This window comes from Roseburia sp. AF25-13LB, assembly GCF_003478915.1.
GTDB lineage: Bacteria > Bacillota > Clostridia > Lachnospirales > Lachnospiraceae > Roseburia_C > Roseburia_C amylophila.
The window spans coordinates 1-57,671 of the sequence record NZ_QUFO01000012.1; the positions used below are offsets into that span (position 1 = coordinate 1).

Genomic DNA, 57,671 nt, shown 5'->3' on the forward strand with positions numbered 1-57,671 from the left:
GCACGGTAACGTGTGGAGCTGACTGTTACTAATCGGTCGAGGGCTTGACCAAAAAGCAGTAAGATGGTAGGACGGATGAAGAGATGTGGAGCAGATTTATCTGCGGAAACAGCTCTTAAGTCGGACGAACATTTGCCTGCAAATGACATCGAAAATGCGAAGCATTTGAGATGACCATCTTAGAAATAAAGTTTTCGGATTCCTGTATGAAGTTTTGAAGGTATGTTACAAAACAAACCTATTGTGACGTACTTGTACGTCATTTTAGCATATAGGGGTGTAGTTCATCGGTAGAATAAGAGTCTCCAAAACTCCAGAGGAGGGTTCGATTCCTTCCACCCCTGTTCTTTAAAAGAAAGTATATTCTATACTTTCTTTTTTTACTTTACAGGAAATTGCTTTCCTGTAAAATAAAAAACGTTCTGCGAGGATGCACACTGCGGCGTATAAGGTAGATGTCGCAAGCGACCGCCGCAGGCGCAAGAATGCGCCAAGGCACATTCTTTGTTATACGAGTAGCGAGAACCTTGCAAAGCGTGTTTCTCGTAGTTGTGCCAGGTATTCGTAAGAAGCTACTGACAGACTTAGCATGAATTCACAAACAGCTATTAGCAGTAAATTTTGTATAAAAAAGAAAAGTGGTATAAAAGAGACAAAGAGTGTTAAAATCTAAGAGAAAGTAATGAAAGAAAATTTTTATAAAGGGCAGTCTGCTGACATAGAAGAAAATATGTGATGAATGAAAACAGGATTGTGAGGAAGGGAGCTGTAAGAGAAATGAACAGGTATTGGTTGCATGCGGCATCAGGAGAACTTTCTTTAGCAAGGGATAATGGGAAAAATATAGAAAAGGAATCTGAACCGCAGATAATACTATTAAATATGGAAGAATTTCAGCAATTAGAAGGAAATTATCCGCATCGAAAGAATCTGATTAGCAGCATGCGTTTTATCCGCTATAGCAAAGTAGAGGCATTTCATGAATGTGTACAGGGGATTATACATGTACCAAAACAGGGAAGTAAAAAGGAAAAAGAGTTTTCCTTTGGCTTTTATCTCTTTGAAAATAAACTATTTTTAATAGAAGAAGATGAGGAATTACAGGAAATATTGGCAAAGGTCAAAAATGATATGTTTGATGGCTGCACACTTCATATGGTGTTGCTCTTTATTTGTAATGCATTAATTGACAATGATATTCTTTATCTGCAAAAGATAGAGGAAAATTTGGAGAAGGTAGAGGATGTTGTAATTAAGAGGATACCGGAGCATTTTAATGAAGTAATTATGCGTTATCGGAAGCAGCTTTCAGAGAGCCGGGCATACTATGAACAGTTGATGAATATGGGAGATTTCATGCAGATGTATATGAACCGGGAGTCCTTAGTGGAAGAGGAACAGGGCTGGGAACGCTATATGAATCGTGTGGAGCGGCTGCATAATTACGTAGAGACAATCCGCGAATATTTACAGCAAATCCGTGAAATGTATCAGACGCAGATTGATATTCACCAGAACCGGATTATGAGTATTCTGACCATTGTAACAACGCTCTTTTTGCCATTGACACTAATTACAGGCTGGTATGGAATGAATTTTCCGGGAATGCCGGAATTTCAATGGAAATATGGTTATCTGGCAGTAATCGGAGTGTCCGTTCTTCTTATTATTATAGAGATAGTATATTTCAAGAAAAAGCAGATCTGGATATCTTCGAAAGACGTAATATAATGAGTGATACAATCACGTTATAATACACAAAATGTCCACTTATATGGAAAACAGCTGAATGTACGGAAAAAAGTGCAATAGTAAGTATTATGTAAATGTTATGTGTAGAAAGAAGTTTAGGAATAATGATGGAATTTGGAGCTTTTTTGAAGACTTTTGAAGGAATGCGAGGCTTATTCCCTTATTTTTTGACACAAAAATTTGTGAAAAACGATAAAAAATATTGACTGAGTAAAAAAAAAACTTGTAAATGTGACTAAAGTACCATAAAAAACGACAAAATGTGACAGGCAAACTAATTTTGGTAAGACCAAAATGGAGAAAAACAGAAAAATTTATTGTGTAAAATGCTCATAAAATTCATATACTAAGATGGTAAGCGAAAATTGACAAAAAAAAGAAATGGTGTCATAATGCTCAAGAATCAAAAGTAAATCAGTTATTTTTTTGAGGATGGTGAAAAAAATGAATGAAAAGAAAATCAAATTAGCTGGCACAGAAGAGGTTAGAGACTTTGTACGTGAGGCAGGAAAATGTGATTTTGACATTGATATTTCATACAATAGAGTAATAATTGACGCAAAGTCTTTTCTTGGAGTATTAAGTCTTGATCTGAATCGAGAGCTTACTGTTAAGTATGGCGGACATGATATGAACTTTGAGAATGTATTAAGCAAGTATGCAACTGCTTAAATGATGGCACAGGTTTTCTGGCAGCCAGAAAATACAGGTTCATAAGGTAAGAAGAAATACCGGGTAGCGGACAATTTGGATATTGTCTTTTCTATCTGGTATTTTTTTGTTATTATGAAATGAGAGTACGTTTCAATTCCTTTAAAGTCTGCTAGAAAAATGAGATTTTTCAAAAATTGATAAATAGAAAAAATAGTAAATAGCATAAATAGAAATAAGTATAAGATGGGATGAAAAGGGGTGACAGCGGAATGGAACGTGAGCAGATAAGAATATCGGTACGAAATCTGGTGGAGTTTATCTTGCGTTCCGGAGACATTGATAACCGCAGAGCCAGTCTTGATACGATGGAAGCCATGCAGGCGGGCAGCAGACTCCATCGGAAGATTCAAAAGAAGATGGGAAGCACTTACCATGCCGAGGTTCCTTTAAATATTATCATTGAGGAAGAAAATTATGAGCTTGGAATCTGGGGACGGGCAGATGGCATTATAATAGAAGAAACAGTTACCATTGATGAGATAAAAGGCGTATATTTAAGCCTTGACTTATTGGAAGAACCCATAAAGGTACATCTGGCACAGGCAAAGTGCTATGCGTACATATATGGAATCCAGAATGATTTACAGAAAATCAATGTTCAGATGACATATGGAAATCTCGATACCGGAGATTTAAAATATTTTTCTTATGAATATAGCATGCAGCAGCTGCAGGAATGGTTTTCAGATTTGATTTTAAAATATAAGAAATGGGCGGATTTTCAGTATGAGTGGCGGAAGAAACGGCAGGCATCCATTAAAGAACTGGCATTTCCGTTTCCGTACCGGGAGGGACAGAAAGAGTTGGCTGCCGGGGTTTACCGTACGATAGCCAGAAAAAAGAATCTGTTTATTCAGGCACCTACCGGAGTAGGCAAGACCATTTCTACATTATATCCGGCAATCAAAGCGGTGGGAGAAGGATTAGGTGATAAGATTTTTTACTTAACTGCTAAGACTGTTACCGCAAATGTGGCAAAAGAGACCCTTGGCATTTTATGTGAAAAGGGTTATCGGGCAAAGAGTGTGCAGATTACAGCGAAAGAAAAATTATGCCCTTGTGAGGAAGTGGACTGTAATCCCGTAAGCTGCCCTTATGCAAAGGGGCATTTTGACCGGGTAAATGATGCGGTTTATGATTTATTACAGAAAGAAAATAATATGACAAGAGAAGTTTTGCTGGCACATGCAAAAGAATATCAGGTCTGCCCGTTTGAAATGTGTCTGGACACGGCAACCTGGGCGGATAATATTATCTGCGATTATAATTATGTCTTTGACCCGAATGTGTATCTAAAGCGTTTTTTCGCAGATGGCATCAAGGGTGATTACATCTTTCTGGTGGATGAGGCACACAATCTTGTGGAACGTGGACGGGAGATGTATAGTGCCGCCCTTGTCAAAGAGGATATTCTTGCGGTGCGGAAAATTATGAAGCCAAGAAGCTCTGCCATTGAGAAAGAACTGGGTAAATGCAATAAGCTGATGTTGGAATATAAGAGAGAATGCGAAACTTATCAGATTTACGAAAGCATTCCGAATCTCATTTTCTCCTGTATGCGTCTTGCAGCAAAAATCGAAGAATATATGCAGAAGAATCCGGAGTTTCCGGGGCGGGATGTGGTTCTTGATTTTTATTTTGAATTGCGCAATTTCTTGAATATCTATGAGCGTGTGGACGAGCATTATGTAATTTACGGGCAGCATGATGAAGAGGGCAGATTTGTCATAAAGCTTTTTTGCGTGGATCCGTCCTTTAATCTGCAGGAGTGTCTGGATAAGGGAAATGCTACGATTTTCTTCTCGGCAACGCTGCTGCCGGTTCAGTATTATAAGGAGCTTTTGACGAATAAAACGGGTAATTATGCGGTTTATGCAAAGACAACATTTTCTCAGGATAAGAGACTTTTGTTAATCGGAAATGATGTCAGCAGTAAATATACCAGAAGAACACCGGAAGAATACGGAAGGATTGCAGATTATATTTATCGTACAATAAAGAAGAAAAAGGGCAATTATATGGTGTTTTTCCCATCCTATCTTTTCCTGAAAAAAGTGCATGAGGCATTTGAGCTGCGGACGGATGAAACAATTACCTGCATCTGTCAGGAATCCGGCATGCGGGAAGAAGAAAGAGAAGCTTTTTTAGAAGCATTTCAGGAGGAAAAAGAAGAGTCCCTGGTGGCATTTTGTGTTATGGGCGGCATCTTTGGAGAAGGAATTGACTTAAAGAGGGAGCAGTTGATTGGCGCAATCATCGTAGGAACCGGTCTGCCGCAGATTAGCAATGAGCGGGAAATTTTAAAAGAATATTATGATAAGAAAGAGGGCATGGGATTCGACTATGCCTATCGGTATCCGGGAATGAATAAGGTACTTCAGGCAGCGGGACGTGTTATCCGGACTGCAGAAGATGTGGGAATTATCGAGCTTTTGGATGAACGCTTTCTGCAGAATGATTATCAGCGGCTGTTCCCAAGAGAGTGGGAACAGCGGAGCGTGTGCCAGCTTTCCAATCTGGAAGAGAAACTGACAACCTTCTGGGAGGAAATGCATTTATAATGTCGGCAGCAGGTTTAAGAATTCTTCCGTAGAAGTAAGAAGCGGAAGATTCGGATTTACGGAGACAGCAAGCTGTCTTCGGGGAAGAGGTTCTAAAGTTTTTAAGATAAACAAATCCTTAGATTCATGTTTCAAGCAATAGTCCGGAATGCAGGCGATACCAAGACCGATACGGGCAAGGTCAATCAGAAGGTCATTACTGCTCAGTTCAATTTCCGGAATCAGCTCCAACTGATGGGAAAGGAAGAGATTGTGCATGAATTCGCTGGTGGTACTCTTGTTATCGAGCATCAGCAGAGGATATTTTGTTAAATCCCGGAAACTTAATTCCTGTTGTTTTAAATTAAAGTAGGATGGATTCGCAATAAATACATCTGTAAAGTCCAGTACCATCTTGCGGATATAGGATTGATTCAATCGCACATTCGGGCAGTTGGTAACGGCAATATCGACTTTTCCCTGCTCTAAGAGGTCAACGCAGCCAAGAGAGGTTGCATTGGTAACCTTGATGGGAACGCTGGGAAATTTTTTATGAAATTCTTTTAAATAAGGTACTAAAAAATAGCGGCAGATAGTATCGCTGGCAGCAATATGAAGCTGCCCCAACCCAAGAGTATTGGATTCTAAGAGCTGGTTTTCCCCGCGGGCGATGAGATTCATGGCAGGCTCAATGTGTTTTAACAGAACCTGTCCTGCCGGAGTAAGCTGGACTTTCTTGGTGCTACGGATAAAAAGCGGCTGCTCTAATTTCTTTTCTAAGGTCTTGATGGACTGGCTTACTGCAGACTGGGAAATGTAAAGCTGCTTGCTGGCTTCCGAGAAGCTTAAGGAAGTAGCAACGTGGTAGAATACTTTATATAATTCGTAATTAATATCCATAATGGCTCCTTTGTCATATCAGAATGCATATCTTACATATTTTCCTTTATTATAAGTGACGCTTATAACTGTGTCAACATTAGTAACTCTTATAAATAAAATTAAATATATTAATTGTTCTTATTCATAATGCCGTGCTATAATGAGCATAAGAAAGTAAACATTCAGGAGGTAGAAGATGAGTAAGGTAAGAAGAGTGTATGTAGAGAAAAAAGACGCTTACGCAGTACGCGCCAAAGAGTTACATGCAGAGATTAAGAGTTATCTTGGAATCAGCGCAGTAGATAAGGTACGTGTCCTGATTCGTTATGATATTGAAAGCATTTCCGATGATGTATATAAAAGAGCAGTTCAGACTGTATTTTCAGAGCCGCCGGTAGATGATGTCTATGAGGAGAATTTTGAAATGGGGGATGGAAAAGTATTTTCCGTTGAATTCCTTCCGGGACAGTTCGACCAGAGAGCAGATTCTGCAGAGCAGTGTGTGAAGCTTTTAAAAGAGGATGAAGAGCCGGTTATCCGTACCGCAACAACGTATGTTATTTACGGAGATATCAACGCTGAGCAGTTAGAGGCAATCAAGCATCACTGCATCAACCCGGTAGATTCCAGAGAGACCGGCATGGAGAAGCCTGAGACTTTGGTAACAGAGTTCCCGGAGCCTGCAGATGTTAAGATTATGACCGGATTTAAGGATATGCCGGAGCAGGAATTAAAAGCACTCTATGATTCCCTTGGACTGGCTATGACATTCAAGGATTTCTTACATATTCAGAACTATTTCCATGGAGAAGAAGATAGAGACCCATCCATGACCGAGATTCGTGTGCTGGATACCTACTGGTCAGACCATTGCCGTCATACCACATTTTCTACCGAACTGAAAAATGTTGCATTTGAAGATGGTTTCTACAAAGAGCCAATGGAAAAGACATATGAGGATTATCTTGATACACATAAGAAAATGTATGAGGGTAGAGATGACAAATTTGTCTGCTTAATGGACATTGCATTAATGGCAATGAAGCGTCTGAAAAAAGAAGGAAAATTACAGGATCAGGAAGAGTCCGATGAGATTAATGCCTGCTCTATCGTAGTGCCTGTTGAAGTAGATGGCAAGACAGAAGAATGGCTTGTAAACTTTAAAAATGAGACCCACAACCACCCAACCGAAATCGAGCCGTTTGGTGGAGCTGCAACCTGTCTTGGTGGAGCAATCCGTGACCCGTTGTCAGGACGTACCTATGTATATCAGGCAATGCGTGTAACCGGAGCTGCTGACCCTACCGTATCTGTAAAAGATACCATGGAAGGAAAGCTTCCTCAGAAGAAACTGGTTCGCGGCGCAGCACAGGGATACAGTTCCTATGGTAACCAGATTGGACTTGCTACCGGATATGTCAAAGAAGTATATCATCCGGATTATGTTGCTAAGAGAATGGAAATCGGAGCCGTTATGGGAGCAGCACCTCGTCGTGCCGTTCAGAGACTGACTTCTGATCCGGGAGATATTATTATCCTCTTAGGCGGACGTACCGGACGTGATGGCTGCGGTGGAGCAACCGGTTCCTCTAAAGCACACAATACAGAATCCATTGATACCTGTGGAGCAGAGGTCCAGAAAGGTAACCCACCTACCGAGCGTAAGATTCAGAGACTTTTCCGCAGAGAAGAAGTTGCCCACATTATTAAGAAATGTAATGACTTTGGTGCCGGTGGAGTGTCAGTAGCAATCGGAGAGCTTGCAGACGGATTACAGGTTGATTTGGATAAAGTACCTAAGAAATATGCCGGACTGGACGGAACAGAACTTGCTATTTCCGAGTCTCAGGAGCGTATGGCAGTTGTTGTTGCACCGGAAGATGCACAGCAGTTCTTAGATTATGCAAAAGAAGAAAACTTAGAGGCTGTGAAAGTTGCCGTTGTAACCGAAGAGCCAAGATTAGTATTATCCTGGAGAGGAAAAGAAATTGTAAATCTTTCCAGAGCATTCTTAGATACCAACGGAGCACATCAGGAGACTGATGTAAAGGTAGAGCTTCCGGTACAAGAAGAGAATTATTTAAATAAAATCAGCACAAAGGCTGTAGAAGAAGCAGTTGCAGCAGGCGATATGAAAGCAGCATGGTTAAATGAATTAAAAGACCTTAACGTATGTTCCCAGAAGGGTCTCGTAGAAATGTTTGACGGTTCCATCGGAGCAGGCAGTGTATACATGCCATATGGTGGAAAATATCAGTTGACCGAGACACAGAGTATGGTTGCAAAACTTCCAGTTATGAATGGAAAGTGCGATACAGTAACCATGATGAGTTACGGATTTGATCCATATTTATCTTCATGGAGCCCATACCATGGAGCAGCTTATGCAGTATTAGAGTCTGTTTCCCGTATCGTAACAGCCGGTGGTGATTTCCACAAGATTCGTTTCACATTCCAGGAATACTTCCGCAGAATGTCGGAGGAGCCAAGTCGTTGGAGCCAGCCATTTGCAGCACTGCTTGGTGCTTATAATGCGCAGATTGGTTTCGGACTTCCATCCATCGGTGGAAAGGACTCCATGTCCGGTTCCTTCAATGAAATTGATGTACCGCCAACACTGGTATCCTTTGCAGTTGATGTAGCAAAAGAAAAAGATGTTATCACACCGGAGCTTAAGAAAGAAAATGATAAGCTGATGTTATTTACCATCGAAAAAGATGCTTATGATATGCCGGATTACGCACAGGTTATGAAGCTTTATGATGCAATTCATGAGATGACTGAGACAGGCGTTATCGTAGCAGCTTATGCATTAGACGGAAAAGGTCTTGCAGCAGCAGTCAGCAAGATGGCATTTGGTAATAAACTTGGCGTTACTGTAAATGCAGATGTAACAAAAGAAACATTATTTGCACCGGGCTTTGGAAATATCGTAGCAGAAGTTCCGGAAAATAAAGTTGTAAAAGCACAGGAAATCCTTGCAGCAGCAGGCCTTGCAGCAAACGGAGCTGTTGTGGGTGCAGTAAATGACAGCAAGAACTTTATCTATGGTGATATGAGCATTTCCATGGATGAAGCAATCGAAGCATGGGGACAGACTTTAGAGAAAGTATTCCCAACCAGAGCAACCACCGGAACAGAAGAAGTGAAGAGCGGACTTTACGATACAAAAGACATTTACGTCTGCAAGCACAAAGTTGCCCGCCCACATGTATTTATTCCGGTATTCCCGGGAACCAACTGCGAGTACGACAGTGCGAAAGCATTTGAAAATGCAGGTGCAGATGTAACCGTAAAGGTATTTAAGAACTTAAATGCAGAAGACATCCGTGATTCTGTTGATGTATTTGTAAAAGCAATTGATGAAGCACAGATTATCATGTTCCCTGGTGGATTCTCTGCAGGAGATGAACCGGAAGGCTCAGCAAAATTCTTTGCAACAGCATTCCGTAATGAGAAGATGAAAGAAGCTGTAAACAAGCTTTTAAATGAGCGTGACGGTCTTGCACTTGGTATCTGTAACGGATTCCAGGCACTGATTAAATTAGGTCTGGTTCCTTACGGCAAGATTACACACCAGAGACCGGATTCACCGACTCTGACCTACAATACCATCGGACGTCATATTTCCAAGATGGTATATACCAAGGTAGTGACCAACAAGTCCCCATGGTTAGCACAGGCTGAGCTTGGCGGCGTATACTGTAACCCGGCATCCCATGGAGAAGGTCGTTTCGTTGCTCCGAAGGAGTGGTTAGACAAGCTTTTCGAGAATGGTCAGGTGGCAACCCAGTATGTAAACGAAGCCGGTGTTCCAACCATGGATGAAGAGTGGAACGTAAACGGTTCTTACATGGCAATCGAAGGTATCACCAGTCCGGACGGACGTGTCCTTGGTAAGATGGCACATGCAGAGCGTCGTGGAGAGTCTGTTGCAGTCAACATTTATGGCGAGCAGGATATGAAGTTATTTGAAAGTGGAGTAGCTTACTTCAAATAAAAATAGGGATAAAGAAGAGCAAGACCTTGTAGAGAGGAGAAATCCTTTCTGCAAGGTTTTTTTTTAGTAGAAGATGGTAAGTACATGAAACATTAAAAATTGTGGTGAGCAGGAGGAAGCGGCGAATCGTTTCGCAGAAGATAGTCTGATTCCGAAAGGGTATTATCAGGAATTTATAAGACAGGGTGAATTTGATTTACAGGCTATTAAGAAATTTGCAAATAAAATAAATCGTGATCCAGGTATTGTATTAGGAAGACTTCAGAAGGATAAGAAAATAGATTATAACGACTATACGATGAATACTTTACGACGTAAATATAAAGTATGTACAAAGTTCTAGCGTATACAACGAGCGGTTCTGTTAAAAGCAGAACCGCTCGATTGCGTATGCAACACCATCTTCTTCATTAGAAAGGGAAATGAAATCAGCCGAATCTTTTAAGAGCTGTTGCGCATTTCCCATGGCAACGCCAATGCCGGCAGCTTTGACGATATCGAGATCATTTTCGCTGTCACCTACCGCCATGGTATCTTCCATGGAAATGTGGAGGTAATCACAGAGGAATTTAAGTCCTTTGGATTTGGCAATGCCGCATCTGGTAACTTCTAAGTTATGAAAACCGCCGGACACATAAGTGACTTCCGGGAAGGTGTCTAAGATTTCTTTTGTTTTTTCTCTTGTGGTATAGCTTCCATCTGCATCCGGTGCAAAGTTTAAAGTCAGTTTTGAAACACAAAGTTTATGTTCTTCGATATAAGCAGCTAAGTCAGTAATCGTTTTCCGGGTGGTCTGGATATATTTTTTTAAGGAATCCGGAATATCTAATAGGTTGGTAAGCTCGCTAGTGGAAAACTGGGTATAGCCGTCACCATTGATAAAGGCATCGATATGAAGAGACTGCGTATAGAGCTTGCGTAACAGCCGGACACTTAAATCGGTATCCATGCTTTCATCTAAGAGCAGTTCCTTTTCCGGGACGCGGTATACCGCAGAACCGTTGGCAGTAATGGCATATTGGATGCCAAGCTCCTTCATTTCATCCACAGGAAGACCGATATAAGGCCGGCCGGTGGAGATAATAACGGTAATCCCGTTTTCTACGGCTTTTCGAATCATTTCTTTATTATAAGAGGTAATGACACCGTCTTTATTATAGAGGGTGCCATCGATGTCTAAGGCAATTAGCTTTACTGAATTCATCAAGTGTACTCCTTTGTATTTGAAAATATCATTGTCAATGAATAACAGTGTAGCACAGAAAATGAAAAAAGCAAATCACCGGATTAAATTTATATTTTTAAGTTGCAGGAAAAGGAGCTTACATATATAATTAGTAGGAATTCAAATGTAAGATAAACTGGAGCATACTATGAATATAAAAGAATATATCAAAGAACAAAGACTGATAACCGATGGTGCCATGGGCACTTATTATGAGGAAAAATACAGCGAAGATACCGTGATTGCAGAAAAGGAGAATCTTAAGAATCCGGAGCAGATTAAGGAGATTCATTTAGAATATCTGCGTGCGGGAGCAAGGCTGATCCGCACCAATACATTTGCAGCAAATACCATGTTTCTTGCAGATATGCAGGAAGTAAAAGAGACAGTCCGGGCGGGCTATGAGATTGCAAAGGAAGCAGTAGCCTCATTTCAGGCAGAAAATGGAAAAGAGATTCCGGTATTTATCGGAGCAGATTTAGGACCGATTTATGATCTTGACCATCAGGACTATGACAATGTGTTACAGGAGTACAAAGAAATTTGTGACACCTTCCTTTCCTGTGGCGCAGACTGTTTTGTATTTGAGACACAGAGTGACTTTACCTATATTGAGCCGGTGACGGCATATATCAAAGAAAAATCAGACGCATTTATTCTGGTGCAGTTTGCGTTTGACAAGAGTGGATACACCCGCTCAGGTCTCTCCATGCAACGTGTGGCAGTAGAAGCTTCCGAGATGGAAAATGTGGATGCCTATGGATTTAACTGTGAACTGGACAGTACCCACATGTATCAGTTTATGAAGAACCTGAAGTTCTCCAGTGACAAATTCGTATCAGCACTTCCAAATGCAGGGTACCCATATACTTTGCGGGGAAAGACAATTTATTCCAATAATGCATCTTATTATGCAGAAAAAATGAAGGATATTGCAGCCCTTGGCACCGATATTTTAGGTGGCTGCTGTGGAACCACACCGGAATATATTGCTTTGCTTTCTGGCGAGTTACAGGATGTGCCGAAGGCAGCAAAGAAAATTGAAAATGTAGTAACGCAGGAGGTTACAAGAACTCCATCTATTTTTGAAGAGAAGCTTTCCCGTGGGGAGAAGGCTTATATTGTAGAATTGGACCCGCCATTTTCCGAGGATGCATCCAAGGTTATGAAAGGAGCAGAAGATTTAAGAAAATGTAATGTGGATCTGATTACCCTTTCCGATTCCCCGATGGCGCGGGCGAGAATGGATGCCGGACAGCTGGCAGTGAAAATCCAGCAGAAGACCGGTGTGGCAGTAATGCCACATATCAGCTGCCGTGACCGCAATGTGATTGCGTTGCGTGCAGGTCTTTTAGGCATGCATATGAATGATGTCCGCCATTTCCTGATTGTGACCGGAGACCCGGTTTCAAGGGCAGACCGCGAAAGAGTGACTTCTGTTTTTGATTTCAATTCCATCAAACTGATGCAGTATGTTAAGGAAATGAATTTAGAAGTTTTTGCACAGGAGCCGGTTTATTATGGTGGTGCACTGAATTATCATGGCGCCAATCCGGATGCGATTATTGAACGGATGAAGCGTAAAGCGGAAGCAGGATGCGGTTATTTCCTGACACAGCCGGTATATACCGAGGAAGATGTGGAAAGACTGACTTATATCAAAGAACACATTGACACCAAAATCATGTGCGGTATTATGCCGCTGGTAAGCTATAAGAATGCAATGTTTGTGAAAAATGAGATGCCGGGCATCCATGTTTCCGATGAAATTGTAAACCGGTATCGGGAAGATATGACAAGAGAAGAGGCAGAAGAAGTGGCAATTGAATTATCTGTTGAAATCGCGGCAAAATTATATGATATTGCAGACGGATTTTATTTTATGACACCATTTAACCGGACGGGCTTAATTGCGAGAATTATTGAGGCAATCCGACAGGAGGAAGAACGCAGATGACAAGAGAGGAATTTAAAGAATTAGTAAAAAATGGACCGGTTATCTTAGATGGTGCAACCGGAAGCAATCTTCAGAATGCAGGAATGCCGGTAGGAGTCTGCCCGGAGCAGTGGATTTTAGAGCATCCACAGACCATGATAGATTTGCAGCGGGCTTATGTGGAGGCTGGAACACAGATTCTTTTGGCACCGACCTTTACTGCAAACCGCATTAAATTAGAAGAATATGGACTGGCAGATAAGCTGGTAGAGATGAACCAGCAATTAGTTGCCATTTCCAAAAAGGCAGCAGGCGGAAAAGCGCTGGTAGCCGGTGATATTACCATGACCGGTCAGCAGCTTTATCCGATGGGTGAATTGCAGTTTGAAGAACTGGTAGATATTTATAAAGAACAGGTCAAAGTTGTGGCAGATGCGGGAGTAGACTTATTTATCATTGAGACCATGATGAGTCTGCAGGAAACAAGAGCCGCTGTGCTGGCAATCCGTGAAACCTGTGATTTGCCGATTATGGCAAGTATGACTTATAACGAGGATGGCAGAAGCTTGTATGGAACAGATCCGGTAACTGCGGTAGTTACGTTGCAGAGCCTGGGTGCAGATGCAGTGGGAATGAACTGCTCCACAGGACCAGAGGAAATGTTAGAGCCGATTCGCCAGACTGTAGAATATGCCTATGTTCCTGTTTTGGCAAAGCCAAATGCCGGACTGCCGGAATTAGAGGATGGCGTAACGGTATACAAGACCACACCGGAAGAATTTGCAGAAGTTGGTGCAAAATTAATCGAAGAAGGCGTTTCGATTATTGGTGGATGCTGTGGAACGACCCCGGCACATATCAAAGCATTGGCAGATAAAGTAAGACCAATGGGAATCCATCATGTGGAAGCACCAAGACGAAGAGTGCTTACTTCCGAGCGTAAGACAGTAGAAATTGATTTGGACGGACCATTTATGGTAATTGGTGAGCGGATTAATCCGACCGGAAAGAAGAAATTGCAGGCAGAGCTTCGGGAAGGCAGCCTTAATATGGTTCGTGATATGGCACGGGCACAGGAAGAAAATGGTGCAGCCATTCTGGATGTCAATATGGGTATGAATGGAATCGATGAGAAACAGATGATGTTAAATACCATTCATGAGGTTACTTATACAGTGGATTGTCCGCTTTGTATCGATTCATCCCATGTGGATATTATTGAAGCAGCACTTCGTATTTATCCGGGACGAGCTTTGATTAACTCTATTTCCTTAGAAAAAGAGAAATTCGAAAAATTGCTTCCGATTGCAAAGAAATATGGAGCAATGTTTATTTTGCTTCCGCTTTCTGACGAGGGACTTCCAAAAGACGCAGAAGAGAAGCGGCAGATTGTCCGTACCATTTTAGATGCCGCCTTAAAAATCGGTCTTCATAAAGAAGATATTATCGTGGACGGACTGGTAGCAACGGTAGGTGCCAATCCGCTGGCAGCATTGGAATGTTTCGATACCATCCAGTATTGTAAGGATGAATTGGGCCTTGCCACAGCCTGTGGACTTTCCAATATTTCTTTCGGTCTGCCGGAACGTATTTATGTAAACAGTGCATTTCTTACCATGGCAATTGCAAAAGGACTTACGATGGCAATTGCAAATCCATCCCAGGATTTATTAATGAATGCGGCAGTGGCTTCGGATATGCTTTTACATAAAGAAGGTTCCGATATCCGCTATATCAATCGGATGAACCAGCGGGCACAGAAGGAAGCTCCGGCAACCGATAACGCAGCTTCGGCAGGCACTTTAGAGCCGGCAAATCCGGTATTTGACTGTGTATTAAAGGGAAATAAGGGCAATATTTTAAAAGAAGTAGATAAAGCTTTGGCAGCAGGAGAAGAACCGGGAGCGATTATTAATGGACAGTTGATTCCTGCCATTAATGAAGTAGGTGTCCTTTTTGACAAGCAGATTTATTTCCTGCCGCAGCTGATTTCCAGTGCGCAGACCATGCAGCATGCCATTGAATACTTGGAGCCAATGCTTTCCAAAGATAAGGACGCAGAGCCAAAGGCAACCATTATTATTGCAACCGTAGAAGGTGACATACACGATATCGGTAAGAATCTGGTAGCACTGATGCTCCGTAACTATGGTTATCGTGTTTTAGATTTGGGCAAAGATGTAGCGGCAGATATTATTGTTGATACTGCATTGAAAGAGCATGCGCAGATTATCGGACTTTCCGCCCTGATGACCACTACCATGATGCGTATGAAGGATGTGGTAGAACTGGCAAAAGAGCGCGGCTGCAACAGCAAGATTATCGTAGGCGGCGCAGCAATTACACAGAGCTTTGCAGATGAAATCGGTGCAGATGGCTATTCCCCGGATGCAGCTGATTGTGTAAAACTGGTAGAGCGTCTACTGGAAGAAATGTAAATTTTTATTTTGGGAGGTTTTTGATATGGTAAAGATAATTTCAGATAGTACCTGTGATTTATCTGAAGAACTGGTAAAACGTTATGATATTACCATTCTTCCGCTTCACATTTTATTAGGTGACGAAGAATATCTGGATGGAGTAAATATTACTCCGCAGGAGATTTTTGACTGGTCGGATGAACACAAGACCACTCCAAAGACTTCAGCACCATCCGCAGAGCAGGCAGTAGAATTGTTAAAGCCTTATGTAGAAAAAGGTCAGGAGGTTATCTGTTTTGCCATTGCATCCGGGATGTCTTCTTCCATGAATGTGATGCGTCTTGCAGCAGAAGAATTGAATGCGGAAAATCTGGTGACTGTAATCGATTCAGCAAACCTGTCTACCGGTATCGGACTTCTTGTTATAGAGGCAGCTGAAATGGCACAGCAGGGAAAGGGTGTAGCAGAGATTACAGCCCGTATCGAAGAATTAAAGCCTCTGGTCAGGGCAAGTTTTGTGGTAGACACCTTAACCTATCTTTATCGTGGTGGCAGGTGCAGTGGACTGGCTGCCTTAGCCGGTGGTGCATTAAAGCTTCATCCGCGGATTGGCGTTGAGGATGGCAAGATGGGACCTGGCAAGAAATACCGTGGCAATATGGAAAAGGTTGTTCTCTCTTATGTGAAAGACATGGAAGAAGCAATGAAGAATGCCCGGCCGGAACGTGTATTTATCACTCATTCCGGCAGTGCTCCGGAAATCGTAGATAAGGTACGGGCTTATCTCAATGACCTGCATGTCTTTCATGAAATTTTAGAGACCAGAGCGGGTGGTGTAGTATCCAGCCACTGTGGACCGGGAACACTGGGCGTCTTGTTTATTGCGAAGGAATAGGGAGAAGGAGAGATGTATGATTTGCAAAGGTATCTCATAAGGCAGGTATCCGGCAGCTTGACAGAATTATTGGAGTAATTTTGAATCTTGAAATATTTTCAAAAATTTTAAATATTTCAAAAATATTTTTGAAAAAGTGCTTGACTTCACTATTCCTATATAGTATACTAGCAAAGCGGGTTGCAGATGAGTAACCCGCAGGAATATGGGATCTTAGCTCAGCTGGGAGAGCATCTGCCTTACAAGCAGAGGGTCACAGGTTCGAGCCCTGTAGGTCCCATTCCAAAACAAATAATTGAATATGGCGGAATAGCTCAGTTGGCTAGAGCACACGGTTCATACCCGTGGTGTCGAGAGTTCAAATCTCCCTTCCGCTACTGAAAAAGAATCTTGCAGATGCAGGATTCTTTTTTTGCGAGTAGCAAGAAAAAATCTGGCATCAGGAAAGAACTGCAGGTGAGAATTTCTTGTAAATCCCTTACCGACCTGTTTTCCTATTTAAAAATAGCTTATGGCTCCTGAAAAAGTCCAATTTCAGGCGGATAGTAACTAAAGATAAAAAACAGAATTGCAAGAATTACAAGGCAGGTAAGTAGCAGTCCACTGCGGTTGGCAAGTTTGCGGTTATCTTTCAGAAACCATCCGGTAAGAAAGACACCCAGAACACTGATGTAGAAAATTGCAATATCAATCGCCATGACAGAGAAGCCCAGCACACCGGTGTATGTGTAGAAGAGAATTGGAATCAATGCCAACCCAACCAGCGTCCCAATGGAGAGTGCTACTGGAATCGGACTTTGTTCCGGCAGTTTGAAAAAGAGAAAAAGCACAAGAAGCAGCATTGGAAAGAAAAGAAGCTTCATGTGCTCCCAGGTGGATTCATTCCATGGTGCAAAAAGCCGTACGATGGAATTGTTACCGGACCATTCATAGACGAAATGTAATAGGGATCCAATCACAGACACAAAGAGAAAACCCCAGATAAAAAGTTTTTTAGAATTCATAAAAATACCTCCTGAAACTATAGTATGATGCAAAACAGGAAATAATATGAAAAAAGAAATCTATAAACAGCTATCAGAAAATACCTCCAGTGTGGTATAATGTCCGTAAGCATTGAGCAGTGCCAAAAAACAAGAAAAATCCAGATTGGCTGCTTGCAGACAAAACTGGATTTTCCTTGTTTTTGATAGGGCGAAAGCCCGAGAGCGGGAAGGTGCGAAGTAGCTTCCCGCGTGCACTGCGGAGCTGGACCGAGATAGGGCGAAAGCCTGAGAGCGGGAAGGTGCATGGCAGCTTCCCGCGTGCACTGCGGAGCTGGACTGAGATAGGGCGAAAGCCCGTGAGCGGGAAGATGCGAAGCAACTTCCTGCGTGCACTGCGGAGCTGGATCGAGATAGGGCGAAAGCAGAGAGCCGGAAAGTTGAAAAGAAAAAAAGAAAGCAGGTAATCACATGCGAGTAGGAATGGGATATGATGTTCATAAATTAGTAGAAGGAAGAAAATTAATCATAGGCGGAGTGGAGATACCGCACAGTCTTGGCTTGCTGGGACATTCGGATGCAGATGTATTGTTACATGCCATCATGGATGCGTTGCTGGGGGCAGCGGCTTTAGGAGATATCGGAAAGCATTTTCCGGATACAGACCCGGCATATGAGGGGATTTCCAGTATAAAATTATTGGAAGAAGTGGGACAGCTTTTAGAGAAAGAGAATTATGTCATTGATAATATCGATGCTACGATTATTGCCCAGAAGCCCAAAATGCGTCCACACATTGAGAAGATGGAAGAAAATATTGCACAGGCATTGAAGATAGACGTCAGTCAGGTAAATGTAAAGGCAACCACAGAGGAAGGGCTTGGCTTTACCGGAAGCGAAGATGGAATCAGCTCCCAGGCAATCTGTGCTATCTCAAGTATCTATGAAAACAGCATAGCAGTGGGAGGCAGTGAACGAAATTGTGCAGGCTGCCCGGGATGCGGAAAATAACTTTTCTATTGACAAAATGGCAATTCGTGCATAAACTAGTAGCGTAAAAAGAATTTAAAAATGATTCAGAAATGAATTGATAAATGCAGTGAACGGAAAGAGTAGTATACATGCGTGAATAAAAGAGAGAGACTGTCATCGGCTGAAAGCAGTCTTGATTCCAAAGTATATGAAGTGCATCCGGAAGCAGTCCCGGTGAAAGCAAGTAGCCAGGAACGAATAGCACATGTTACGTGTATTGAGGGAAAGCAGCAATGCTTTACTTAGAGTGGAACCGCGGAATAACTTCGTCTCTATATTTATATAGAGACGATTTTTTACTTTATAGGAAATTGCTTTCCTGTAAAGTAAAAATCGCATGCTTGCATGCATAAAGGAAAGAATCTATACAGTGAACAGGAGGCTGTAATCATGGGTTTTATAAAAGAATTAAAAGAGGAATTTGAGATTATCAAGGAGCGTGATCCGGCATTAAAATCTCCAATGGAGGTTTTGCTTTATCCGTCATTTCGTGTTATGCTTAGTTATAGGCGTGCACATAAGCATTACCTGAAGGGACATTTCTTCCGGGCAAGATATATTTCACAGAAAGCAGCAAGAAAAACCGGAATTGAGATACATCCGGGCGCAGTAATTGGAAAAGGATTCTTTATCGACCATGGTACCGGCGTTATCATCGGAGAGACATCAATTATCGGAGATAATGTAACCTTATATCAGGGTGTAACTTTGGGCGGAACCGGTAAGGAAACCGGAAAACGTCATCCGACCTTAGAGGATAATGTAATGGTAAGTGCAGGAGCAAAAATCATCGGTTCCTTTACGGTAGGCGAGAATTCGAAAATCGGTGCCGGAAGTGTGGTAATTGAAGAGGTGCCGCCAAATTGTACCGTAGTAGGTGTTCCGGGACGAATCGTAAAACGTAATAATGTAAAAATTCCACGCAGCGATATGGATCAGTGCAATCTGCCGGACCCGGTACAGGAAGACATCAATGTATTGCAGCGGGAAAATTCAGAATTATGCAACCGTATCATTGATATGGAAAAAGAGATAAAAGCATTAAAGCAGGAAGTAGAAAAGAATTAAATAAGTAATTCCAGGAACGATGGAGGATAACATGGAGAACAACGTAAAGATTTTTAATACCCTTACAAGAAAAGTAGAGACCTTTGTGCCAAACGAAGATGGCAAAGTGAAAATGTATACCTGCGGACCAACCGTATATCATTTTGCACATATCGGAAATCTGCGCAGCTATATTATGGAAGATGTATTAGAGAAAACACTTCGCTATGCAGGTTATGATGTAAAGCGTGTCATGAACATAACAGACGTAGGACATCTTTCCAGTGATGCAGATACCGGTGAGGATAAAATGTTAAAGGGCGCAAAGCGTGAGCACAAGACCGTTATGGAGATTGCAAAGTATTATACCGATGCATTCTTTTCCGATTGCTCCAAATTAAATATCAAACGTCCGGATGTGGTAGAGCCGGCAACCAATTGTATCCCGGAATTTATTCATATGATAGAGGTACTTTTAGAGAAAGGCTATGCATATATTGCCGGAGAAAATGTATATTTTGATACATCAAAATTAGATGATTATTATGTATTCTCCAGCCAGAGCGAAAAAGAGCTGATGGTAGGTGTCCGTGATGACGTATCTGAGGATGAAAATAAGCGCAACAAGAGTGATTTTGTATTGTGGTTTACCAAGTCCAAATTCGATAACCAGGAACTGAAATGGGATAGTCCATGGGGCGTTGGTTATCCGGGCTGGCATATCGAGTGCTCCTGCATCAGCATGAAGCATTTAGGTGAATATATGGATATTCACTGCGGCGGTGTGGATAATATTTTCCCACATCATACCAATGAGATTGCACAGAGTGAAGCATATCTGGGACATAAATGGTGTAATTACTGGTTCCATGTGCATCATCTGAATGATAAATCAGGAAAAATGAGTAAATCCAAGGGAGATTTCCTGACCGTTTCCTTATTGGAAGAAAAAGGTTATCTGCCGCTGGTATATCGTATGTTCTGTCTGCAGTCCCATTACAGAAAGCCATTGGAATTCTCTTATGAAGTAATGGATAATATGGAAAATTCCTATGTAAAGCTTCGTAAGACCATTGCAAAACTGGATGCGTCTACAGAAGTAGAGCAGGATAAATTTGATGCATACAAAGAGAAATTCCTGCAGGCATTAGAGGATGATTTAAATACTTCCATGGCACTGACTGTAGTATATGAAGTATTGAAAGCCGATATGACCGATGCAACCAAGCTTGCACTGGTAAAAGATTTTGATTATGTATTATCTCTTGATTTAGCAGCGGGAGAAGCAGCAAATCCTGCCGATGAAATCGATGCAGATTTAGAAGCATATGTATTAGAAAAAATCGAAGAGCGTAAGGCTGCAAAGAAAGAAAAAGATTTTGCCAAAGCAGACGCAATTCGTAATGAACTTTTGGAAAAAGGAATTGTCTTAGAGGATACCAGAGAGGGTGTAAAATGGAAAAAGGCATAGATTCCCATATCAAAGAATATTTTGACCTGCCAAAGGTGGATGTAGCAACCTACTCCCCTTTGGCACTTGCCTACATAGGAGATGGCATTTATGACCTTGTCATAAGAAGCATTGTAGTTGGAAAAGGCAATACCAAGGCATTCCGTCTGCATCAGACCACCAGCCATCTGGTGAAAGCGCATGCGCAGGCAACGATGATGGAGACACTGACTCCGATGCTTACGGAAGACGAAACGGAAATTTACCGCAGAGGCAGAAATGCCAAGTCTCCGACCATGGCAAAAAACGCAACTATGTCAGATTATCGCCGTGCCACCGGCTTTGAAGCATTGATGGGCTATTTATATCTGACGGATCAGTTTGAGCGGATTTTGGAACTGGCGAAAGAAGCAATCAGACACTATAATGTGAAGACCGGAAAGAATGATCTGGCAGGAGGAAAGTAGAATGGAAGAAATGCAGATGGAAAACACACAGGCGGAAAGCACGAAGATAGAAGGAAGAAATGCAGTTTTAGAAGCATTTCGTTCCGGAAAAACCATAGACAAGCTGTTTGTATTAGATGGCTGTAAAGACGGTCCCATTCAGACCATTTTAAGAGAAGCGAAAAAGCATGATACGCTGGTACAGTTTGTGGCAAAAGAGCGTTTAGAGCAGTTGTCAGAGACGAAGAAGCATCAGGGTGTCATTGCCATGGCAGCAGCATTTTCCTATGCAACGGTAGAAGATATTTTAGAAAATGCCAGAAAGAAAAATGAGGCACCATTTGTCATTTTGCTGGATAATATTGAAGACCCGCACAATTTGGGTGCAATTATCCGTACTGCCAATCTGGCAGGTGCCCATGGCGTCATTATTCCAAAGCGCCGTGCAGTGGGACTGACCGCCACCGTAGCAAAGGCTTCTGCAGGAGCCATTTATTATACACCGGTAGCAAAGGTAACCAATCTTACCAATACCATCCGGGAATTAAAGGAGCAGGGCATGTGGTTTGTCTGTGCAGATATGGGTGGCACAACCATGTATGATCTGGATTTAAAAGGTTCTATCGGACTGGTTATTGGAAATGAAGGAGAAGGTGTCAGCAAATTAGTAAAAGAAAACTGTGACTTTGTGGCATCGATTCCAATGAAGGGAGATATTGACTCCTTAAATGCATCGGTAGCAACAGGTGTTTTAGCTTATGAAATTGTAAGACAGAGATTAAGTTAACAGGAGAGAGAGATGCAATCTTATCAGAACATGAGTGATGAGGAATTAATTGCAGCACTTCGTAGTGGTGAAAAAGAAATTACAGATTATCTGATGGACAAATACAAAAGTCTGGTTAAGAAAAAAGCAAAAGCACTTTATCTCATTGGTGGTGAGACGGACGATTTGATTCAGGAGGGAATGATTGGTCTGTTTAAAGCTGTCCGGGATTATCAGCCGGATAAAGACAGCAGTTTTTTTCATTTCGCAGACCTTTGTATTGCAAGACAGATGTATACAGCGGTGGAGGCTTCCAATCGGAAAAAGCATGCACCGCTCAATTCGTATGTACCACTTTATGCAGATAGTGAGGATTCGGAAGGCAGGAATCTGGCGGATGTGTTAGAGACTATAGATGAGGCGAATCCGGAGAATTTATTTATCAGTCAGGAAGACCGGGAAGATTTCAAGCGGAAAGTAAATGAAACTTTAAGCAAAATGGAACAGGAAGTGTTGTCGTATTATCTGCAGGGCTTTCGCTATGAGCAGATTGCAGAAGCTATGGGAAAAGAGCCGAAGGCTGTGGATAATGCGTTGCAGCGTTTAAAGAAGAAGTTGAAAGGGAAGTAACAGCATGAAAAATATCATTCACATTTTTCGTAAGGACGTAAGAGGACTTTGCAGGAATTTTTTCGCACTGGTCATTGCAATCGGATTGTGTTTTATTCCATCTTTGTATGCATGGTTTAATATTTATTCCAATGAGGATCCTTATGCCAACACCGGAAATATCTATATTGCAGTGGCATCTGAAGATGAAGGAATGAAATTAGAGGATGGCACAACCGTCAACATGGGTGTTCAGGTGATTGAGCAGTTGAAGGAGAATAAGTCCATAGGCTGGCAGTTTGTAGACAGCTCTGATGAAGCAATCAGCGGAGTAGAAAGTGGAAAATATTATGCGGCAGTAGTTATTGGTGACCGCTTTTCCGAGAGCATGTTCAGCATCTTTTCTAAAGGACTGGAGAATCCGACCATTACATATTATGAGAATGAGAAGAAAAATGCCATTGCAACGAAAATTACCGATACTGCAGTGAGCACATTAAAGTCCAGTATCAATGAGACATTTCTTGAGACAGCGGCAAGTGCCATGTTTGCCCAGATGGATAATCTTTCTGAGAAAATAAGTGAAGATGGCGGTGTGGATGGATTCCGCCAGAAATTAGAGCAGCTCAGCCAGAATTTAAAGGACTATGATGCCATGATAGACAGCTTCCTGTCCGGAAATGAAGAACTGAGCGCAGGGATTGATGAAGCCAATTCCAGTGTGTCAAAGGTGGAAGATAAAATTGATTCAGCTGTAAATTCCCTGAATGGAACAAAGACACAATTAGACAGTACGGATACTACACTTTCAGATTTTTCCAAGAATGTGGAGACAACCTTAACGGATATTGAGAATTCTTTGAATAAGATTTCAACGGATATTACCAATGCCGGACTGGGAGATTCTGCCAAGAAGACAACTGAAAGTATTGAGACAACAACGAATGATATCAAGACTTTAAATGACCAGTTGCAGTCGCTTTATGGAGCAATCAGTGGACTCAAGACAGATGAGAGCTTTACGGACGAGCAGAAAACGGATATGGATGATGTGATGTCACAGATTGATGCGTTGAAGCAGGATGCAGAAGAAATGCAGAAGCTTTTAGAGACACTGATGCCGGACAATGCATCAGATGCAGTAAAAGATGCGGTAGATACTGTGACAGGCGGAATGAATACAGCATTGTCTACCTGCAGCAAGACCATTGAAAATATGAAGAATGTATACACCAATAATCTGGTGCCTGGAGTATCCGGAATATTGGATACGGCATCCCAGATACTGGTCAATGTAACCAATCTTTTGAATAATCTGAATAATACATTAGGTGACATGGAAACCATTTTCGATGGAACCTTAGATATGGTAGATGCTACAGATGAAAGCTTTACACAGATTCAGACATTGCTGAAGACCTGTGATACAAAGATAGAAGAGGCAATCAGCAAGCTGAATGAAGCATCGGAAGATGAACAGATGCAGATTATCATGGAACTTTTGGGCGGCGATCCGGAATCCTATGGTAAATTCTTTGCACAGCCGGTAAAAGTGGAGACAAAGCAGGTTTATGAGATTAAAAATTATGGTTCTGCGGTTGCACCATTTTATACAACACTGGCACTCTGGGTAGGCGGTATTGTACTGGTGGCACTGATTAAGGTAAAGGCATCCGAAAAGGATTTGACGAATCCGAAGCGTTATCAGCTTTTCCTTGGAAGATATCTCATTTTCTTTGTGATGGGACAGATACAGGCATTGATTATTGTGCTGGGTAATATTTATCTGCTGCATTGTCAGGTGAAGAATCCGGTATTGTTCTGGTTTGCGGCGTCGCTGACGAGCTTTACCTTTACCTTATTAATCTATGCGCTGACACTTTCCTTTGGCGATATCGGAAAAGCACTGGTGGTTGTAATGGTCGTTATTCAGATTGCAGGTTCCGGTGGAACATATCCGATTGAGATATTGCCGGAATTTTACCGGCGGGTATATATTTTCTTCCCATTCCCATATGCCATTAATGCCATGCGTGAAACCATTGGCGGCATGTATGGCGGAACCTATGAGAAGAATCTGGCAGAGCTTCTGATTTTCGCAGCAGCGGCATTGTTAATCGGACTGATGATTCGCATACCATTTATGGGTATCAATCATTTCGTAGAAAAGCGAATGAAAGATACGAAGATGATGTAAGAGAGCAGGTGAAGAGCAGATGGAAAAGAAAGAAGATTATGAAAAGCTTTATGACATGCTTTTAGGCTATGAGCAGGAGATTCATAAGAAGAACCAGAAACGTATCCGCATCGGATTGCGGTGCCTTATCATTATTCCACTGATTTTCCTGGCATTGTTATTCTGGACAGAAAGCTCAAAAATTGTATTTTTGATTCTGTGGATTGTATCGCTGTTTATTCTGGCAGGATATTTAATTTTCGTAGAATATTCGGACTATAAATTACAGGAAAAATTAAATGAGATTTCTAACCGGGAGCAACAGGAGAGAGATGCACTGATTGGCGATGGAATTGCCCAGGTAGAAGAACGGATTCGTACCGTACTTCAGACGGCAGAGCAGGAACTTTTAACGGATAGCACAAAGGAGTAGCAGAGGGATAACACATGAAAAATATTTTTAGAATCTTTTACCTGGATTTTAAGAGAGTCAGCACAAATGTGGTAGCAGTGGTTATTGTAATAGGTCTTTCTATTATTCCGTCACTGTACGCATGGTTTAATATATTGTCCAACTGGGACCCGTATGGACCGGAATCTACATCAAATCTTAAGATAGCAGTATATTCCGCAGATGAGGGAATTGATATGGGAGGTCTGTCTTTAAATATCGGAGACAGCGTCATTGATGCCCTGAAAGCCAATCAGACTATGGGCTGGCAGTTTACTGATACCATGGATGAAGCAACCGACGGTGTATACAGCAGTGAATATTATGCGGCACTGATTATTCCGGAGGATTTCTCCGAGAAAATGATAAGCTTCCTTAACGGAGAAGTACAGAATCCGCAGATTATTTATTATGAAAATGAGAAGAAAAATGCCATTGCACCAAAGATTACATCCAAGGCAAAAACGGCAGTGCAGGAACAGGTTAATGCAACCTTTGTCAGCACTCTGGCAGAAGTCATGTTAAAGGTAAATGATGTCATGGTAGAAAATGGAATGGATTCCGGCTCTATGATGAATCTTTTCCTGACACAGCTTAATGATTTAAGCGGAGATTTGGACAGCTATATTGCATTGCTGAATTCTTTTGTCAGCATTACCAATTCGGCATCCAGCCTGATTGATACGACACAGGTTATGCTGCCGAATCTGAATACGATGGTAGATGATGGTTCGAATACGGTAAATACCATGCAGGGAGCATTGAATTCCGGCAGCCTTAATGCCAGTGCTTTGGCTGAGGTTATTTCAGCAAATCTTAATACAGCAGCCGACAGCCTTGACAACATCAATACGCTGATACAGAATGCCTTAGATCAGTTGGATAACTATGGTGATTTATCTTCCGGCGGACTGCAGAGCGCAATTAATATGATGCCGCTGATCCGTCAGTTATTTGAAAACAGTGTGGCAGACTGGAAGGATGATGAAAGTGTTTCCGGTCAGATTGCAGAAATCGAAGCACAGTTAGATAAAATTGAAACAGATTTAAACAGTGTCCAGAATAATGTCACAGATTTAAATACTGCAAAGGATACTTTAAACACTGAAATATCTACCGAAATAACTTCCTGTAAGACCGAAATAAAAGCTTTAAAAGATACGTTTGACTATTCGGTAAAAGGTCAGCTGGAGACAACCATTCAGTCCATGCAGGGGTCGCTGAATCAGACACAGGCAATTTTAAATGGTGTCGATGGAGATTTTGATGAAGTATCGGAAGTGTTGGATGCTTATAGTGAAACCCTCGATAAGGGAAATGAAAGCTTAAGTGATTCATTGGCAGCAGCACAGGAAATGAAGACCGGACTTGACAGTGTGATTACAAGTCTCAGTGCTCTGGAAATCAGTGACCAGTATCAGGCTTTGATGAAAATCTTAGAGACCGACCCGACTTTGTTAGGAGATTTCTTATCTTCTCCGGTCAATATGGAGACGAAAGAGATTTATCCGATTTCCAATTATGGTTCGGCAATGTCACCGTTCTATACGGTACTGGCATTGTGGGTAGGTGCGTTGATTCTGGTGGCAATCATTCATGTAAAGGTACTTCCGGATGAGAAAATACCGGATGCAAAACCTTACCAGAAATTCTTTGGAAGATATATTACATTCTTCCTGATTGGACAGGTGCAGGCATTGATTACTGCACTGGGAGATTTGTTTTATATTAAGATACAATGCCATAACCCATTCTTATTCTGGCTTGCCTGCGCATGCTGCAGCTTTGTATTTACCCTATTTATGTATGCATTAACGGTAGCCTTTGAAAATGTCGGAGAGGCTTTGGCGGTAGTCATTATGGTTATCCAGGTAGCAGGAGCAGGCGGTTCCTTCCCAATCGAAGTACTGCCGGCAATCTATCAGCGGATTTACCGTTTCTTCCCATTCCCTTATGGAATGGATGCACTCCGGGAGACTATCGGTGGTATGTATGGAATGACTTATTGGAAATGCATTGGCATCTTAGGCATCTATATTATAATCTCACTTCTGATTGGACTTGTAATTGCAATTCCGTTCCGGAAGTTAAATATGAAGATTGAGCATAGCAAAGAAAAATCTGACATTATGCTGTAGAAAAGTATTGACAATCATAGCTCTCTATAGTATAGTATTAAAAGTCGGGATTAGTTCCGACAGAATTGCTGGCATGGCTCAGTCGGTAGAGCGTCGCATTGGTAGTGCGGAGGTCACGGGTCCGATTCCCGTTGCCAGCTTAACTGGAAAAAAGGCTGTAATCCTTGATAAATCAAGGGTTACAGCCTTTTTGGTGATTATGCAAATCGCATAAAACATATTAACATCCGAGTCTGAATAATTTGCAGATTGTGTTAAATAACTCGGAACAGCTATTGAAATTAAAACACATAGTTTCGTCCTCCTTATTTTCTTTGAAATCATGTCTTAGCTAAGTACAAATGAATTGTAACAAGTCTGTAACATTTTCACAATAGGAGTACATTGGAAACAGGGGAAATATCTGGCCTTAGGATAAGCCGGGAGGAGTTGGCTCTTTCTCAAGCTTTGCAAACCAGCTATTAACGGCCTTGCTTACCTCGTCACGTTTACGAAAAGGAATCTGCACAATGGAGTGGTCTTCCATAATAAGGTCGTGCTGCAGAATTCCAGTGACATGGTTTAGGTTTACCAGATAGCTGCGGCCAACCGGAAGAAAACAGGCAACAGAGGCAAAGTCCTCGGTAAGCTGTGTTAGGTTTCCGGGAATCGTAAAAGTCTCTGATATAGCGTGCAGCAGGACATTGTGCTGCCCGGTTTCAAAAAAGAGAATATCTGAGTAAGGAAGAGAATATTCCTTCCTACGGACAGAAAAGGTAAATACTTCATTGGATTCCTCTAAAAGAGTATCGCAGCGGCTCATGGCATTGAGAAAATCTGTGTGTGAGTAAGGCTTTTGCAGATAGTAAAGAGCATTTACCTCATAGCTTGCCATGGCATGTTCCGTAGAAGAAGTGGTGAAAATAATGCCACCCGCATAGCCCAGTGAGCGAAGAATACGTGCTGTTTCCACACCGTCCTGGTTATTCATATAGATATCTAAAAACAGCAGAGCCGGATAACGCTTTTCTTCTTTATAATATTGAATCATCTCTTCGCCCGAAGAAAAAAGTAGAATCTCCATATTACAATGATGTTTCGTGGCATATGTATTCAGATGATGTTTCAGCCGTAAGGCATCGCTTTCAGAATCTTCGCATAAGTAAATCAGCATAATTATTCTCCTGTATATAAAAAGTAAAAAACACCGGATACGAGACAAGTATAACATATTGAAAGAAAATAAGAATCATTTTTTATCGACAATCAGGAAGATAAAATCACAATTTGGAAGAATTGGTTGCAAAATTCCCGGCGTTTTCTTAAGATAGAAACTGTGTGAACAAAAGAAATAGAAATAAAAAAAGGAGAGGAAATATGGGAAGAAACCGAAAAAAACGATGTCTGGCATTTTTGATGGCATTGACTATGATGACAGGCTTATTTATGGGAGATGCTGCCGGACTACTGGTAAAGGCAGAGGATACGCCGGCATCCGTTCAAATAGGAAGTACAACATTAGAGACGGGCTGGTATGTGAAGGCGGTGGATTCTCCTTCTATACCGGGACCAGCTGCAAGGTATCGTGGTGTCGATAAAGTAGGGGAAGAACCGGAAAGTGGTGGCTATATTTACTTTGATAAGGATACGGCAACCATGACTGTATACAATGATATGGAGATTGCTACTTCCGGACCGAATCCGGTGACAGTAACGGATGGAAATCTAACAATTTCCGGGGCGGGAAATCTTACTGTTACAGGAACCTATAGTCCGGCATTTAACTTATCTGGAACCGGTGCTGCCGTTGTCACAAAGGATTTTACCGGAAATTTCAAGGTAACAAGTAATAGTAATGTAATAAACGGTGGCAGCAGATTTCAGATAGATACAACCGGTGATATTACACTGGAAACTGCATCAACGTCTTCAGAGCCAATTGTTTTGAGCAGTGGAGTGGTTGATTTAAGTGGAAAGAAAGTTACGATAACCGCACCATGTGGTATGATTGACAGTGGAGTATCCACACTGAACCTGACACAGACAGAAGGAGACCTTGCATTAAGTTCTGCATCTGATTATTATCCAATTTTCCATGCAGAAAATGTTACCCTGAAAAATACCGGTGGAAAGGTGGAACTGGAAAATACCAGCACAGGGGTGTTGACTGACAGTAATCTTACGATTGAAGCTGCAGGAGATATTTCTTTAAAATCAGCGAAGGGAATAACAAGCAAGAGTAATCCACAGGTGAGCTTAACTTCAACCAATGGGGATGTTACAATTGAACAGACCGCAAACCCTGTCATGCAAGATGGTAAGCTGACGATTCAGGCATTGGCAGGAGCAGTAAGCATTTCAACTAATGCACCGGTACCGATGTTTATGGCAGAACTTGATATAAAGGCAAAGAATGATGTAACACTGAAACAGAATGGAACAACAGATTCATCACTTACCTGGGGCGGAGCCGGTGGAAGTATTGAGAGTACCGATGGGAATATTACAATAGAACAGGAAAGCAGCACATATGTGATTTCAACTTTGAATGCAGTCGACCTGAATGCAGGTGGAACGGTTACGTTAAAGAGAAATACGGAAGGAACAGCATTAACTTCCATGGTGAACGGGATTCCTGCAACAGGTGTAATCCAGCTTGTAGACGGCACAAAGAAAGGAGCCATCGTAGATGGAACCGTATATACTGCCAGCGGATGTACGCATCCAAAGCGTATCAATGGAAAATGTGTTGTTTGTGATGACCAGGAGCCGGTGGCTGCTATTGTAGATGCCAGCGGAAATGTAACAAATTATAACAGCCTGTCCGATGCATTCCATAATGCCAATGCAGACAATACTGTAAAATTATTCGTTGATTATAAGAACAGCAGTGAATCAATTGATTTATCCTCTGTATATAAGGCTGTAAATCTTGATTTAAATGGGAAGAGTTTAACATTAGATGCATTTAATATCATGAATCACTTAAGCGTTTCCAATGGAAAGCTTAACCTGAGAATGCTCAATGATGCAAATACTAGTCTTTCTGATAAATGTACATTAGAAAATGTGGAAGCGGATATCCATGAGATAAGTTGGACTGCAAATGGTGGTCTGGAATTAAAGAGCAGTAGACTTCATGTAGGTTCACAGGCATCCCCTTGCTCATTCTTTGTAGAAATGATTACAATAGCACCGGATGACGATTCTGTAATTACAGTAGAAAACATGATAAGTGGTCTGGCAAACTATAAAAATGTACCAGCAATGGAACAGGCATTGGACAAATTAATTCCTTTCGGATATTCAGTTTTTGTTGATACTGATATTACAGTACTGGATGAATCCGGAAATCGTGCCAAAAATCTGGTACTTCGTAATAAGAAGCTGGCAGAAGCGGACATTACTTTAAGCCCGGCTGCCTTTGTCTATGATGGCACAGGAAAAGAGCCGGCTGTAACCGTAACGTATGATGGAATGACATTAACGGAAGGAAGGGATTTTACGGTTACTTATGTTGACAATATTGAAGTGGGTGATACAGCTGCAGCAATTATCAGTGGTTCCCGCTTTTTAGACAGTGTAACAAAATACTTCAGCATTACCAAAGCACATCGTGGAGCACCAACAGGACTTACCGCAGTAGCAGAAACCATTGATGGCAAAAATGATGGAAAGATTCGTGGTGTGAATGCGGAAATGGAATACAGTATTGATGGAACTACCTATACCGCAATTACAGAAAATGAATTGACCGGACTTGCCGACGGAACTTATCTGGTACGTTATCAGGAAACACGCAATTATTATGCGTCTTCTGCAACACAGATTGTAGTAGAAAAAGGACTTCCTTCTTCCGACAGCTTAAACCCGTCAAACCCGGGCGGCGGAAATAATCTGGAAAATACACCAGGTGGAAGCACGCCAAATGAAAATAATAATGGAACGACATTAACCGCCGGAAGTAATGTTGTTACAACATTGCCAGGCGCATCTTCGGTACAGACACCGGCAGCAACAACGTCTGATAGCAGCACACAGGTTAAAACCGGAGACGACAATCAGATATTCCTATATCTTCTTGTACTGATTGCTGCGGCAGGAGTGGCTGCGGGAGCATATGGCAGATTAAATGCAGGACGCCGTATGAAATAAGTGAAAAGGGATATATCGGAAATAGAAAAGTCATGAAATGAAAAATAAAAATGCTGTACTTTCAGAAATGGGAGTGCAGCATTTTTCTGTTGCAAAGAACATAAGGACGCGGTAAAATGTAGCGTAGTCAAAGAAGAGGAGATAGAAGATGCTGACACAGTTTTCAAGAACCGAACTATTGCTTGGAAAAGAAGCAATGGAAAAATTAAAGAATGCAAAGGTTGCAGTATTTGGAATTGGCGGAGTAGGTGGATATGTCTGCGAAGCACTGGTAAGAAGCGGAGTTGGAGCTTTTGATCTGATTGATGATGACAAGGTATGCCTGACGAATCTCAACCGTCAGATTATTGCAACCAGAAAGACCGTTGGAAAATATAAAACAGACGTCATGAAAGACCGTATTTTAGAGATTAATCCGGATGCCAGGGTAGAAGTGCATAAATGCTTTTTCCTGCCGGAAAATGCGGATGAATTTCCTTTTGAAGAGTATGATTATATCGTAGATGCAGTAGATACGGTAACAGCGAAGATTTCACTGGTTATGAAGGCACAGGAGATGAATGTGCCGATTATCAGCAGTATGGGAGCCGGAAATAAGTTAGATGCCAGTCAGTTCCGTGTGGCAGACATTTATAAGACAAAGGTATGCCCGCTGGCAAAAGTAATGCGTCGTGAGTTAAAGAAACGTGGCGTAAAGAAACTTAAGGTGGTTTATTCTGAGGAGCAGCCAACCAGACCAGTTGAAGATATGGCAATCAGCTGTAGAACCAACTGTATCTGTCCGCCGGGAGCAGCCCATAAATGTACGGAGCGGCGTGATATTCCGGGCAGTGTGGCATTTGTGCCATCTGTCGCTGGACTGATTATCGCAGGTGAAGTAGTAAAGGATCTTGCAACAAAATAAGAAACAGATAAAGAAAACCGGATGTGGAATCACATCCGGTTTTCCATTTCTATTGATTTCCTTATCAGGAAAATTATTTCTGAGGACCTGCAGAAACAAGAGCTTTACCAGCTTCGTTTCCTTCGTATTTAGCAAAGTTCTTGATGAATCTGTCAGCAAGATCTAATGCTTTTGTCTCCCATTCAGAAGCATCTGCGTAAGTATCACGAGGATCTAAGATGCCTGAATCAACGCCTGGAAGCTCTGTAGGAACTTCAAAGTTGAAGAATGGAATCTGTTTTGTAGGAGCGGTTAAGATAGCTCCGCTTAAGATAGCATCGATGATACCACGGGTATCTTTGATGGAGATACGTTTTCCGGTTCCGTTCCATCCTGTATTTACGAGGTAAGCCTTAGCTCCGCTCTTTTCCATTTTCTTAACAAGCTCTGCAGCGTATTTTGTAGGATGCAGCTCTAAGAAAGCCTGTCCGAAACATGCTGAGAAAGTAGGTGTAGGCTCTGTGATTCCACGCTCTGTACCAGCAAGTTTTGCTGTAAATCCAGACAGGAAGTAGTACTGAGTCTGCTCTGGAGTTAAGATAGATACTGGAGGCAGTACTCCGAATGCATCTGCGGAAAGGAAGATGACATTCTTAGCTGCTGGAGCAGAAGAGATCGGGCGGACAATGTTCTTAATGTGGTTGATTGGGTAAGATACACGGGTGTTTTCTGTTACGCTCCTATCAGAAAAATCGATTTTTCCGTCAGCATCTAATGTTACGTTCTCAAGAAGAGCGTCACGTCTGATCGCATTGTAGATATCCGGCTCGGAATCTTTGTCAAGGTCGATAACCTTAGCGTAGCATCCACCCTCGAAGTTGAATACGCCGTTGTCATCCCAACCATGCTCGTCATCACCGATTAAGAGACGCTTAGGATCGGTTGAAAGGGTTGTCTTACCTGTTCCGGAAAGTCCGAAGAAGATAGCGGTGTTTTCACCGTTCATATCTGTGTTAGCAGAGCAGTGCATGGAAGCGATGCCCTTTAATGGCAGATAGTAGTTCATCATAGAGAACATACCTTTTTTCATTTCTCCGCCGTACCATGTATTAACGATAACCTGCTCACGGCTTGTAATGTTGAACATTACTGCTGTCTCAGAGTTTAATCCTAATTCTTTGTAGTTTTCAACTTTTGCTTTAGAAGCATTGTAAACGATGAAGTCCGGCTCAAAGTTCTTTAATTCTTCTTCAGTAGGCTGGATGAACATATTTGTTACGAAATGTGCCTGCCAAGCTACTTCTACGATGAAACGGATAGCCATACGGGTATCTTTGTTAGCACCACAGAAAGCATCTACTACATAAAGTTTTTTGTTAGAAAGTTCTTTGATAGCGATGTCTTTTACAGCACTCCATGCTTCCTCAGATGCTGGATGGTTGTCGTTCTTGTATTCATCAGATGTCCACCATACAGTGTCTTTGGAGTTCTCGTCCATAACGATGAATTTGTCTTTAGGGGAACGACCTGTATAGATACCAGTCATAACATTGACTGCGCCAAGTTCACTTTCCTGACCTTTTTCATAGCCTTCCAGTTCTGGCTTGGTCTCTTCTGCGAATAATGTTTCGTAGGATGGGTTGTAGACAATTTCTGTTGTTCCAGTAATGCCATACTTGCTTAAATTGATTTCTGCCATTTTGTTTTTACCTCTTTCCTTTAAATATAGTAATATGATAATCGCCCGCAAAAAGCAGGTTTTTATGATATCTTGACTGAGAAACTATAAATCCTAGTTACGTCATCATAATTATTATACATAAATAAGTCATAAAATCAATAAAAAAACTGCGAAATTTTTATAAAGTGAAGAAAGTTGAAAGATTTTCCCCCTAAAGAATTAGCCTCCTGCTTAAAAATGCTGCCATATAATTCTACAGAAGTCCGTTGCGGCAGCACCACAGACAAGCTATAATACAAAGTAAGAGAAAAATATAATCTTACTTTGTAGGATAATCTTGTATAGAAAAGGAGCACATGGGCTATGAAGATATTTCACTTATCCGACCTTCACATCGGATTGAAATTAATGAATCATGATTTAAGGGAAGACCAGGAATATATCCTGCATCAGATTGTAGAGCGGGCCAGAGAAGAAAAACCGGATGCCATTTTGATTGCAGGAGATATTTATGATAAAGCAGTGCCAGCGGCAGAGGCAGTAGAGGTATTCGATCATTTTATCAATGAACTGACGGAGATGGTGCCGGAGGCTGTCATTATGATGGTTAGCGGAAACCATGACAGCGCACCAAGAGTGAACTGTTTTCGAAGCATTTTATCAAGACAGCATTTATATATGATAGGAAAGCCGCCTGAGACGAAAGAGGAATACATTGAGAAAGTGACATTGACGGATAAGTATGGGAAAGTGAATTTTTATCTACTGCCTTTTGTGAAGCCGTCTATGGTAAAGCAGATTGTGGGAACGGATGAAAATGATAACAATCTTTCTTATGATGCAACTTTGCATAAGCTTCTGGAAAGAGAAAATGTAAATGAAGCAGAGCGGAATGTGCTGGTGAGCCACCAGTTCTATCTGCCGGCAGGAAAAGCGGCGGAGGATGTCGAGCGGATGGATTCCGAAATCCGCACCGTGGGAAATATTGATGAAGTGTCTGCGGATGTGTTGGAGCGGTTTGACTATGCGGCATTGGGACATATTCATAAGCCTATGACCGTGGGAAAAGAGTGTTATCGTTACTGTGGAACACCTCTTGCCTGCTCCGTCAGTGAAGCGGGACAGAAAAAAGGCATTATTATGGTGGAACTGGAAGAAAAGGGCAAGCTTTCCACCGGAGTAATTCCGTTAAAACCACTGCGTCAGGTGCGTATTGTGGAAGGGGAATTAGAAGAAGTATTAAAGCAGCCATCCGATAATTTTGTAACTGTGATTCTTACCGATAAGGTGGATGTCAATGTCTTTGACATGCAGGACCGGCTGCGTCATGCATTTCCCAATTTGCTGGAAATCCGAAGAGAAACGCTGCACAAAGCCAATTATGAAATGGAAAAATTCCGGCATGAGGCAGAGCTTGATGCCTTTTCGCTATGCTGTGAGTTTATCGGAGAGATGAACGAGGAAGAGAGAGAAATTCTTAAGGAAGTCATCAATAAAGTAGAGGAGGAGGCTGAGTTATGAGACCATTAACTTTGGAAATGCAGGCATTTGGTTCTTATGGAGACCGGACGAAAATTGATTTTCGAAAACCATCCCAGAATTTATTTCTGATTACCGGGGATACCGGTTCCGGCAAGTCCACTATTTTTGATGCCATAGCCTTTGCGTTATATGGAGAAGCCAGTTCCACAGCTAATAAAAAAAGTGGAACAGAGCTGCAGAGTCAGTTTGCCACAGCAGGCGCAGAGCCTTATGTGGAATTGAAATTCTGTGAAGGAACAGAAGAAAGCGGCGTCTATACAGTGCGCCGTGTGCCAAGACATGTCCGCCCATTGAAGCGGGGAAGCGGTGAAAAAGAAGAAAGCGAATCCGTTACCTTAATCATGCCGGATGAAACCGTTTATTCGCAAAAGGAAACGAATCAGAAAATCATTGATATTGTCGGGCTGAACAAGGGGCAGTTTATGCAGGTGGCAATGATTGCCCAGGGAGAATTTATGGAACTGCTCCGGGCAAAATCCGATGAGAAAAAAGTGATTTTTCGAAAATTATTCCACACAGAAAAATATGAAAAGATTGCCAATGAATTAGGGGACCGGAAAAGAAAATTAGATGCAGAGATTGCCACAATCCGTACGAAGTTTCATGCCAAAGCTGAGAATGCGGACATACCGGAAGCCTTTGAAGAAGCCGAAGCCCTGTTGGCATTGAAAAAGAAGATGCAGCAGGCGGATGCAAAAGCACCGGAAATGGAACGCTTTTTAGAATTGATGCAGCAATTGTGCCAGTATCTTAAGGAAGAGGGAAAGAAGAAAAAGAAGGAAGCAAAAGAAGCGGAAAAACTGCGGGAGCATTGCAGGAGTGCGTTGCAGGAAGCGGAAAATCTGCAAAAATCCTTTACCCAGATGGAAGAAGCACAGCGGGAGTTAGCACGCCTTTTTGAAGCGGAAGAGGAGATAAAAGAGACTGCCCGGTTAGAGCAGATGATAAAGCTTGCCTATGATGCAAAGCAGCTCTATCAGCAGTATGAAGAAGCGGTAAAGAGGCTGGAGAATTTAAAGGCAGAACAGCAGAAATTAGAAGAAAAGCTGCCGGAGATAAAGAAAGCTTTAAAAGAGGCAGAAAAGGAAAGAAACTTAGCAGAGGCGGAAAAGGAAACACAGCAGAAGAATTACAGTATTATAGAAGAAAAAGTAAATCGCACGAAAGCGGCATTGAAAGAAATAAGAAAAGCCGCACAGGAAGTAGAGCAGAGTAAAGATGCTTTGCAGCAGGCGGAAGAGACGGAAAAAGAGACAAAAGAAAAAAGCACTGTCTTAGAGCAGAATATCGTGCAGTGGAAGAAAGAAGCGGAAGCCTTCGAAGAAATTGAAGTAAGGCAGTTACAGATTACCGGAAAGAAAAATACTCTTGCAGAAATCGAAGATGCCGTAGCAGAGATTACAGAATCAAAGCAGCTTCTTGGTAAAGAAAAGAAGCAGGAGGAAGATGCAAAAGAGATTTATCGGGAAGCATCCGGACAGTATCAGGCAAAGCAGCAGGAATATGAAGTATATCGTAAGCGGTTTTTCGATGCGCAGGCAGGTATTTTAGCAAGGGAATTAAAAGAGGGAGAGCCATGCCCGGTCTGCGGTTCCATGGAACATCCAAAGCCATGCATTGCGGTAGAGATGCAGGAAGAATTAAGCAGGGAAATGTTAGAAGCTTTAGAAGAAACGGTTGCAAAGTTACAACAGAAGCAGGAAGCGGCATCTACAGAAGCCGGTGCATGCCACGTAAGAAGAGAGAACCGGGAGAAAGAGTTGGCAGAAAGAAAGGAAAAGTGCCGGAATAAAATAGAAGCCTTTGGAAAGCAAGCAAACCCGGCAGCCGATAATGAAATAGAACCGTGGCTTGTCGCACAAAAGAAAGAGCTTGCAAAAGAAGAAGAAACACTTTCTCAGGAGATAAAAAAGAAGAAGGAATTGTCTCATAAATTAGAAGAGGCAGAAGCAAAAAAGATTGCACTTCAAAAAGAAGAGACAGAAGCAACAGAAAAGAAGCTATTGGCAAAAGAGCAGTTTGACCGTTGTCAGGCAGCTTACACAGAGCGGAACCGCACCCTTGACTATACATCTGAAAAAGAAGCGGATGAAGTCTTGGCAGAAGCACAGCAGAAGAAGGCTTCTGCAGAAAGTGCATATGCAAGGGCTGATAAAGAAAGGAGCCGCTTAGAGGAAGAGAAAACCGGTACACAGACAGGCATTGTCCGTTGTGAAAGAGAACTTCCGGAACGTAAAAAGGAAGCAGAAGCCAAGCAGCAAAAATATGATTTATATATAGAAGAAAAAGATATTTCCAAACTGGAATGGCAGATGCTGGTGGAGCAGTATTCGATGGATGCCATGGAAGAGATGCGGCAGAAAAGGGAAGATTATCAGAATCAGAAGACAATGTATCAGAGCCGCTATGAGACAGCCAGAGAAACGGTAGGAGAGAAAGAAAAACCGGATATAGAGAAGCTTTCAGAGGAACTTAAGGCAGCAGAGGAGCAGAGTAAGCTTGCAGGCAGGGCAGTCAATGAGTGGGAGATTTCCAATCAGAAGGACACGGAAATCTTAGGAGCGGTAGAAGAAATATGGAGCGGGCGGCAGCAGGTATTAGAGCAGCACAACCGTATAACACGGCTTTATACTGTCATTTCCGGAAATGTGTCCGGCAGCCGTATGGATTTGGAGACCTTTGTGCAACGTTATTATCTGGAGCGGATTCTTTATGCAGCAAACCGCCGTTTTGAAGAAATGTCAGCAGGACAGTTTGAACTCAGAATGTTTGATGAGAAGAAGGCTGCAATCGGAAAGAACAAGGGACTTGACCTTATGGTATATTCCAATGTGACCGGAAAAGAGCGGGAAGTCCGTACGCTTTCCGGAGGAGAGTCCTTTATGGCGGCGTTATCCATGGCACTAGGCATGGCAGATGAGATTCAGGAAAATTCTGCTGCCATACATCTTGATATGATGTTTATTGATGAAGGCTTTGGTTCCCTAGATGAGCATGCAAGAGAGCAGGCAGTCCGGGTATTAAAAGAGATGGCAGGCGGCTCAAAGCTTATTGGAATCATTTCCCATGTAACAGAATTAAAGCAGGAAATGGAAGACCAGCTTCTTATTACAAAAGATGAAGAAGGAAGCCATGTCCGCTGGCAGTTAAGCTAGCGGATAGGCTCCCTGTTCTAACATTTCCGTCACCATGGAAGCCATAGCGGAAGGATGTTCCTTCATTCCGTTTTGCAGCCATTTTAAGAAAACATTATAGAGCGCACCGGAATAGAAGTAGACTTTATACCGGTGAATATCATTATAAGGCATGTCACCCATATGATTTTCTAATTCCTGATCAAAAAGGTCTAAGTAAATGTATGCAAGACCTGCCTTATATACACTTAAAATAAATTTCTTGTAAGTCTTAAAATACCGGAAAATCAGTAAAATTGCCTCATAGCTGAAAAAGTCATTTTCAAGCTTTTCTGCCCTCTTCCGGTATTCTTCCATAATATCGTCCGTAATTTTAATCAGCACTTCTTCCTTGGAATGAAAATTCCGGTAATAGGAAGCTCTTGCTACTCCGGCAGTGGTAATAATATCGGTTACGGATATATCGGAAAATGCTTTGGTGTCCATGAGTTTGGTCAGGGCACGGGCAATCTTTAATTTTACCTGGCGGTTCGCTTCGTATCGTTTGTCGGTTTCTTTCATTTAAATGCTCCTGTTCGTATGTGCTATGGATGTGTGCCGGTGGGTGGGACAGAATATGATATTCGTTTCTTACGATTTGCATTTGATATGTGCATTGGTTCATTACGCAAAGAGCGTTATTTTTCTTAGCACTGTATTTTTCTTGCTGTCAGGCTGTCCTTTCCGTTGCTTTGACCGGATGCCGGCTCTGTCCGTCTGTTGCGGATACCACATTCCGTCTGAAAGAGACGCTAAGAATTCCGTTAAAGTTTCCGTATCTTCCGGCAACCGGCACATATTCGCATCCATGCTTAAGATGTGCCTCGCTGGCACATCCCTGTGCCAGCGTTGCCGGTTGCTGCCGGAATTCTAAGCGTCTCTAACAGACTGCATATATCGTATCCGCATTCAGGCGAACAGAGTCCGGCATACTGTCAAACATTGGAAAGACAGGCTTTATCGGCAAAAGAAAAATGCAGTGCAAGAAAAACCGCTCTTTGACGTTAGAAGCAATGTATGTATCAAATACAAATCGTAATAACAAATATAAAACGACTGTCCCACCCACCGGCACCACATCCGTATCATGATACAAAATGATATAAAATGTCTCACATCAAACCGTTGAAAAAAGGGAAAACTATGCTACAATGCTACTTATGCAGCCACAACAATGTGATATAAATTATCTCACATATAGTGTGGCATAGATACAGACAACAGTCAAGAGATGGAGACGAAAATGAAGATAATTACAGATACAGGATCTGATATATTTGAAACCGAAGCAAAGGCAATGGGCGTGGATCTGGTGCCGATTTCGGCAAACTTTGCAGATGTTATATTCGACCGGAATACAGAAGAGAATTTCAAAGCATTTTATGAGAAACTGCGCAGCGAGGAACAACTTCCGGTATCCAGCCAGCCATCACCGGCAGCATTTTTAGAAAAGTATGAAGCGGCAGAAGAAGCAGGCGAGGAAGTGTTGGTGATTCTCATTTCTTCAAAGCTTTCAGGAACCTATAACGGAGCAGTGCTGGCAAAAGAAATGTGCGGATATGAAAAGATATATATCGTGGATTCCCTGCAGGCATCCTTATCCCTGCGGCTTCTGGTGGAGTATGCCGTGAAGTTAAAAGAAGAAGGCAAAAGTGCAGAAGAGATTGCAGGAATCTTGGAAGAAGTAAAGAACCGCACTTATCTTACCGGTGTTCCGTCCACATTATTATATTTGAAAAAGGGCGGACGTATTTCTCCGGTAGTTGCAGCGGTGGGAAATGTAATGGGAATCAAGCCGGTGCTGCTGCTCCGGAATGGAGAGATTGAAGGATATTCCAAAGCCCGCGGCATAAAGGCAGCCAAAAGCGGAATGCAGGCATTTTTGAAAAAAGGAGAAGTGGATAGCTGCATGCCGGTAGAATTTGCTCACAGCAATAATCCGGAAATGGGAGAGGAATTCCAGAAAGAAACCATGGATGCTTTTTCCCTGACAGAAAGCAGCTTACATGAAGTTGGAATGGCAATCGGAACCCATATCGGACCGGATGCACTTCTGATGGCATTTATTTTAAAAGAAAGCATGAAATAAGAATTTTCAGATTTAAGGATTCTTTAATAATTGATTCGTTATAGTAGAACCAGCAAAGGAAATAAAACTTTGCCGGTTCTTTTTTTCCCTTTACAGGAAATTGCCTGCAAAGTAAAAAAACGCGAGGATGCACACTGCGGCGTATAAGGTAGATGTCGCAAGTGACCGCCGCAGGCGCAGGAATGTGCTAAGGCACATTCTTTGTTACAAGTAGCGAGAAAATTGCAAAGCGTGTTTCGCGTAGTTGAGGTATACTAAGAGGATAGAAAGGAGCAGAAGATGTTTTGGGATATCTTACGCAAAGACTTAAAGCGAAAGAAAACAATTAATATTGTAATTTTGCTGTTTATTATTTTAGCTGCCATGTTTGTGGCAAGCGGGCTGAACAATGTACTGACGGTAGTAAATGGAACCGATTATTATCTTAATCAGGCAGACATTGGAGATTATGTAGTATTGACCCAGCAGGGGGATGGCGGTGTGCCGGAGCTTTTGGATACCTGTCAGTATGTAAAAGACTACCGCATGGATCATATTATGTATGCAGCCAAGGGGAATATCAAGGCAGAGGGAAAAGAACTTGATATAGCAAACAAGGCAATGATCATAGAATCCATTTCCGAAAGTGAGATACATTTTTTCACAAAGGATAATAAGGAGCTTACAAAAGTGCCTGAGGGTGAGGTCTATGTCACAGGAAATTTCTTAGATGCAAATGATTTAAAAGAGGGAGATAAACTTACGATTACCCATGGCAAAAACAGTGTGGAGTTTACGATTGCCGGAAAAGCAAAAGATGCGCTGCTGGGTTCTGAATTTATGGGAAATAAAAGATTTATTTTAAATGAAGCGGATTATCAGAAATTTGCATCGGATGAAAGTCTTGCAGAATACCGTGGCGAGATTATTTATATTGACACAGACAATCCATCGGAAATAGCCTCTTTATTAAGCAATGTATCCGACATCCGATTCAACCGGGGACGGGACATTTTTAAATTATGTTATGTCATGGATATGATTGGGGCATTTGTGGTGCTGGTTTTAAGTGTATGCTTGATGATAGTATCCTTTGCAGTGTTGAAATTTACGATTACTTTTACGGTGACAGAAGAATACCGGGAAATCGGTGTCATGAAAGCCATCGGAATTACGGACTTTAAGATACGAAGCCTTTATCTTGTAAAATATCTGATGCTGGCTGTTGTGGGAGCAGCAATTGGATTCCTGGCAAGCATCCCATTTGGCAATATGCTGCTGCAGTCTGTGACAGAAAATATGATGTTGGGAAACAGTCATGCCATTACGGTAAATTTCATAGGAGCAGTCATTGTTATTGCAGTTACTATCTGGTTTGCATACCGGTGTACCGGAAAAGTAAAGAAGCTGACACCGGTGGATGCCATCCGAAACGGTCAGTCCGGAGAACGCTTTAAAAAGAAATCCATTTACCGGCTGGGAAAAAGCCGTTTTAACAGTACCTGGTATCTGGCAGTTAATGATATTTTAAGCAGTCCAAGACGGTTCCTTACGATTATATTGTCCTTTTTCCTCTGTTCCGTTTTTATGCTGGGAGTGGTTATTACAACAGATACCATGAAAAGTAAGAATCTGATTACGACATTTGGAAAAGAAAGTGATATCTACATATCAGATGTATCACAGGCAATGGAGAATATGGCAGGAAAGACCCGGGCTGATTTGGCAAAAGAATTAGATTGCCTGGCAGAAGAACTTACGGAAGAAGGCATGCCATCGGAAATGTCTGTCGAGATACAGTATACTATAAAGATAAACTTTCACAGCTTCATATAGGGTTTAACATGGGGGAGTATCAGAATTCTCTGGTGAAAGCAGATACAGAACGTTTGCTGGAAGTATTGCAGAATATCATAGAAAATGCTATAAAATATGGTAGTGGCAAAAAAATTGGTATATCAATTTCAAAAGAAGAAGACTGTGTGCTGATTACCGTGGAAAATACAGGAGAAGTTCTTCCGGCAGAAGAACTTCCGCATCTTTTTGACAGCTTCTATCGTGGCTCCAATGCAGGAAGCCAGGAAGGAAGCGGACTGGGGCTTTATATATGCAGAAAGCTGATGCATAAAATGAACGGGGATGTTTTTCTGAAACAGGAGGAAAATCTTTTTTCGGTAACTGTGGTAGTGGGTATGGCAAATTAGTCAATGAAAAAGGCAGGAAGAAAATGTAATATGATAAAAGCAGTTTTATTTGATATGGACGGAACACTCATTGATACAGAGAAATACTATAGAATCTGCTGGCCTAAGGCAATGGCGCATTTTGGCTATGAAATGAGTGATGAGCAGGCATTGTCCATGCGTTCCTTAGGACAACCTTTTGCACCGGCGCATTTAAAGGAAATGTTTGCAGATGAGAATCTTGACTATCCGGCTATCCGGGCTTACCGGAAGGAATTGATGGAGGAATATCTTGCAAAGAACGGTATTGAGATAAAAAGAGGAGCTGTTGAGTTATTGAATTTCTTAAAAGAAAAGAAAATCCGGCGGGCAGTTGCAACGGCAACCGACATGGAACGGACAGAAAGATATTTAAAGCAGATAGGACTATATCCGTACTTTGATGAAATCATCAGTGCAACCATGGTAGAACATGGAAAGCCGGCACCGGATATCTATACTTTTGCATGTGCACAACTTGGACTTGCTCCGGAAGAATGCCTTGCGGTGGAGGATTCGCCCAATGGGGTTATGAGTGCTTGTCGGGCAGGCTGTCAGGTGGCAATGGTCCCGGACCAGACACAGCCGGATGATGAATTAAAAAAGAAACTTACGATATGTGTAAATACACTGGATGAATTGAAAAACTTATTTTCATAAAATGGGAGAGGAAAGATGAATTTTTTATTTGATACCTCAATTGATGTGAGCCGCAGACAGTTTTATGTGCTGGCAATGGGAAGCTGTATCGGAAATCTGGCAGGATTTATTGGAAATGCATTGATTTTCGGATGGAGCGGAACAACGATTTTCTGCGGAATCTGTATGTTACTTATGGTCGCAGGAAGTTTCATTGGAATAAAAAAAGGACAGATACGTTATGCGTCTTATTTGATGATAGCAGTCTTAAGTCTTGTGGAATTTCCGGCATTGTATTATATATATCAGACGGGAACGATTGTATACATGGTACTTGCGATGGTAGCAATTGCGATTTTTATTCCAACCGGAAATGCAATCCGGTTTGCCGGCGTGGTAATTGTAGCAGATGTGGCAGCAGTTATTTTAGCCTATATGAGACCGCTGGAAAGTGAAAAACTGTCAAAAGAAGTCGTGCTGCAGAGCACACTTTGTTCCCTGCTGATCGTTTTACTTTGTGTCTTTTTAATTTCTATCCTGCTTCAGATGCAGAGACAGAGACAGGAAGAAGAAGTAAAGAAGTTGAATGAACAGTTGAAAGATGCCGCAGATAAAGATGCACTGACAGGACTCTATAATCGTCGTTACTTAAATCAGTATCTGGGAGACCTTATTCTGGATGAGAAGGAAGAATTTGATGCGGTACTGATTGACCTTGACTTCTTTAAACATGTGAATGACACTTACGGACATGGGTTTGGAGACATTATTCTGGTGGAATTTGCAAGACTTTTAACGAAGCATGTTAAGAATAAAGGGATTGCAGTACGCTTTGGCGGAGAAGAATTTATGCTGGTTTTAAAGGGCATGAACACGGATGAAATCGGTAAAATGCTAGAGCATATAAGACGGGAATATAAGGAATTTACAAAGCATGAAAAGAATATCGAATGCTCTTTCAGCAGTGGTGTACAGCATTATACAGAAGGAATTGCTGTTACGGTATTATACCGCTTAGCGGATGAGAAGCTCTATGTTGCAAAAGAAAGGGGAAGAAACCAGGATGTATTTGATTTAGAATAATAGAAAGATAAAAAAGGGGCGAGAAACGAAAAGGAACATCAGGAGGATTCGTTTGTGAAAGGGAAAAAGTTTTTAGTAATGATATTAAGTGCAGCGTTGGGAATGTCAACGTTTGCGGCTTGTGGAAGAAGAGTCGTGGAGTCGGAGAAAAAGACCACAGAAACAGAGGCAGAGACTGAGACGGAAGAAACGGAAAACTCAGAAGAGGTGACAGAGGAGACAGAAACGGAAAATGTGGATGAAGATGACATTTTTGCACAGCTTGCAGGAGAAAGCTTTATGTTTACCAGCGGAGCCGGTGCATGGGATTCTACATTGATTTTATCCGAGGATGGCTCTTTTGTAGGAAATTATCATGATGCAGATGCGGGAGATAGCGGGGATGGATATCCAAATGGAACCCTTTACTATTGTGATTTCTATGGAAAATTCACCCAGCCGGAAAAGATAAATGATTACACCTATGAGATGCAGTTGGAGAATATTGCAACGAAGGAAACAGAAGGCGACACGGAAATTAAAGACGGCGTGAAATATATTTACACGGGACCGGCTGGTTTGGAAGAGGTTTATGATTTATATATTTATCTGCCGGGTGCACCGTTAGATGAATTGCCGGAAAGATTCCTGGACTGGGCATCCATTGGTCTTACCGATGAGGATACGACGCTTCCATTCTATGCAATTTTTAATACGCTGACCTTTGATACCTTTTTAGGACCGAGTGGAGATAAGGTTACAGTAAATGATAAAACTACAACTTCCGATGTATCCATAGAGAGTGAATTGCAGAAAATCGAGGAGAAAGCAGCAGCCATGCAGGAAGACCTTTCCAGTGGAGAACTGACACAGCAGGAAATGAATGCCCTGTCTCTGCAGTTGTATCAGTTGTGGGATAATGAGCTGAATTCTATCTGGAGCCGTTTAAAAGAGACTTTGGATGAGGACACTATGGCGACTCTTACCCAGGAAGAGCGTGACTGGATTAAGACAAAAGACAGTGCAGTAGAGGAAGCCGGCAAAGATGCCGAGGGCGGAAGCCTGCAGCCATTATTGGAAAATGATAAGGCGGCAGAATTAACAAGAAACAGGGTATATGAACTGGCAGAGTATTTGAAATAAAAAGATATTTTAGCGAGGAAAAATGGTTACATTAAATGATTACTTATACTCCGGAGCAACGGTGTTCCGGATATTGAAAAAGTATACGCAGGACCTCCGGGCATCCGCAAAAGTATCAAAAAATGAAGTGGATCTGGTGCACTGCAATTTCCTGATTCAGATTATGGAGCTGTTAGAGCACAATGATTTCCTGACAGCGCAGTCCCAGAAAATCCGTGAGTTCTACAAATATATGGCAATGGAATATCCTTATCTTTCCTTTACTTTTAAAGGAAGAATCAAGTCACTGATTCGTGCGGAGGGCAAATTCAACGGCTATATTGTAGAGTACATTTATGATTATTATAAAAAGCATAAAAGCTATCCGGACATTGCAGAATTAAAGGAAAAGCTGAACTGCTTCCGTGATCTGATTGCATACCGGATTGTGATTTCCATGCCACGGTGTCATTTGAAAAATCATGAGAACCGCGAAGAAGAGGAATTAAAGCACCTTTATCAGATTGCAAATGTGCTGCCACAGTTTTTAGAGGAGCGTGGATTTACGGCAGAGCCGACAGGCGGTGTCTTAAGAAGCAGTTCTCCGCTTTTGGATGATGCTGTAAAACCATATTACCGGGATTATATCACCAGCGAAAATGAGGACGATTACAAATCCTTACATATTACTTTTTATGATAACAGTGCGAGATGTTATGTGGAAATGCAGCTTCGCACAAAGCAGATGGACGATATTGCAGAAATCGGTTCCGCCAATCATATTAATTATGAGAAAAAGCAGGAAGCATCCAGAGCACGCCGGGATACCATCCCGGAGGGAGAATGCATTTATTTTGATGAAGCTTATGAACGGTGCAGGCGTTTGCAGGAACTGGAGCTTTCCGGTGTGGATGTCGACATGTTTACAGCAGTAAGCAACAGCCTGATGAATGACGGCTGCGGCTTATACCGGGGAAGACTGATTCTTCCCTATGAGCATTTGTCGAGATTTCAGAATGATTTGATTGATTAGAAATAGAACAGAATGGAAGCGTATGAAACGGAGAAGGCAGCTATGGGTGAAAATATGGAAAAGGAACAATGGATGAAAGAGAGTCTCCAGATGCAGAAGGCAAGCTGGATTCAGGATGAAATTACAAAGCGCAGAGAGCGGGAAGATGAGTTGCTGCAGCAGATTTTTATGGAACAGAAAATGTTGCAGGAACTGGACGAAGACATGGACGAAAATATGGCACATGCCAGAGAAGGCCGCAAATACCGGGAGGACATGAAGGAGCGGGTCAATGACCGGGTATATGAAATCCATGACCTGAGTGCAGATAAGCGAGAGGGAATGCGGGAATACAAATATGCATACCGCAGAGGCTACGCCCTTGCCATGTTTTTCTTTTCACTGGCATTGTGCGTCTTTGTAGGCTTTTTACATGGAATCACATCACAAATCTGTCTGATGCTGATGTTCTTTACCGGCGTGCAGGCTGCCATTTTTGTACACCAGAAGCAGTGCTTCTTTCTCTGGAGACTCATCTGCGATATTTTCTCTGCAGTAGTTTTCCCGGTGATGCTGGTTCTCTTTATCGGCTATGAATTAAAGTACGGCTTCTACGATTTCCTGCTTCCAATCTGCCTTATCGTAGGACTGGTGCTGCTGGCACTTACCACAGCATCCTATTTCCTCTACGATCCATACCGCAGTGCCCGCCGCAGAGTCGGTGATGCCAAGAGCATGATCCGTTCTATCGAGCGTTCCGCCAAAAAGCAGGTCAAGAAGAGCCAGAAGCAGCAGGCGAAAGACGAGCTTCGCCAGAACCGCCTGCAGCAGAAGGAACAGGATAAAGCCGAGAAGCTTCGCATCAAAGAAGAGCAGCGCCAGGAAAAAGAGCTTAAGAAAGCCGCACAGCGCGAAGAACAGCAAAAACTCCGTGACGCAAAGAAGCAGGAAGCCTTAGAGAACCGCGAAGAGAAGAAGCTTGCCCTCAAGGACGCTGTGGCAGCCAAGAAAGAGCAGTTCCGGGAGAAGTTCCGGAAGGATGGGGGAGTGGAAGAAACGGAAGAAAAGGAGAAAGCGGAAGAGGGCGTTTGGGCTTCGGATGAAGGCACGGAAGATGCAGAAAATACAGAAAATGCAGAGCAGGGAGAGGCAGTAGTTGTGGACAATGCGGCGCAGGAAGAAAGTGTGGTTTTAGAAGAAGGAGATGTGCCGGAGGATGCAGCGCAGAAAGAAGAAGTGTTAGAAGAGGAAAACGTGCCTGAGGATGTGGTAACATCGGAGGATACTGCGGATTTGGGGGAGAATGAGGTAGTTTAGAGTTCAGATGAGGACGAGGAAGAGGAAGAAATTGTGACGGGGATGGAAAAAGAGTTCGGGGATAAGGATTCTGTGGAAGAGGAAGTTCAGCCGGAAGATAATTAGATAGATGAAAGTTGTAAGATAAGAGCATGGAAGAAATTCTGTGCTCTTTTATGATGGAAATTGTTAGATAAGGATGTTGATATAAATATAAAATAGAAATCATAGAAAGTGTTGTCGAAATGTGGTATGGAGTAGATTGATAAGAGGGGAGATTTTGACGGTTTTTATTAAAAAAGATTGCAATTTGGAAAAAGGAGTTGCATAATATTTATATAGAATTTGGAGGGAGAGAAAAGTTATGAAAAAGCTAAGTAAATATGATAAAAAGAAATTAGAAGTTCACAAAAGATATGATGCGTAAGGGCATTGGTCGTTTGTGAATTTTTTTGTTGGGGAAATATAAGTTTAATTTTATGACTGTTTGGAGGAAGCAGATGCAAGCTATACGAGTAAAAGAAAAAGTTAAAGTTTTTATCAGTTCAAATATTGGAGAAAAATATGCCTATATAAGAGAGGCTTTAAAGTTATTACTTACTGAAACAAATATGTGTGAAGTTTATATGTTTGAGGATGAAGGTGCAGCATCTACAGATGTTGTTTCTTCATATATGAGAAAACTTGAAAGATCGGATATTGTTGTATATTTAATTGATAATAAGGATGGTATTGGAGAAGGAACATTAAAAGAGGTAAAAAGAGGTAGAGAACTAAAGAAGAAAAGCTTATTTTTATTTTGTGATGAAAATGAAAAAGAATCTACAGAACTTCAAAAAGAGATTATTAAAATGAAAGGTGGAGAAAAATTTAGAGTTGTCTCAAAATTTGTAAATATGCCAGAGATTGCATATGAAAGTGTTATAAATGATATTATTGACACTTATTTATATTATTGTAATATGCCTGTTGAGATAAGTGGTTCTTTAAATGAAGGTAGTTCTATTGAAACTACAATAGGTGATATCCATGCCATACTAAATAAAGATGCATATAAAAACTATGATTATACAAAGTGGACATTGCGTCGTGAAATATCTGCTGAACCAGAATATTCAAGGAAAATAGAGACGTTTGATAAACTTTGTAGCGATTTACTTAGTGTTGTTTTAGGCAATAAGGTTATTGATGAAATAGATTTTGACAGTATAAAAAAATATATTAAGAATATTCATGAGCCTGGTAGCTTACAAAAAACTATAATGTTAAGAATTGATGCATTGGAAGCTTATTGGCATGGCAATATAAAATATACTATTTCCTTATTGGCTAAGTCGTTGGATATTGCGTTGGATACGAAAAAAATACCGCAATGGTTGGTGAATGATATAGCTATTGATTTACGAAATATGAATGTAATTTGTAATCAAGAAAATAATATATTTGAGTATTCAATTAAAGGGCAAGATGTTTTAAATGAAAGTCAAGAACCGGTATTTAATCCAATTGTAGATAGATTTGCATCAAATTATTATGAAAATGTCATTAAAGAAATGTTAGAGAACCTTGTTGATTCCCCTTTTGCTGTAAAGTTAGGTGGCATTGGTCGTGTACTTGACCAAATCGTTGATATATATGTTGCATCACTATTATATGGTTCAATAACGCATATTAGTCTAATTCAAGAAAAGATAATAATGTATTTACAGGGATTGTGTTTTCAGTACAGAAATCATAAATTTTTAGTGACAATAATTAAATTATTACTATTATCAGGTGATAAAAATAAATTGTCGAAATTTATAGAAGCATATGGATTGTGCAGTGATAACATTAATGCAGAGGACATTATTGAATGGAAGAATGCTGTGTCTAAAATCTCAATCAAATATAGACGAATAAATGCATTATGCTTGCTTTGGGGTACATTTGGAATGTATTTTAGTGATGAACTATTTTGTAATACATATGCTGAAATTAAGAAAGAAATTAATATTTGGATGGATGAACAGTATGCTTGTGATTTGATTTCTAAAGCTTACTTATTAGCTTTAGAAAAAAATCAATATAGGATAGAACAGAATGATTTTATTAAGATGGCAATTCTTTATTATGATAAAGGATTAAAAAGATGGTATAATAATATTTTTTACTGTTTAAGTCGTGTTCGTTTAGATAAAATTGATTCCGTTCATGTCGATAATTATGTAACTTGGGTAAGGAAATGCATAAAAAATGAAGAGATTAAAAGAAATTGTAGTAACTTACCGATTGCAATCCAGAATATTAGATTACAGAGAGATGATGTTACAGAATTGGATGAACTTGTGAAAGATAATTATAAAGATTTTTATGATAATGAATATAGCCTAAATATTTTTGAACATGATTTGGATGAAATCAATGTTCATATAGAAAAATTAGTAAATGATATAAAAAATGAAAACAAAACACAAGGAGAAAATGGATGCTATAGCAAATATGAATCAAGTCCGCATAGAACTATAGAAAACATTCTTGTTATAGGAAAAGTAAAAGTTCGTGTAAATGAAATAGCTAAGGTTTTAGAAGCGGCATTTGAGACTTTGTTGGAAGAAAGACAGACAACAGAAAGTAAATTCAATGCAATAAGATTAATAACTGTAATTTTTATGATATATCCAAACGCAAAATGTGTAAAAGCAACATATGAAAAGCTTACTCAAAATGAAGATGTATGTCTAAAGGGAAATGACATTTTTTTGTCAAATGGTTATAAAGATTCTACTCTACAGATTGCAAATAAACTATTAAGTTTATTTTACAATAAGGAAGATGAACTAAGAGTGATAGAAACATTTTCTGAAATTGTAACGAAGGAACCAGCTGAGATAATTACTGTTTTAAATATGTTATGCAGATGCTTTGAGGTTGCAGAGAAATACAATATATTGGTAAATCATATAAAATATATTTTGCAGTCGTTATTGGAATTTAGTAGAAACCCAAATAGTGATATTAGATTTTATGCATATATTTCTTTGATTAGGATGATGAGGATTAATAAGGAATGCAATAATGTAATTTTATCGCGGTTATCAGAAGCAATGGATAATGAAATATATAAAAACAAAGTTGCAATTTTGAGCCGATTAATAAAAAAACATGATAAGAAGATAGACTACATTTTTGCCAAGGGAAAAGCGGATAATCATTTTTTGGTGAGAGATGTTTCAAGCAGATAAGATGCATTAATTGTAGTTAATTATTGAAGCAATCGTGGAACTGGGAGCAGCGTAAATCAATCAAATCTAGCGTGATGCAAAGCTTGATGTTGTTATGGATGAGATAGAAAAGCTGGCAGGACTCTCATTATGGGAGAATAATTTAGATGAAATTTCTATGAAGAAAGGAAAATGTGAGAAAAAGCGAGTTAACAAGAGAAAAATAAAGATTATTATTGGAGGAAGAAAATGATAAAAACAAGTGGTTTTTCCGGGGCGAAAACAAAAATGGAAAGAATAATGCCTATAGTTAATGAATATGATTTTGAAGATGTTTCTAAGGCTATTTATTGTATATGTGTTTGTGTTAATAATCGTTCAGCTTTGGAATCAACCTTATCTTTGAATTGGACATTAGCTGAGCATAGCCATAAAGGCAATAAAAGAATAAAAGATTATGATGATTTTAAAAAATTCTTTATCTCTATTGGAAGCATAATTAAACCTTCTGTTTATGATGATGCTGTTGTGGAAGATTATGGAGATGTTTCGATTCAATTATTTGGTAAAAAATATTCTGTCATTATAGGTACTGGTCATAATATGGTGTTTGCATGTCTTCAGTTTTTGCCAATATTAGCTTGTGAACTAAATAAAAAAGATGAGTTAATAGAAGTGATGACATACAATTCTTTTATTATAGATTTTCTAAAAGAAGCAAATACTAAAGATGGAAACTATGGTGTGAGATTAGTTCTTCCTTCTGAGGCACTGTTTATCAAAGTGAATGAGTTGTTTGATAATCTTGGTATTAATACATTAAAAAAAATAGATGCTATATTAGAATCTGATTACATAGAGAAAAAGCATTTCATTGAAACTGAGAGTGGAATAATACCTTTAGCGAATACATCTTTATTACTGGACCTATATGATCAATGGTATAAATCTGTTTCTAAAAAAGATAAAGCAAAGTTAGTTGATAGGATGCTAACTGGGGTTGCATTTGACCTTTCAAAATTAGAAACGTATGAAACAATAAATCTTTTATGCCCTGTAGGGTTTTCAGATAGTAGAGAAAATCTAAATCCAAAATATCAATTTCCATTTGTATTAGTCTCTTCTAAAGGAATAATTTTTGCAGTAAATAAAGATGATTATTCGAATAGAGAATTACAGAAAATCATTAATGAGATAATTAGCACTAAGAATAAAGATACATTATTTTTATTCGAGTTATATAGTCGAAATGAAGAGGGAAAATGCAGAGGGATTACTGTTTTAAAAAATGCAGACATTAAATTTATGATTTATGATGCATGGGCAAATCCATCTGAAACACATATTTTCACACGAAGGAGAGATGAAAAATATTATTACTGCACTGCGTTTGATATAGTTTATTATCTTTTGTTTATGAAAGATGCCGATGAATTATATGACTATCTTAATTTTATAAAATGTGAAAATAACTCTAAAATACTTGGCCATGGTGGAGATGCATCAACCTTTCTTGCTTGGAAAGATGCAGATCAAGTTTTTGAAAAAGGTGCAATAAAGTATAGCTTGATTGACATTGGCTTTGATATAGAAAATGAATATGTTGTTGATTACTATTGCAAGAAACTAAAAGACTTTCCTTTTGGACGAGAAGATTATATTTTAGACAATCCATTTTCTTGGAATATTACTCCAAAAGAGAATGGATTTTATGAATATGTGCAGAAGGGTAAAGTGGGTTTTGGTGGATTATATCGATTATTTCAAAATAATTGTTATTTCTTCTTTCCCCATAATGTTAAATTCTATCCAGACATTAACGAGTATCTAAAATATAAAGATGCTATATATATGATTGAAGATTTGATTCAACGTATGATGACATCAGTGAAGGATATTATTGAGTCTTGCCATGAAATGGATGGGTGCTCTGTACAAGTAATGATGATGCCTGAAGCATATGCAAAAAAAGCAGATTCGTCGGGAATTTTATTAGCACAAGAACGAAGCTATGCAAAAAGTGATTCCATTATTTCAAATAGAAAAATCTGCATTCGATTTGTTCCAATTGTTGATAGGTTATTTGAAGATATTTCAAAAGCAAAAGACAGAACGGTAGAGGCTGTATTTTTTATGGAACTAATGCAACCAATGAAAAAAAATTTACCTTATTTTTATTCACAATTAGTGGAGCGTATGGAAAGTATTAAATCGGAAAAGAAGGAAGTATCTGCAATTAGTTTTAAAGTGGAATATGAATGGAAGCAAGAACAAGAATCAATATTCAGGGTTGGAGATGGTGCGTACATTGCTGTAAGAAAACATATTGCGAAGGTATGCTATAATGCTGGAATTAATTCTGGAAGTTATTATGGTAAAGATGCAACTGCAGTTGTTAGGTTAATTCAAAAAGAACTTATAGAAGATTTTGAAAAAGAAATAATAAAATATGATTATCTAAAATTATTTGAACGAAGCTTATCAGATTACGCAACTCTTTTGCACGAAATCATGATACATAGGCAGAGATATAATTGTTTCGATGATATGAAGGACACAGTTCGTGATGAAGTAGCTCATAATATAATAAAACAAAGAGAAGAAGCAAAGCATAATTTGAGAACGGTATCATATTTGCTTGAAACGGCATTATTTAATACTGGAAGAGGGAAAGAAGTTTTATCTAACGAAAAATATCAGTATTTGTTAGCTTATGCAAATTGGCTAGTTGTCCTTGGGGATAATGCCGATATGTGCTATTTCACTGAAAATGAGGTGTATGTGGAGGTATCAGGCGAATATATCATTGATGTAGAATCAAATAGAGAATCAGACCATTTTTTAGGTGAAGAACTTGCTAAAAGAATGTACGATAATCCAGGACATTTTGAACGAGATAACACTGCTGACAAGAAATTTTTTGGAGTCGTAAAACAAGCTTTTGAAAAGGATACAGGAGTGTCATTAGAAATTTTTCTATCATTTATGTATTACCTTGAAACTGGTGGTAATATTGGTAAAGAACTCTATCTAAGAGGTAATGTAATTTGTTTCTGGAAAGAAGATATAATAAATGATTATTGTTCTGTTCAAAATGTTTCAAGGGAATTAGCAGAAAAGGCTTTACATCTATTAAATATAAATACTGATAGACTTAAAACTAAGAATAATGTTGCTGATTTTTATTTGCCTATCGGAGAGAAAGAAAAACGATGCGATAGATACGAGGTAAAACCGATTTATGAATATGGTGACATGATTATTTATTCACCAGTGGCTGTACATTTCTTAAGAGATTATTGGCAAAATAGTATATTCGAATTTCATATGCCATTTGAAATAGGAATGCCGTCTACAAAAAAGGTTTTGATTGATTGGAAAAGGGTTTATGAAAAGAAAATTGTTTTTGACCTTGAAAAAGTATTTAAGGACTATGGATTTGAAGTAAGAGCAAATTTTGAATTGATGAATCTAGATAAAAAGAAATATCCTCAGTTTCTAGGAGACTATGATTTGTTTGCAGTTGATTTGCAGAAAAAAGAAATATGGATTATTGAGTGTAAATTTATTGAGAAAGTTGAGACATTTTATGAAATGTATAGGCAGCAGAATAGGTTTTTTAAAGAAGATAAGTGTGACGAGAAATTTCAGCGAAGAATTGATTTTTTAAATGAAAATTACGCAGAAGTAATGAAGGATTTAAAGCTCCCAGCCGCAGAATATGATATAAAACCTTATATGTGTGTAAATAAAGTCTTTGTTTCTCGATATAAAGACATTGCATTTCCGATATTAAGTTATCGGGAGATGGTCGCGGAAATAGAAAAATAAAACGGTCTTTAGTATCAGCTGAGCTATTATGAAAACAAAGATTTTGTTGAGTAATAAAGATTTCTGATAACTTATATATACAGTAGGATGTAGTATATGAATACAAGCACGAGATAGCTTTTGACCAAGTTGACAAGAATCATAGAACAAACATTACAATAAAAAGATAGGATGAATAAAATATTGAATAATAAAAAATACTTAAATACGATTTTAAAGATGTTAGGACTTATAATAGTCGTAGTTATACTGATAATAATGCCATTTGTAATTGAAGCGATTATCTATGATGAAGCGACGTTTCCTTTTAACCTTCCAATAAAAACGAGCCGAGAAGGGTGGTTATCTTTTATTGGTTCGTATTTGGGAGCAATCGGAACTGTTTTGCTAGGGTGGTTAGCCTTGTGGCAGACGAAAAGGTATAAGAAAGCATCAGACAAAACAGATGAGACATTTCGGATATTGCAAGAAAAAATAAAGGAATTAGTACAGACAAATACTGATTTGGCAGAGGAAAATAAAAATATTCAAGAGAATATAAAATCAATTGTTGAAAAGAACACAAGTTTTCTAAAAATATCAAATGGTTTACAAACAGATTTAAAAAATCTAACAGTATCTAATTCAGCGCTTCAAAGTGATATGAAGAATATTATTGGGCATATTCCTGATTTAATAGAGAATAATTCTAAAATTCAGGAAGAAGTATGTGAGATAATGAAAAACAACAAAGAAATTGTGGATTCATTGTTTAAAATACAAAAGGCTATATTTTATCCCCATTTAACTTCATTAAAAATATTTGAAATATGTGATTATGGAAAACTTAGCGATAAGATGAAGTTGGAAAAAGATGCCTTTGTGAATGTTATTTTTGGATATAGAGATGATCTTGGCTGTGATAATTGGTGTGAACATCTTGAAGGAGAATATGGATATTTTGCATTCCCTTTGTATAATGACGGAGAGAAATATATAATTTCGTTTAACTTTGAACAAATCAAAATTGCAGGGAAACAGATAAATATATCATTTTTAACGCAATCGGCTGATATCGGACCAAATCAAACGGTTTGGTGTGTATTTGCCATAGAAAAAGCATTGTTTGAAAAGGTTTTGTCTGGACTCACAAATCATGGTCCAATAGAACTATATTTTTCTTCTAGTAACACTATTGGAGAAGACTTTATTTGGAGTTCAACATTATCAATTTATGGTTTAAATGGAGGAGAACCATACTTTTTTTTGAATTATCTTGGTACAACGAAAATCGATTCATTGGATAAATGGTATGAAGAAAATATGTAAAGATTCAAAGTACTGAACTTCTGGTACATTGAATCGGAAGTTCAGTACTTCAACATTGGAGAGAAAAATCTTCGTAAATTGGTGGCGAACAACCCAACAGAGGATTACATACTTATGCTAGGAAATAAGATATTTATTAAATGTAAGATATTCGAGCAGTTTATTGATGTGACAGGCTCTATATAAAAACAAAAAATACCTTGCAAAATATATGTAGTTCCGATACAATTTTCCCCCCAAGTGGTGGGGAGTGTATTAGAGTTTGGAGGATAAACCATGAGTGAAAAAAGAAGAGATAACAAGAACCGCATACTGCGAATGGGCGAGCAACAGAGAGCAGATGGGAGATGATAGATGGTTATATAGTTTTTCTGTTCTTGGATAAGCGTGGAAAACCAATGATGCCTTATCAATGAGAAAAACGTTTTCAGCATGTGGTTGTGAAGTACAACGGAATTTATCGAGTGCAACTTCCAAAGATAACACCACATGTGTGCCGTCATACATTTTGTACGAATGCGGCAAAGCGAGGAATATCTGTAGAAACATTGAAATATTTAATGGGACATACAGATATAAGTGTTACCTCAAATGTGTATACACACCTTAAGTTGGAGGATGCACAGAGAGAAATGGAGAGGCTTGAAAGGATAGAAAAAGAAATGAAAAAGTGTGCCAAGTAAGGAAATAAATGGCATAGGGAAAAAGTACTAATGAGTACGAATCGGGTTTATACCTAGATTTGTACTCATTTTACTTACCGGGATATGGTAAAATATGCGATTTTATGCTAGGATAGGTACACTAGGTTAGATGTCGTGAAAGTGTGATAAAACCTAGGAAAAATAAGGATATACAAGGAAAAACGAAGATATGCAAGATAAAATTAAAGTGCTCATGGTTTGCCACGGCAGTGTTTAATGGATGCTGTGAAAGCCTAGGCTTTAAAGGATTTTTTGATGATTGACGAATAATTTACACCTTATTTATACCTTTGGAAGACCGGATCGGAATAATAGAGAAATAAAGAAAT

General features: G+C 40.2%; 41 protein-coding genes, 4 tRNA genes and 1 other annotated feature. Of the genes, 39 read left to right on the forward strand and 6 right to left on the reverse strand.

The features are described 5' to 3' along the window. The first annotated feature begins 273 nt into the window (after positions 1–273). From DWY37_RS13755 to DWY37_RS13770, 4 genes are all read left to right on the forward strand, one after another. A tRNA-Trp gene (locus DWY37_RS13755) sits at positions 274–344 on the forward strand. Between the two features lie 433 nt (positions 345–777). Next, complete coding sequence (locus DWY37_RS13760; RefSeq protein WP_158565963.1) at positions 778–1,731, forward strand: magnesium transporter CorA family protein; 954 nt, start codon at positions 778–780, stop codon at positions 1,729–1,731. Positions 1,732–2,196: 465 nt separating this feature from the next. Continuing rightward, positions 2,197–2,424 (forward strand): HPr family phosphocarrier protein, encoded by a 228-nt coding sequence (locus DWY37_RS13765; protein ID WP_117698613.1) that lies wholly within the window; start codon positions 2,197–2,199, stop codon positions 2,422–2,424. A gap of 251 nt (positions 2,425–2,675) precedes the next feature. Then, positions 2,676–5,027 carry an ATP-dependent DNA helicase gene (locus DWY37_RS13770; protein WP_118541932.1) on the forward strand — a complete coding sequence of 784 codons (2,352 nt, stop codon included), beginning with the start codon at positions 2,676–2,678 and terminating at the stop codon, positions 5,025–5,027. Here DWY37_RS13770 and DWY37_RS13775 read toward each other — a convergent pair. Continuing rightward, positions 5,022–5,906 carry a LysR family transcriptional regulator gene (locus tag DWY37_RS13775; protein ID WP_118541934.1) on the reverse strand — a complete coding sequence of 295 codons (885 nt, stop codon included), beginning with the start codon at positions 5,904–5,906 and terminating at the stop codon, positions 5,022–5,024. The two genes, DWY37_RS13770 and DWY37_RS13775, sit on opposite strands and share 6 nt — an antisense overlap. Before the next feature lie 178 nt (positions 5,907–6,084). Here DWY37_RS13775 and DWY37_RS13780 point away from each other — a divergent pair, with 178 nt between their 5' ends. Then, positions 6,085–9,888: a phosphoribosylformylglycinamidine synthase gene (locus DWY37_RS13780; protein WP_118541936.1), complete on the forward strand. Its 3,804-nt coding sequence runs from the start codon at positions 6,085–6,087 to the stop codon at positions 9,886–9,888. 364 nt (positions 9,889–10,252) lie between these two features. Here the strand turns inward: DWY37_RS13780 and DWY37_RS13785 are convergent, their stop codons facing one another. Further along, entirely contained in the window at positions 10,253–11,092 is an 840-nt protein-coding gene (locus DWY37_RS13785) for a Cof-type HAD-IIB family hydrolase (RefSeq protein WP_022242649.1), read from the reverse strand. 169 nt (positions 11,093–11,261) lie between these two features. Here DWY37_RS13785 and DWY37_RS13790 point away from each other — a divergent pair, with 169 nt between their 5' ends. The 5 genes from DWY37_RS13790 (at position 11,262) to DWY37_RS13810 (ending at position 16,741) form a co-directional block, all read left to right on the forward strand. Continuing rightward, positions 11,262–13,070, forward strand: coding sequence for a bifunctional homocysteine S-methyltransferase/methylenetetrahydrofolate reductase (locus DWY37_RS13790; protein WP_117698610.1), 1,809 nt, complete (start codon positions 11,262–11,264; stop codon positions 13,068–13,070). Continuing rightward, the gene (locus DWY37_RS13795; RefSeq protein ID WP_117698609.1) at positions 13,067–15,487 is read left to right on the forward strand and encodes a homocysteine S-methyltransferase family protein; all 2,421 of its coding nucleotides are present in this window, start codon (positions 13,067–13,069) and stop codon (positions 15,485–15,487) included. Before DWY37_RS13790 ends, DWY37_RS13795 begins: the two co-directional genes overlap by 4 nt. 25 nt (positions 15,488–15,512) lie before the next feature. Further along, positions 15,513–16,364 carry a DegV family protein gene (locus DWY37_RS13800; protein WP_117698608.1) on the forward strand — a complete coding sequence of 284 codons (852 nt, stop codon included), beginning with the start codon at positions 15,513–15,515 and terminating at the stop codon, positions 16,362–16,364. 207 nt (positions 16,365–16,571) lie between these two features. Then, positions 16,572–16,644: transfer RNA gene (locus DWY37_RS13805), tRNA-Val, on the forward strand. Between the two features lie 23 nt (positions 16,645–16,667). Beyond that, a tRNA-Met gene (locus DWY37_RS13810) sits at positions 16,668–16,741 on the forward strand. A 132-nt stretch (positions 16,742–16,873) separates the two neighbouring features. On the opposite strand, the gene DWY37_RS13815 is transcribed toward DWY37_RS13810, so the two are convergent. Continuing rightward, the gene (locus DWY37_RS13815; RefSeq protein ID WP_117698607.1) at positions 16,874–17,368 is read right to left on the reverse strand and encodes a DUF6512 family protein; all 495 of its coding nucleotides are present in this window, start codon (positions 17,366–17,368) and stop codon (positions 16,874–16,876) included. Between the two features lie 450 nt (positions 17,369–17,818). On the opposite strand from DWY37_RS13815, the gene ispF reads away from it, so the two are divergent. The 10 genes from ispF (at position 17,819) to DWY37_RS13865 (ending at position 27,602) form a co-directional block, all read left to right on the forward strand. Continuing rightward, the gene (ispF, locus tag DWY37_RS13820; protein WP_022242903.1) at positions 17,819–18,358 is read left to right on the forward strand and encodes a 2-C-methyl-D-erythritol 2,4-cyclodiphosphate synthase; all 540 of its coding nucleotides are present in this window, start codon (positions 17,819–17,821) and stop codon (positions 18,356–18,358) included. Between the two features lie 79 nt (positions 18,359–18,437). After that, positions 18,438–18,656, forward strand: a binding site (T-box leader). 113 nt (positions 18,657–18,769) lie between these two features. Continuing rightward, positions 18,770–19,447, forward strand: a complete 678-nt coding sequence (epsC, locus tag DWY37_RS13825) for a serine O-acetyltransferase EpsC (protein ID WP_022242902.1) — start codon at positions 18,770–18,772, stop codon at positions 19,445–19,447. A gap of 31 nt (positions 19,448–19,478) precedes the next feature. Further along, positions 19,479–20,897 carry a cysteine--tRNA ligase gene (gene cysS, locus DWY37_RS13830; RefSeq protein WP_117698606.1) on the forward strand — a complete coding sequence of 473 codons (1,419 nt, stop codon included), beginning with the start codon at positions 19,479–19,481 and terminating at the stop codon, positions 20,895–20,897. Further along, entirely contained in the window at positions 20,882–21,343 is a 462-nt protein-coding gene (locus tag DWY37_RS13835; protein WP_118541938.1) for a Mini-ribonuclease 3, read from the forward strand. The genes cysS and DWY37_RS13835 overlap by 16 nt, the downstream gene beginning before the upstream one ends. Positions 21,344–21,353: 10 nt before the next feature. Further along, entirely contained in the window at positions 21,354–22,109 is a 756-nt protein-coding gene (gene rlmB / locus DWY37_RS13840) for a 23S rRNA (guanosine(2251)-2'-O)-methyltransferase RlmB (protein ID WP_416390276.1), read from the forward strand. A 12-nt stretch (positions 22,110–22,121) separates the two neighbouring features. Further along, positions 22,122–22,718 carry an RNA polymerase sporulation sigma factor SigH gene (sigH, locus tag DWY37_RS13845; protein WP_022242898.1) on the forward strand — a complete coding sequence of 199 codons (597 nt, stop codon included), beginning with the start codon at positions 22,122–22,124 and terminating at the stop codon, positions 22,716–22,718. A 4-nt stretch (positions 22,719–22,722) separates the two neighbouring features. After that, on the forward strand, positions 22,723–24,894 hold the full coding sequence (locus tag DWY37_RS13850; RefSeq protein ID WP_118541940.1) for a YhgE/Pip domain-containing protein: 2,172 nt from the start codon (positions 22,723–22,725) through the stop codon (positions 24,892–24,894). A gap of 19 nt (positions 24,895–24,913) precedes the next feature. Beyond that, positions 24,914–25,306, forward strand: coding sequence for a hypothetical protein (locus DWY37_RS13855; protein WP_199534332.1), 393 nt, complete (start codon positions 24,914–24,916; stop codon positions 25,304–25,306). 14 nt (positions 25,307–25,320) lie between these two features. Further along, complete coding sequence (locus tag DWY37_RS13860) at positions 25,321–27,462, forward strand: YhgE/Pip domain-containing protein (RefSeq protein ID WP_118544564.1); 2,142 nt, start codon at positions 25,321–25,323, stop codon at positions 27,460–27,462. A 67-nt stretch (positions 27,463–27,529) separates the two neighbouring features. Then, positions 27,530–27,602, forward strand: a tRNA-Thr gene (locus tag DWY37_RS13865). 269 nt (positions 27,603–27,871) lie between these two features. Here the strand turns inward: DWY37_RS13865 and DWY37_RS13870 are convergent. Next, positions 27,872–28,615 (reverse strand): LytR/AlgR family response regulator transcription factor, encoded by a 744-nt coding sequence (locus DWY37_RS13870; RefSeq protein ID WP_158575694.1) that lies wholly within the window; start codon positions 28,613–28,615, stop codon positions 27,872–27,874. Between the two features lie 203 nt (positions 28,616–28,818). Between DWY37_RS13870 and DWY37_RS13875 the strand changes: the two genes are divergently transcribed. Both DWY37_RS13875 and DWY37_RS13880 read left to right on the forward strand, forming a co-directional pair. Next, a complete protein-coding gene (locus tag DWY37_RS13875) occupies positions 28,819–31,596 on the forward strand; it encodes a hypothetical protein (RefSeq protein WP_118544565.1) in 2,778 nt (925 codons plus the stop codon). Positions 31,597–31,744: 148 nt separating this feature from the next. After that, positions 31,745–32,500, forward strand: a complete 756-nt coding sequence (locus tag DWY37_RS13880; RefSeq protein WP_118541948.1) for a tRNA threonylcarbamoyladenosine dehydratase — start codon at positions 31,745–31,747, stop codon at positions 32,498–32,500. 73 nt (positions 32,501–32,573) lie between these two features. On the opposite strand, the gene pckA is transcribed toward DWY37_RS13880, so the two are convergent. Beyond that, positions 32,574–34,178 (reverse strand): phosphoenolpyruvate carboxykinase (ATP), encoded by a 1,605-nt coding sequence (pckA, locus tag DWY37_RS13885; RefSeq protein ID WP_118087207.1) that lies wholly within the window; start codon positions 34,176–34,178, stop codon positions 32,574–32,576. Positions 34,179–34,523: 345 nt separating this feature from the next. Here pckA and DWY37_RS13890 point away from each other — a divergent pair, with 345 nt between their 5' ends. After that, positions 34,524–35,681 carry an exonuclease SbcCD subunit D gene (locus tag DWY37_RS13890; RefSeq protein WP_118544566.1) on the forward strand — a complete coding sequence of 386 codons (1,158 nt, stop codon included), beginning with the start codon at positions 34,524–34,526 and terminating at the stop codon, positions 35,679–35,681. Then, positions 35,678–38,857: an AAA family ATPase gene (locus tag DWY37_RS13895; RefSeq protein WP_118541950.1), complete on the forward strand. Its 3,180-nt coding sequence runs from the start codon at positions 35,678–35,680 to the stop codon at positions 38,855–38,857. The genes DWY37_RS13890 and DWY37_RS13895 overlap by 4 nt, the downstream gene beginning before the upstream one ends. Here DWY37_RS13895 and DWY37_RS13900 read toward each other — a convergent pair. Further along, positions 38,849–39,397 (reverse strand): TetR/AcrR family transcriptional regulator, encoded by a 549-nt coding sequence (locus DWY37_RS13900; protein WP_117840685.1) that lies wholly within the window; start codon positions 39,395–39,397, stop codon positions 38,849–38,851. The genes DWY37_RS13895 and DWY37_RS13900 overlap by 9 nt on opposite strands. A gap of 721 nt (positions 39,398–40,118) precedes the next feature. Between DWY37_RS13900 and DWY37_RS13905 the strand changes: the two genes are divergently transcribed. The 15 genes from DWY37_RS13905 (at position 40,119) to DWY37_RS16425 (ending at position 57,321) form a co-directional block, all read left to right on the forward strand. Continuing rightward, entirely contained in the window at positions 40,119–40,964 is an 846-nt protein-coding gene (locus tag DWY37_RS13905; RefSeq protein WP_158575693.1) for a DegV family protein, read from the forward strand. Positions 40,965–41,243: 279 nt separating this feature from the next. Continuing rightward, a complete protein-coding gene (locus tag DWY37_RS13910) occupies positions 41,244–42,779 on the forward strand; it encodes an ABC transporter permease (protein ID WP_118541958.1) in 1,536 nt (511 codons plus the stop codon). Between the two features lie 8 nt (positions 42,780–42,787). Then, positions 42,788–43,147 carry a sensor histidine kinase gene (locus DWY37_RS13915; protein ID WP_117947796.1) on the forward strand — a complete coding sequence of 120 codons (360 nt, stop codon included), beginning with the start codon at positions 42,788–42,790 and terminating at the stop codon, positions 43,145–43,147. A gap of 30 nt (positions 43,148–43,177) precedes the next feature. Beyond that, positions 43,178–43,825 (forward strand): HAD family hydrolase, encoded by a 648-nt coding sequence (locus DWY37_RS13920; protein ID WP_118541960.1) that lies wholly within the window; start codon positions 43,178–43,180, stop codon positions 43,823–43,825. A 15-nt stretch (positions 43,826–43,840) separates the two neighbouring features. Beyond that, positions 43,841–44,887 carry a GGDEF domain-containing protein gene (locus tag DWY37_RS13925; RefSeq protein WP_118541962.1) on the forward strand — a complete coding sequence of 349 codons (1,047 nt, stop codon included), beginning with the start codon at positions 43,841–43,843 and terminating at the stop codon, positions 44,885–44,887. Positions 44,888–44,941: 54 nt separating this feature from the next. Continuing rightward, on the forward strand, positions 44,942–46,009 hold the full coding sequence (locus DWY37_RS13930; protein ID WP_118541964.1) for a lysozyme inhibitor LprI family protein: 1,068 nt from the start codon (positions 44,942–44,944) through the stop codon (positions 46,007–46,009). A gap of 22 nt (positions 46,010–46,031) precedes the next feature. Then, positions 46,032–47,021, forward strand: a complete 990-nt coding sequence (locus DWY37_RS13935; protein ID WP_117947800.1) for a guanosine polyphosphate pyrophosphohydrolase — start codon at positions 46,032–46,034, stop codon at positions 47,019–47,021. 12 nt (positions 47,022–47,033) lie between these two features. Next, positions 47,034–48,317 carry a hypothetical protein gene (locus tag DWY37_RS13940; protein WP_118544567.1) on the forward strand — a complete coding sequence of 428 codons (1,284 nt, stop codon included), beginning with the start codon at positions 47,034–47,036 and terminating at the stop codon, positions 48,315–48,317. 479 nt (positions 48,318–48,796) lie between these two features. Further along, positions 48,797–51,520, forward strand: a complete 2,724-nt coding sequence (locus tag DWY37_RS13945) for a hypothetical protein (protein WP_118544568.1) — start codon at positions 48,797–48,799, stop codon at positions 51,518–51,520. A 94-nt stretch (positions 51,521–51,614) separates the two neighbouring features. Further along, complete coding sequence (locus tag DWY37_RS15880; RefSeq protein WP_158575692.1) at positions 51,615–51,752, forward strand: hypothetical protein; 138 nt, start codon at positions 51,615–51,617, stop codon at positions 51,750–51,752. Continuing rightward, positions 51,749–55,330, forward strand: coding sequence for a hypothetical protein (locus DWY37_RS13950; protein WP_118544569.1), 3,582 nt, complete (start codon positions 51,749–51,751; stop codon positions 55,328–55,330). The genes DWY37_RS15880 and DWY37_RS13950 overlap by 4 nt, the downstream gene beginning before the upstream one ends. Positions 55,331–55,513: 183 nt before the next feature. Then, positions 55,514–56,638 carry a hypothetical protein gene (locus tag DWY37_RS13955; protein WP_147403601.1) on the forward strand — a complete coding sequence of 375 codons (1,125 nt, stop codon included), beginning with the start codon at positions 55,514–55,516 and terminating at the stop codon, positions 56,636–56,638. Positions 56,639–56,692: 54 nt separating this feature from the next. Next, on the forward strand, positions 56,693–56,824 hold the full coding sequence (locus DWY37_RS16185; protein ID WP_256385716.1) for an excisionase: 132 nt from the start codon (positions 56,693–56,695) through the stop codon (positions 56,822–56,824). Positions 56,825–56,914: 90 nt separating this feature from the next. Then, positions 56,915–56,989 carry an integrase DNA-binding domain-containing protein gene (locus DWY37_RS16500; protein WP_118542240.1) on the forward strand — a complete coding sequence of 25 codons (75 nt, stop codon included), beginning with the start codon at positions 56,915–56,917 and terminating at the stop codon, positions 56,987–56,989. 89 nt (positions 56,990–57,078) lie between these two features. After that, on the forward strand, positions 57,079–57,321 hold the full coding sequence (locus tag DWY37_RS16425) for a tyrosine-type recombinase/integrase (protein WP_305143079.1): 243 nt from the start codon (positions 57,079–57,081) through the stop codon (positions 57,319–57,321). Positions 57,322–57,671: the final 350 nt, after the last annotated feature.

Excerpts from the sequence above, each read along its gene's own strand:
- DWY37_RS13760 (WP_158565963.1), top strand. The coding sequence starts at position 778 with ATGAACAGGTATTGGTTGCATGCGGCATCAGGAGAACTTTCTTTAGCA.
- DWY37_RS13765 (WP_117698613.1), top strand. The coding sequence starts at position 2,197 with ATGAATGAAAAGAAAATCAAATTAGCTGGCACAGAAGAGGTTAGAGAC.
- DWY37_RS13770 (WP_118541932.1), top strand. The coding sequence starts at position 2,676 with ATGGAACGTGAGCAGATAAGAATATCGGTACGAAATCTGGTGGAGTTT.
- DWY37_RS13775 (WP_118541934.1), bottom strand. The coding sequence starts at position 5,906 with ATGGATATTAATTACGAATTATATAAAGTATTCTACCACGTTGCTACT.
- DWY37_RS13780 (WP_118541936.1), top strand. The coding sequence starts at position 6,085 with ATGAGTAAGGTAAGAAGAGTGTATGTAGAGAAAAAAGACGCTTACGCA.
- DWY37_RS13785 (WP_022242649.1), bottom strand. The coding sequence starts at position 11,092 with ATGAATTCAGTAAAGCTAATTGCCTTAGACATCGATGGCACCCTCTAT.
- DWY37_RS13790 (WP_117698610.1), top strand. The coding sequence starts at position 11,262 with ATGAATATAAAAGAATATATCAAAGAACAAAGACTGATAACCGATGGT.
- DWY37_RS13795 (WP_117698609.1), top strand. The coding sequence starts at position 13,067 with ATGACAAGAGAGGAATTTAAAGAATTAGTAAAAAATGGACCGGTTATC.
- DWY37_RS13800 (WP_117698608.1), top strand. The coding sequence starts at position 15,513 with ATGGTAAAGATAATTTCAGATAGTACCTGTGATTTATCTGAAGAACTG.
- DWY37_RS13815 (WP_117698607.1), bottom strand. The coding sequence starts at position 17,368 with ATGAATTCTAAAAAACTTTTTATCTGGGGTTTTCTCTTTGTGTCTGTG.
- ispF (WP_022242903.1), top strand. The coding sequence starts at position 17,819 with ATGCGAGTAGGAATGGGATATGATGTTCATAAATTAGTAGAAGGAAGA.
- epsC (WP_022242902.1), top strand. The coding sequence starts at position 18,770 with ATGGGTTTTATAAAAGAATTAAAAGAGGAATTTGAGATTATCAAGGAG.
- cysS (WP_117698606.1), top strand. The coding sequence starts at position 19,479 with ATGGAGAACAACGTAAAGATTTTTAATACCCTTACAAGAAAAGTAGAG.
- DWY37_RS13835 (WP_118541938.1), top strand. The coding sequence starts at position 20,882 with ATGGAAAAAGGCATAGATTCCCATATCAAAGAATATTTTGACCTGCCA.
- rlmB (WP_416390276.1), top strand. The coding sequence starts at position 21,354 with ATGCAGATGGAAAACACACAGGCGGAAAGCACGAAGATAGAAGGAAGA.
- sigH (WP_022242898.1), top strand. The coding sequence starts at position 22,122 with ATGCAATCTTATCAGAACATGAGTGATGAGGAATTAATTGCAGCACTT.
- DWY37_RS13850 (WP_118541940.1), top strand. The coding sequence starts at position 22,723 with ATGAAAAATATCATTCACATTTTTCGTAAGGACGTAAGAGGACTTTGC.
- DWY37_RS13855 (WP_199534332.1), top strand. The coding sequence starts at position 24,914 with ATGGAAAAGAAAGAAGATTATGAAAAGCTTTATGACATGCTTTTAGGC.
- DWY37_RS13860 (WP_118544564.1), top strand. The coding sequence starts at position 25,321 with ATGAAAAATATTTTTAGAATCTTTTACCTGGATTTTAAGAGAGTCAGC.
- DWY37_RS13870 (WP_158575694.1), bottom strand. The coding sequence starts at position 28,615 with ATGCTGATTTACTTATGCGAAGATTCTGAAAGCGATGCCTTACGGCTG.
- DWY37_RS13875 (WP_118544565.1), top strand. The coding sequence starts at position 28,819 with ATGGGAAGAAACCGAAAAAAACGATGTCTGGCATTTTTGATGGCATTG.
- DWY37_RS13880 (WP_118541948.1), top strand. The coding sequence starts at position 31,745 with ATGCTGACACAGTTTTCAAGAACCGAACTATTGCTTGGAAAAGAAGCA.
- pckA (WP_118087207.1), bottom strand. The coding sequence starts at position 34,178 with ATGGCAGAAATCAATTTAAGCAAGTATGGCATTACTGGAACAACAGAA.
- DWY37_RS13890 (WP_118544566.1), top strand. The coding sequence starts at position 34,524 with ATGAAGATATTTCACTTATCCGACCTTCACATCGGATTGAAATTAATG.
- DWY37_RS13895 (WP_118541950.1), top strand. The coding sequence starts at position 35,678 with ATGAGACCATTAACTTTGGAAATGCAGGCATTTGGTTCTTATGGAGAC.
- DWY37_RS13900 (WP_117840685.1), bottom strand. The coding sequence starts at position 39,397 with ATGAAAGAAACCGACAAACGATACGAAGCGAACCGCCAGGTAAAATTA.
- DWY37_RS13905 (WP_158575693.1), top strand. The coding sequence starts at position 40,119 with ATGAAGATAATTACAGATACAGGATCTGATATATTTGAAACCGAAGCA.
- DWY37_RS13910 (WP_118541958.1), top strand. The coding sequence starts at position 41,244 with ATGTTTTGGGATATCTTACGCAAAGACTTAAAGCGAAAGAAAACAATT.
- DWY37_RS13915 (WP_117947796.1), top strand. The coding sequence starts at position 42,788 with ATGGGGGAGTATCAGAATTCTCTGGTGAAAGCAGATACAGAACGTTTG.
- DWY37_RS13920 (WP_118541960.1), top strand. The coding sequence starts at position 43,178 with ATGATAAAAGCAGTTTTATTTGATATGGACGGAACACTCATTGATACA.
- DWY37_RS13925 (WP_118541962.1), top strand. The coding sequence starts at position 43,841 with ATGAATTTTTTATTTGATACCTCAATTGATGTGAGCCGCAGACAGTTT.
- DWY37_RS13935 (WP_117947800.1), top strand. The coding sequence starts at position 46,032 with ATGGTTACATTAAATGATTACTTATACTCCGGAGCAACGGTGTTCCGG.
- DWY37_RS13940 (WP_118544567.1), top strand. The coding sequence starts at position 47,034 with ATGGAAGCGTATGAAACGGAGAAGGCAGCTATGGGTGAAAATATGGAA.
- DWY37_RS13945 (WP_118544568.1), top strand. The coding sequence starts at position 48,797 with ATGCAAGCTATACGAGTAAAAGAAAAAGTTAAAGTTTTTATCAGTTCA.
- DWY37_RS15880 (WP_158575692.1), top strand. The coding sequence starts at position 51,615 with ATGGATGAGATAGAAAAGCTGGCAGGACTCTCATTATGGGAGAATAAT.
- DWY37_RS13950 (WP_118544569.1), top strand. The coding sequence starts at position 51,749 with ATGATAAAAACAAGTGGTTTTTCCGGGGCGAAAACAAAAATGGAAAGA.